Origin of the sequence: Xenorhabdus stockiae, assembly GCF_002632825.1 — a bacterium.
GTDB classification, from domain to species: domain Bacteria; phylum Pseudomonadota; class Gammaproteobacteria; order Enterobacterales; family Enterobacteriaceae; genus Xenorhabdus; species Xenorhabdus stockiae.
The window spans coordinates 1-57,671 of record NZ_NJAJ01000014.1; the positions used below are offsets into that span (position 1 = coordinate 1).

At 47.0% G+C, this 57,671-nt stretch carries 19 protein-coding genes (1 of these 19 running past the window's edge); 7 read left to right on the forward strand and 12 right to left on the reverse strand.

The window, feature by feature from the left end:
* Positions 1–296: 296 nt before the first annotated feature.
* Complete coding sequence (locus Xsto_RS08740) at positions 297–1,163, reverse strand: DUF817 domain-containing protein (RefSeq protein WP_099110812.1); 867 nt, start codon at positions 1,161–1,163, stop codon at positions 297–299.
* 392 nt (positions 1,164–1,555) lie between these two features.
* Between Xsto_RS08740 and Xsto_RS08745 the strand changes: the two genes are divergently transcribed.
* Positions 1,556–2,167: a hypothetical protein gene (locus Xsto_RS08745; RefSeq protein WP_099110811.1), complete on the forward strand. Its 612-nt coding sequence runs from the start codon at positions 1,556–1,558 to the stop codon at positions 2,165–2,167.
* A gap of 469 nt (positions 2,168–2,636) precedes the next feature.
* Positions 2,637–25,031 (forward strand): non-ribosomal peptide synthetase, encoded by a 22,395-nt coding sequence (locus Xsto_RS08750; RefSeq protein ID WP_099124796.1) that lies wholly within the window; start codon positions 2,637–2,639, stop codon positions 25,029–25,031.
* 225 nt (positions 25,032–25,256) lie between these two features.
* Here the strand turns inward: Xsto_RS08750 and Xsto_RS08755 are convergent, their stop codons facing one another.
* The 5 genes from Xsto_RS08755 to Xsto_RS08775 form a co-directional block, all read right to left on the reverse strand.
* Complete coding sequence (locus tag Xsto_RS08755) at positions 25,257–25,619, reverse strand: VOC family protein (protein ID WP_099124797.1); 363 nt, start codon at positions 25,617–25,619, stop codon at positions 25,257–25,259.
* A 544-nt stretch (positions 25,620–26,163) separates the two neighbouring features.
* Entirely contained in the window at positions 26,164–27,705 is a 1,542-nt protein-coding gene (locus Xsto_RS08760; protein WP_099124798.1) for an NAD(P)/FAD-dependent oxidoreductase, read from the reverse strand.
* 25 nt (positions 27,706–27,730) lie between these two features.
* Positions 27,731–28,129: a DUF805 domain-containing protein gene (locus Xsto_RS08765; protein ID WP_099124799.1), complete on the reverse strand. Its 399-nt coding sequence runs from the start codon at positions 28,127–28,129 to the stop codon at positions 27,731–27,733.
* 527 nt (positions 28,130–28,656) lie between these two features.
* On the reverse strand, positions 28,657–29,442 hold the full coding sequence (locus Xsto_RS08770) for a nuclear transport factor 2 family protein (RefSeq protein WP_244590362.1): 786 nt from the start codon (positions 29,440–29,442) through the stop codon (positions 28,657–28,659).
* A 16-nt stretch (positions 29,443–29,458) separates the two neighbouring features.
* A complete protein-coding gene (locus Xsto_RS08775; protein WP_211284302.1) occupies positions 29,459–30,883 on the reverse strand; it encodes a gamma-aminobutyraldehyde dehydrogenase in 1,425 nt (474 codons plus the stop codon).
* Positions 30,884–31,418: 535 nt separating this feature from the next.
* Here Xsto_RS08775 and Xsto_RS21390 point away from each other — a divergent pair.
* From Xsto_RS21390 to Xsto_RS08785, 3 genes are read left to right on the forward strand one after another with little or no spacing between them, the layout of a single operon-like run.
* Entirely contained in the window at positions 31,419–31,655 is a 237-nt protein-coding gene (locus Xsto_RS21390; protein WP_169926613.1) for a hypothetical protein, read from the forward strand.
* Positions 31,656–31,668: 13 nt separating this feature from the next.
* Complete coding sequence (locus Xsto_RS08780; protein ID WP_241538008.1) at positions 31,669–33,852, forward strand: trypsin-like serine protease; 2,184 nt, start codon at positions 31,669–31,671, stop codon at positions 33,850–33,852.
* A gap of 25 nt (positions 33,853–33,877) precedes the next feature.
* Positions 33,878–35,665 carry a hypothetical protein gene (locus Xsto_RS08785; RefSeq protein ID WP_099111424.1) on the forward strand — a complete coding sequence of 596 codons (1,788 nt, stop codon included), beginning with the start codon at positions 33,878–33,880 and terminating at the stop codon, positions 35,663–35,665.
* Between the two features lie 118 nt (positions 35,666–35,783).
* On the opposite strand, the gene Xsto_RS08790 is transcribed toward Xsto_RS08785, so the two are convergent.
* The 6 genes from Xsto_RS08790 to Xsto_RS08815 form a co-directional block, all read right to left on the reverse strand.
* Positions 35,784–36,749, reverse strand: a complete 966-nt coding sequence (locus Xsto_RS08790; RefSeq protein ID WP_244590363.1) for a SphA family protein — start codon at positions 36,747–36,749, stop codon at positions 35,784–35,786.
* Between the two features lie 56 nt (positions 36,750–36,805).
* Positions 36,806–38,407 carry a phytoene desaturase family protein gene (locus Xsto_RS08795; protein ID WP_099124802.1) on the reverse strand — a complete coding sequence of 534 codons (1,602 nt, stop codon included), beginning with the start codon at positions 38,405–38,407 and terminating at the stop codon, positions 36,806–36,808.
* Positions 38,404–39,204: a cyclase family protein gene (locus Xsto_RS08800; protein ID WP_099124803.1), complete on the reverse strand. Its 801-nt coding sequence runs from the start codon at positions 39,202–39,204 to the stop codon at positions 38,404–38,406. Before Xsto_RS08800 ends, Xsto_RS08795 begins: the two co-directional genes overlap by 4 nt.
* Positions 39,201–39,779: a flavin reductase family protein gene (locus Xsto_RS08805; RefSeq protein WP_244590364.1), complete on the reverse strand. Its 579-nt coding sequence runs from the start codon at positions 39,777–39,779 to the stop codon at positions 39,201–39,203. The genes Xsto_RS08800 and Xsto_RS08805 overlap by 4 nt, the downstream gene beginning before the upstream one ends.
* Positions 39,780–39,839: 60 nt before the next feature.
* Positions 39,840–41,090 carry a styrene monooxygenase/indole monooxygenase family protein gene (locus tag Xsto_RS08810; RefSeq protein WP_099111427.1) on the reverse strand — a complete coding sequence of 417 codons (1,251 nt, stop codon included), beginning with the start codon at positions 41,088–41,090 and terminating at the stop codon, positions 39,840–39,842.
* Between the two features lie 62 nt (positions 41,091–41,152).
* Positions 41,153–41,941 carry an SDR family oxidoreductase gene (locus Xsto_RS08815; RefSeq protein WP_099111428.1) on the reverse strand — a complete coding sequence of 263 codons (789 nt, stop codon included), beginning with the start codon at positions 41,939–41,941 and terminating at the stop codon, positions 41,153–41,155.
* A 932-nt stretch (positions 41,942–42,873) separates the two neighbouring features.
* On the opposite strand from Xsto_RS08815, the gene Xsto_RS08820 reads away from it, so the two are divergent.
* Both Xsto_RS08820 and Xsto_RS08825 read left to right on the forward strand, forming a co-directional pair.
* A complete protein-coding gene (locus tag Xsto_RS08820; RefSeq protein ID WP_099124804.1) occupies positions 42,874–53,772 on the forward strand; it encodes a non-ribosomal peptide synthetase in 10,899 nt (3,632 codons plus the stop codon).
* Between the two features lie 2 nt (positions 53,773–53,774).
* On the forward strand, positions 53,775–57,671 hold the 5' portion of the coding sequence (locus Xsto_RS08825) for a non-ribosomal peptide synthetase (RefSeq protein ID WP_099124805.1). It continues 264 nt past the right edge of the window; 3,897 of the gene's 4,161 nt are visible here — the first part of the coding sequence; the start codon lies at positions 53,775–53,777; its stop codon lies off the right edge, out of view.

A 57,671-nucleotide genomic window follows, 5' to 3' on the forward strand; every position in this document is an offset into this window, starting at 1 on the left:
TTTCATGTCACCTTACCCGAAAAAGGACAGGAATTAGCTACCCGGCTGACCGATAATTTCCAGACTTTAATTCCTGCATCTTCAAGTTAATTGCGTATATATACACAATGGATTTCAAGATGCATCGCGGCGGCAAGGGAGTTCATCCCCAGGAGCATAGATAACTATGTAACTGGGGTGAACGAGCGCAGCCAACAAAGAAGCAACTTGAAAGACGAAGTGTATATCACACCTCATCCACCTGAGTGGACAATGGTGGGGTAACTTCCTGAACCCCACCACTTGGCAAAACTACCCTAACGGGCAATTGCCACACTTGATTTGATATGTTTAAGGTGGACAACAATCGTAAAGGTCACAACGACCAATAATGACCATGCCCCCCACTTCCCTGCATGAACAACAGACCAAGCGCCTAATTGATTAGGATATTGCCAAACCCCAAAAAAGGTGCCGAAGTTTTCCGCTAACCAGATAAAAAAACCAATTAATATAAACGCTAATAACAGTGGCATTTTTCTTTCTTTATCCAATGGCGTATAAAAAATAGTGCCACGGGCATACAACCCAAAAATAAAAGCCGTCAAGTACCAGCGATAATCATCAATATAATGATGGCTAAAGAAGTTGATATAAATAGCCAGAGCTACCAATGTTGCCATCCAGTACGGTGGATAATGCTCAATGCGTACTTTAAAGAAGCGCCATGACTGTATAATAAAACTCCCTACAGCGGCATACATAAAACCTGTAAACAACGGGACTCCCCAAAGTTTAGTGAATGCAGCATCAGGATATTGCCATGAACTGATAGAAGCTGATGTTTTAAATAACTCCATGATAAAACCAACTAAGTGGAATACACATATCGCTTTAAATTCATCCCATGTTTCAAGTTTAAATCGTATTAACAATGCCTGAAAGGCTACTGCAAAGACCAACAGCACATCATAACGCGGTATACCCAAGATACCTTTTGCCGGCACTAAAAATAAAGCTAGAAAAAAGAAACCGGCAAATAAACACGAACGGGCATTAATCAAACCAAAAAAAAGAAACTCTAAAATAAACCGTTTAACACCGGTGCTATTATTGGGCTTATGCTCCATTAATATTTTGTCAATTCTATTCAGAACATTAAGTTTCTGGTACATACTTTCCATTCAATTAACCTATTGTTGTTAATTCACTACAGTAATCCCTATTTCACATCACGAATTCTAACAAAATATGGTATGTTATACACTTCGTCTTTCAGGTTGCTTTTTTATTATCTGCACTCGCTCACCCCTACCACCGCGATACAACTTGAAATCCATTGTATATAAAGAGCTAATATTGATTTTTCTGGTAATCGCCTGCTTTTTTATCCCGAATTACAGACTTAACTGTTGTGTTCGTATGGCTCACTAACACAGAAATCACAGACTTCCTTACAAACATTTCTCATCTATTTAATCTTCAATCAGCAAAAACCGCTATAGTACTGCACTAAAAGCAGCCGCTTCCAAGCATACGTATTATTTATTTTCCGATAACAAGGAGAAGTAACACCGTGAAATGGAATAAAGTTTTTATACTATTATTTCCGGTCAATAGACCAAACAGGCCCAGAGATCCTCTGTTACCAACCAGTGAAGTATTCAAAAGAAAATACCGGATACCTGAGGCACATTCCTTTGCCACAAAAACCATTTCCGGCTATCAGTGTTTACCTCCTCCTCACAGTCAATTTTCTCAACCTGCGGATAAGCCCTTTGCTCAGTGCGATCTTAATTCAAAATTAATCGTCGTTGCTCATGGTTCAGATCATGGCAACCGAATTTACCACGAAGAGTTTGGTGGGCTTGATGGTGCATCATTTGCTCGTATGCTTATCGACTATGGGCTAACTCAGGTTGGTTTGATATCAATGAAAGCCTGTCAGGCGGGTAAAGGTGAATTCTTGCCTACACTTGTTCAGACGCTAATAGAGGAAGGAGTAAAAATTGGCTGGGCAATAGGGTACAAGTCAAATATAAATTTACAGGACGACTCTATCACTACATCATGCTGGGATGTATTTACCCGTCCCTGGCACAAATTGCCGGATAGTCAAAGAGTTCGGATTCAGCAAGGAAATGCTTTTGTCCCTATTCCAAATAGTAATCGATTTAAGTATCGATGATTAATAATTTAAAAGTTTTCAATAAATAATCCTGATTATCCCTGCCATGAAATAATTATCAAATCTATTTTTGTTGCCAGAAAATAAATAACCAACACGTTAAAAAAACAAAGATGATAACTTGATGTAAATCAATTTAATCATTATTGACGAAACGAAAAGTACCAGCCCATTCCAATATATCCAGCATGAAAATAGTTATAGCGAATAAAAAATAATATATCCCGCAACCAAAATGACCAGAAAAACTTCATAATCATGAGTTATGATCATGCAGTAATAAATAAAAACAGAATCATTCACTGATAAACATTAACTATTTTTCATGAGGAAGGATGTTGAAAGATTGCGAGATTATCTGTAATGATACCATGATGAATTATACCCACTAAGTCGTAAATGACAGTTTGAAATATTACGGAATCAATTACAAATAACTTGTAAACGGAATACATTCGTATAATTTATTATGAGAGCATTTAAGGGTTCTTTGAATTCGGGTTTTTATCCTCTTCACCCTTCTCAGGAGGATGTATTTTACGAGCAGGCACTTTATGAAAATAGTCCGATACACAGCCTTAGTTGGTATACGTCATTAGAAGAAAATATTGATATAGCGATTTTACAAAAAACATGGGATCTACTGCACCAGCATATTGATACATTACGCTTGCGGATAGCAATAGATTCAGATAATGAGGCTATACAATATATTCCGGATCTGAGTAAACCCGAATTAATCAGATACTATGATGCCACAATGCAGCCTGAACCCGAAACGCATGCTCTTACCTGGATGCGGCAACAAACCTATATCCCCGTCAATTACTTAAAGACAACACCCTATCAGGTGACATTAATCCGGCTGAATAATGAAAAATGTTATTTATTCACGCTATTCCACCACATTATGATAGATAGCGTTGGATTATATCGGCTTCATGAGTATATCTATCAGTTATACGACTGCCTTAAACAAGGCCTATCGACAGCATGGCTATCAGATATTCCGCAATATTTAACATCGATAGAGAACGCAAGGGATTATTTAAATAGTATTCATTATAAGAATGATAAAAATTATTGGATTGACTTTTTAAGAAAAAAAGAAATACATCACTTACCCCCTCACTATAAAAATAATGAAACCGGTTATCACTCCCTGATACTGCCCTTTTCAGCTAAAGAAAGTTTACTGGCTTTTTGTCGTCAACATAAAACGAATTTGCTGGCTGTCTTTTCCAGCCTTGTCACCATCATGATGGCTGAACTTACAGGGCAAAAAGAGCTGATTTTTAATACCATTACACATGGCAGAAGAACAGAAACAGAGAAATATGTCGTTGGTATGCAGGCCAATACGTATCCCGTACATTGCCATATTTCGCCAACATCCAGTGTCATTGAACAAATCAGAGAGATGGAAACGGCTCTGAAAAACAGTTACAGACACAGCCAGTTCCCTCAATCACACCTTGCCCGGCTAGCAAGTCAACAGGGTTTTTCTTTACCCGGTATTTTTATTGCCTACGACCGTTATTCAGCATCAGCCACTGAAATTAACCAGAATCAGCATTGCCATATTGATGGAATATTTAATATTTATCCCATCGCATTCCGCCTGAAAGATCACGGTTATAATCAGGAATTAAAAATAACGGTAGATTATTTGCAGGCCTATTTTAATGATGCCGATATTCAAAATGCGCTTGAGCGACTGAAAAATTTATTAGCTGCTATCATTGAGACGCCTTCTGTTCCAGTCAATGAGTTACCTATTTTATTAGAGCAGGAACGTCAAACATTATTATATCTCCAAAAACAAGCTGATATCGCGTATCCACAGGATAAAACCCTACAACAACATTTCGAAGCTCAGGCAGCCATCAGGCCGGATAATGTGGCGGTCATGTTTGAGGATGAAACGCTGACCTATCGCCAGTTAAATGAACGAGCGAATCAACTCGCAGTTGTTATTCGTGAACGTTATCAGCAGCAGCATAATCAACCGATGCCGGCGGAGACACTGGTTGCAATCTATCTGGAACGCAGCACGGAAATAGTGATCAGTATTCTGGCGGTGTTGAAAGCAGGCGGCGCTTATGTGCCTGTCTCACCGGATTATCCATCGGAACGGGTTCGGTTTATTCTGGAAGATACCAGCTCTTTCTGTGTGATCACTCAGCAAAAATACCTGTCAGTGTTGAGCGAATGTGCACCGGCACAAACTGTTCTGATTGCCGTAGATGACCGCAGCGTGACCGAAAATTGTTCCACGGAAAATCTGCTATGCGCTGGGCAGGCCACTAATCTGGCTTATGTTATCTATACCTCCGGCACCACCGGGCAGCCAAAAGGCGTGTTACAGACACATGGAAATGTCGCCCGTTTATTTGCCAGTACACAGGCAGACTATCAGTTTAATCAGGATGATATCTGGGTGCTGTACCATTCCTACACCTTTGATTTCAGCGTCTGGGAATTATGGGGAGCACTACGCTATGGCGGGTGTATCATTATTCCGACAGCAGAGTGCACCAAGGATTTTGAACAATTCAGCCGTCTCTGTTCTGCACGGAATGTCACGGTACTGAATCAGACTCCGGGGGCGTTTTATGCCTTTATCGAAGCTTCATTAAAAGCCAACGTTGAATTTCCTCATCTTCGCTATGTCATCTTTGGTGGTGATAAACTGAATCCGGTACAACTGAAACCCTGGTGGGATCATTATGGCGATCAGGCTCCTGCCCTCATCAATATGTATGGGATCACCGAAACCACTGTCCATGTAACCTATAAAAAATTAACTCAGAGTGATGCAACCGCCGTCTCCTGCATCGGGCGACCGCTGCGTGATATGTCTGCCTATATCCTGAATCATTCAGGGCAGCTTGCCCCTATTGGCGCGCCCGGTGAGCTATATATCGGCGGTGCCGGACTGGCGCGGGGCTATTTAAACCGGCCGGAATTAACGGCTGAACGTTTTGTGGAAAACCCATTTGCCACGGATAAGGACAAAGAATACGGTTACACCCGCTTGTATAAAACCGGCGACTTAGCCCGCTGGCTACCAAACGGGGAACTGGAATATCTGGGACGTAATGATTTTCAGGTCACAATCCGCGGTTATCGCATTGAACTGGGGGAAATTGAAAGCGCGCTCGCTTCGCATCCACAGGTAAAACAGGCGGTAGTGATTGATCGCGAATATGAAGGCAATAAGGTTCTGGTCGCTTATCTGGTTAGCCCTGAAAAACCTTCAGATGAGGCGTTAATCAGCCACTTATCTGCCCTCTTGCCTGACTATATGCTGCCTGCCAGCTTTACATACACTGAATCCATCCCACTGACCCAGAACGGTAAAGTCGATCGACGGGCATTACCAGAACCCGCTTTCGGCAATAAAGCCGGTTCTGTTTCCCCGCGTAATGAACTGGAATCCCGGCTTTGTGATCTTTGGCAGACTATTCTGGGCGTGAAACAGGTAGGAATTGAAGATAATTTCTTCCGTCTTGGCGGGAATTCTTTGACAGCCATTAAGCTGATCAGCGCCATTCGCCAGCAATTAGGGCTGGAAGTTTCATTAAGTCAGATTTTTGAGTTTAAAACCATTACCGGGCTTTCAGCACAGATGCAGAAAGCGACCGGTATGGTTATTACTCATATTGAACAGGAACGTTATCCGCTGTCATTCGCTCAGGAAAGAATGCTGTTTATCGAGCGTTTTGAGCAGGGAACTTATGTCTATCATGTTCCTTATCTCGTGCAATTGGATGACAACACGGATTTGTCATTATTGGAAATCGCGATTAATCGAGTGGTTGATCGTCACCCGATCATGAAGACGGTGTACCGTACCGATGCTCACGGGCATGAATATCAACAAGTACTGGCAGAAAACCTCAAACTCAGATCACAATCCTGTCAGGATATGCATACTCTTTTACAATCAGTACGCGGCGAAATCGCCACCCCGTTTGATCTGGTCACTGAGCCAAGTCTACGTTTGTGCCACTATCAAGTGGCTGAAAGCCATTACTTATTGTTCCTTTGGCATCATATTGCCACTGATGGCTGGTCTACCGATATTTTTACCACCGAACTGGCAGAAAATTATCACGCACTTCTGCAAGGGCGGGAAAGCCAATTACCGGCGCTGGAGATCGGCTATGGTGACTATGCACGATGGCAACGGGAATATTTACAGGGCGAAGTACATGCACAACAACTGGCTTACTGGCAACATACGCTAGCAGGCTTTGAAACACTGGATTTACCAACAGACTACCCCAGACCGGCACAAGTCAGTTATCAGGGCCGGGATTGTACATTTACGCTGAACCCCGTCCTTTCCGAACAGTTACGGGCGCTGGCCAAAACAGAAGGAACGACTCTGTACACCGTTCTGCTCAGTGCCTTTTATGTCATGCTGGCGAAGCTATCCGGGCAGAATGATATCGTGCTGGGAACCCCGACAGATAATCGCCATCATACCCAGACTCAGCCTCTGATGGGCATGTTCATCAACTTACTGCCACTGCGGGCACAGTTAGAACAGACCGACAGTGTAAAAACCCTGATAAGGCAAATTCATAAAGTCATTGCCGGTGCCAAAGATCATCAGGACATGCCATTTGAACAATTGCTTGACGCACTGGTGATGGTACGGGATACCGCCCGCCACCCGATTTTTCAGGTTATGTTTGGCTTACAGAGTTTTGGGGAAAGCCTGACAGACAACCCTGCACTGCCGTTCAGTCCGGTTGATCTGGATGAGTCTTTATACAGCCCGGCTAAATTTGATTTGAGCCTGTTCTTATCGGATGGACAGACCTGTCTTACCGGTTGCCTCAATTATGCCGTCAGTCTGTTTAGTGAAAACACTGCCGGACGATTGGCTGACTATTATCAACGTGTGCTGGCGGCTTTTGTCGAAGACCACCAGCAAACGCTGGCTAACATTAACATCCTGTCAGAGCAGGAATATCAGACTCTGTTGCATCACTGGAATCAGACCGATGCGCCATATCCACAGGATCAAACACTGCAACAACTGTTTGAAACTCAGGTGGAAAAAACACCGGATAATGCAGCACTGGTATTTGAAAGCCAAACTCTGACTTATCGTCAGCTGAATGAACGGGCGAACCAACTGGCCTGTGTTATTCGGGCATGTTACCGACAGCAGCATAATGAAGAGTTGCAGGCAGATATGCCGGTAGCACTTTATTTCGATCGCAGCCCGGAAATGGTAATCAGCATGCTGGCGGTGCTGAAGGCAGGTGGTGCTTACGTTCCCATTTCACCCGCCTATCCTGCTGAAAGGGTCCAGTTTATTCTGGCTGATACCGCGGCATTCTGCATACTGACTCAGCAACATTATCTGACAACACTGGCAACATATTGTCAGGCACTGCCTGAACAACCGATACTGATTGCATCAGATGACCAGACCATCACCGCAGATCAGCCTGTAGAAAATCCGGTACGGATCAATACCTCCACCGATTTGGCTTATATCATCTATACCTCCGGCACAACCGGGCAGCCCAAAGGAGTCATGATTGAGCACAACAATGTGGCTCATATGGCGGCTGCGCAAACAAACATTCTGGATACCTCGAACATAAAGAAAGCCTTAATGTTTGCTGCCTACGTGTTTGATGGTTCAGTTTTTGAATTATTCCCCTGCCTATTCAGAGGGATCACGCTTTACCTTTGCAGTGAAACAGAACGGAATGTCATTTCAGTTGCCCAACTCATTCAACGTGAAGGTATCGAAGCGGCAGCTTTACCCCCCGCTATGCTGAAATTACTGACTGATACTGAATTGCCTTCTTTGCGGGTATTGGTGACAGCGGGAGAAGCACCGTCCTCCGATTTCATTAAACACTTCAGCCAAACCAGCCGTGTACTGAATTCTTACGGCCCGACAGAAGTCACGGTGTGTGCGACTGAAAAGCAGTTTCAGCATGGGGATATCCCGGCTAATATCGGCAAAGCCATTAATAACGTCCTCCTTTACGTCCTTGACGAACAAGGTCATTTATCTCCTGTCGGCACACCGGGCGAGCTGTATATAGGCGGAGCCGGGCTGGCGCGGGGGTATTTAAACCAGCCTGAACTGACCGCTGAACGTTTTGTGCCTAATCACTTTGCCACCGCAGAAGACCGAACCAAAGGATATACCCGCCTATACCGAACCGGAGATTTAGTCCGCTGGCTACCAAATGGTGAACTGCAATATCTGGGACGCGATGATTTTCAGGTCAAAATCCGTGGCTATCGTATTGAACTGGGGGAAATTGAACGGGCACTGACTTTGCACCCACAGGTAAAACAAGCGGTAGTCATTGATCGTGAACATGACGACAACAAAACGCTGGTTGCTTATCTGGTTATCGATGGCGAACTTACCGATGATGTATTAATCCGTCATTTATCCGCCCGTTTACCTGAATATATGCTGCCAGCCTGCTTTAACCATATTGATGCAATCCCTTTAACAGTGAATGGCAAAGTGGATCGACGGGCATTACCGGAACCGGTTTTCGGCAATAAAATGGGATACGTCGCCCCCCGTAATGCACTGGAAACCCAGCTATGTACCATTTGGCAGGATGTTCTGGGATTGGAACAGGTGGGCATTGAAGATAATTTCTTCCGAATCGGGGGGAACTCCCTGACCGCCATTAAGCTGACTGCGGCTATTCATCGTATTCTGGCAACTGAAATCTCACTCACCCAGCTGTTTGAGCTGAAAACCATTGCAGAGCTGGCAACGCAAATGAGGGAGAAGAGTTATACCGTTATCCCTCATCTGGCACAGGCGCACTATCCTTTATCCTTTGCGCAGGAGCGCATGTTATTTATCGAACAATTTGAACAGGGCAGCAATGCTTATCATGCGCCTTATCTGGTTCAATTGGATAACGACATTAGCCTCCCTTTATTGGAGGCTGCCATCAACCGGCTGGCTGAACGTCATTCCGTGATAAAAACAGTCTATCGTCCTAATGATGAAGGCCAGATTTACCAACAGGTGCTGGACAGGGATCTGAAGATAACCTCCCAATCCTGCGAAAATATGGACGAACTACTGAATGCGGCGCGCACTGAGATAGCACGCCCATTCAACCTGACTACAGAACTCAGCTTGCGTTTATGCCACTATCAAGTAGCTGACAGCCACTATTTACTACTGTTATGGCACCATATCGCTATTGATGGCTGGTCTATCGCTATTTTTATGGCGGAACTGGCAGAAATTTATCAGTCCTTACGGGATAACCGTACCTGCCAGCTCACACCACTGGAAATCACTTACGGTGATTATGCTGTCTGGCAGCGTGACTACTTACAGGGTGACAGATATGAGCATCAACTGAATTACTGGCAACAAACGCTGGCAGGTTATGAACCGCTGGCTTTGCCTGCTGACAATCCCAGACCTGCTCAAGTCAGTTATCAGGGACGGGACTTCAATTTTGTACTGGACACCCGGCTTTCGGAACAGTTGCGGACACTGGCAAAAAAACAGGAAACTACCCTCTATACCGTGTTGCTCAGTGCCTTTTACGTCACGCTGGCGAAACTCTCCGGACAGGACGATATCGTTCTGGGGACACCGACGGATAACCGCCACCATGCCCAGACGCAGTCTCTGATTGGGATGTTCGTTAACTCGCTGGTTTTAAGGGCACAACTTGAACAAACCACCAGCGTAGAAAACCTGATTCAGCAGATCCATCAGTTAGTTGCCGAAGCTAAAGCACATCAGGATATACCGTTTGAACAGTTACTTGAAATACTCGGCATTGAGCGCGATACCTCTCGCCATCCGATTTTTCAGGTGATGTTCGGCTTACAAAATCCCGAAGAAAGTCTGCCACAGGGAACGCCTCTGCCATTCAGCCCGGTAATACTGGAAGAGCCTCTGTACAGCCCGGCTAAATTTGACCTGCATCTGTATTTATCCGATAGCCAAAGCTGGATTTCCGGCTGCCTGAATTATGCGGTCAGTCTGTTTAATGAAACGACCATTATGCGACTGGCAGATATTTATCAGCGGGTACTGGTGGCTTTTGTGGCAGACCAGAAACAGCCGCTATTCGGGCTGGATATCCTGTCGGGACAGGAACGCCATACTCTGCTGTATCGCTGGAATCAGGCTGAGATGGTCTATCCGCAGGATAAAACCCTGTCACAACTGTTTGAGGCTCAGGCAGACAAAACCCCAGATAATGTGGCACTGGTATTTGAGGACGAAACGCTGACCTATCGCCAGTTAAACGAACGGGCAAATCAACTCGCAGTTGTGATCCGTGAGCGTTATCAGCAACAGCATCATCAACCGATGCCGGCTGATACGCTGATTGCGCTCTATCTGGCACGCAGCCCGGAAATGGTGATCAGTATTCTGGCAGTACTGAAAGCGGGAGGCGCTTATGTGCCCGTTTCACCGGAATATCCGCCTGAACAAGTCCGCTTTATTCTGGAAGATACCCAGACTCCTTGTGTAGTGACTCAGCAACAGTATTTGGAAACGCTGAAAGCATGTACACAAACAGAGATGGAACAGCCCGCTCTGATTACAGCAGATGATCCGGCTGTAGCACAAAACCCGTCAACGGAGAATCTGGCATTCACGCATCAGGCAACCGATCTGGCCTATGCTATTTATACCTCCGGCACCACCGGGCAACCAAAAGGCGTGTTGCAGACGCATGAAAATGTCGCCCGCTTATTTGCCAGCACACAGGCAGATTACCAATTTGACCAGAATGATATCTGGGTGCTGTATCATGCTTACACTTTTGATTTCAGTGTCTGGGAATTATGGGGGGCATTGCTCTATGGCGGACGCCTGATTATCCCGACTATTGAGGGTACCAAAGATTTTAACCGGTTCAGCCGCCTTTGTTCAGATCAGAACGTCACCGTTCTGAACCAGACACCGGGCGCATTTTATGCCTTTATTGACGCGGCATTAAATATAAAAGCGGAATTCCCTCGCCTTCGTTATGTGATCTTCGGTGGCGATAAACTAAATCCGGCACAACTGAAACCCTGGTGGGATCATTACGGCGATCAAACTCCTGCCCTCATCAATATGTACGGGATCACCGAAACCACTGTTCATGTGACCTATAAAAAATTAACCCAAAATGATGCCACCACAGTCTCCTGCATCGGGCGGCCACTTCGTGATATGTCTGCCTATATTCTGAATCAATACGGACATCTGGCCCCGATTGGTACACCGGGCGAACTGTATATCGGTGGCGCAGGACTGGCACGGGGCTATTTAAACCGACCAGAACTCACCGCTGAACGTTTTGTGCAGACCCCTTTTGCCTCGGAGAAAGACAAAGAACGCGGTTACACCCGTCTGTATAAAACCGGCGACTTAGCCCGCTGGCTGCCAAATGGGGAGCTGGAATATCTGGGACGTAACGATTTTCAGGTTAAGATCCGAGGTTATCGTATTGAGCTGGGTGAAATCGAAAGCGCTCTTGCTTCACATCCACAGATAAAACAGGCAGTCGTGGTTGATCGCGAATATGACGGCAACAAAACGCTGGTCGCTTATCTGGTCATCAATGGTGAACTTGCAGATGATGCATTAACCCGTTATTTATCCTCCCGTCTGCCTGACTATATGCTGCCTGCCAGCTTTACCTCCATTGAGGCAATTCCTCTGACCAAAAACGGTAAAGTCGATCGTCGGGCATTACCGGAGCCGGTTTTCGGCAATAAAACCGGTTATGTTGCTCCCCGCAATGCGCTGGAAGCTCAACTGTGTTCCATTTGGCAGGATGTTCTGGGGCTGAAACAGGTGGGGATTGAAGATAATTTCTTCCGTATCGGCGGGAACTCCCTGACCGCTATTAAACTGACCGCCGCGATCCGCCGCATACTGACAACTGAAATCTCGCTGGCACAACTCTTTGAGCTGAAAACCATCGCAGGTCTGGTCACGCAGATGGAGAAGCAGACTTATACGGTTATTCCGCATCTGGCCCTGAATCGTTATCCCTTATCCTTTACTCAGGAGCGGATGCTGTTTATCGAGCAGTTTGAACAAGGATCCGATACCTACCATATTCCTTATCTGGTTCAGCTGGATGATGAAACCTGTCTGCCTGTATTAGAAACCGCCATTAATCGGCTGGCTGAGCGCCATTCAGTAATAAAAATGGTGTACCAACCTGATAATAACGGCCAGATTTATCAGCAGGAAATGGATTGCAATCTGGTTATTCAATCCCGGTCCTGTGAGACGATGGAAACGCTGCTGAGTACCGTGCAGGCTGAAATAGCCACACCATTTGATCTGTCTGATGAACCTAGCCTGCGCTTGCGTCACTATCAGGTCACTGGCAGACACTATTTATTGCTGTTGTGGCACCATATCGCCTTTGATGGCTGGTCTGCCGATATTTTCATCAATGAACTGGCGGAGATTTACCCTGCCCTACGGGATGGCCGTGACTACCAGCTTACACCTCTGGAGATCAACTACGGAGATTATGCTGTCTGGCAACGCCATTATTTGCAGGGTGATAACTATGAACAACAGCTTGCTTACTGGCAACAAACGCTGGCGGGTTATGCTTCACTGAATTTACCCACTGATTACCCCAGACCTGCGCAGGTAAATTATCAGGGGCAGGATTTCAGTTTTGAACTGGATATCCCCCTCTCAGAACAGTTGCGGACACTGGCAAAATCACAGGAAACCACTCTTTATACCGTGTTGCTGAGTGCCTTTTACGTCACGCTGGCGAAACTCTCCGGACAGGACGATATTGTTCTGGGAACGCCAACGGATAACCGCCACCATGCCCAGACTCAACCTCTGATTGGCATGTTCGTGAACTCGCTGGTTTTAAGGGCACAACTTGAACAAACCACCAGCGTGGAAACGCTGATTAAGCAGACGCATCAACTAGTGAGCGAAGCCAAAGCGCATCAGGATATGCCGTTTGAACAACTTATTGATGCCCTGAACCTTGAGCGTGATACTTCACGTCACCCGATTTTTCAGGTGATGTTCAGTGCTCAGAGTGAACCTCAGTCAAGCGAAATCCATCTGCCATTTTGTTCGGTAACTCTGGATAAACCGCTATACAGCCCTGCCAAGTTTGACCTGAGCCTGTTTTTATCCGACGGGAAAACCGGCATTACGGGTTGCCTTAATTACGCGATCAGCCTGTTTAACGAAAATACGATCACGCGGCTGGCAGCCAGTTATCAGCGGGTACTAAGCGCTTTTGTGGCAGATCAGCAACAAGCCTTATCCAGAATTGATATTTTATCTGCGCAGGAGAGATATACCCTGCTACACGGCTGGAACCAGACGGCTGCCCCATACCCGCAGGATAAAACCCTGCCACAACTGTTTGAAGCTCAGGCCCACCAACATCCCGAAGCCATCGCCGTTATCTTTGAAGACCAAAGCATCAGCTACAGAGAACTCAACCGGCGTGCCAATCAGTTGGCTCATCATCTGATTGCACTGGGGGTACGCCCTGATGACCGTGTCGCTATTTGCCTTGAACGCAGTTCGGAGATGATTGTGGGATTACTCGCTATTCTCAAGGCAGGCGGGGCATATGTGCCGCTCGATCCAACCTACCCGACGGAACGGCTCAGCTTTATGCTGGCGGATTCGGCACCGGTCGCCCTGCTGACTCAAACCACACAGGCGGATAAATTATCCGGCTCCTTCACCACGGTATTGCTCGATGAGCAGGCTCAATTCCTTGCTACTCTGCCGGATACAAATCCTGATACGCAGGCCTTAGGACTGACATCACGCCATCTGGCTTATGTCATTTACACATCCGGCTCTACCGGGCAGCCAAAAGGCGTAATGGTGGAGCATCGCAATGTTTTACGCCTGATTATTAATAATGGCTTTGCTGACATAAACTCTGCTGACTGCGTTGCTCATTGCGCTAACCCATCATTTGACGCCGCTACATGGGAAATCTGGTCTGCCCTACTTCACGGCAGCCGCTTGTATATTGTATCTTCATCGGTCTTGCTCGACCCTCTTCGTTTCCGCGACATCCTGATTAAAGGTAAAGTGACCGCATTATGGCTAACCGTAGGCTTGTTTAACGAGTACCTTGATCCTCTTCTTCCGGTCTTCGGACAACTACGCTATTTACTTGTCGGGGGCGATATTCTAAATCCGCAGAAAATAAAACAGGTACAGTTGGCAGAAACCTCACCTGTTCACCTGATTAACGGCTATGGCCCAACAGAAACAACCACCTTTGCCGCCACTTATACAATGACGGAAACGGTTGATGTAACTCAATCTATCCCTATCGGTCGTCCGATTGCCAATACCCGGATTTATTTACTGAATACAGATGAACAACCCGTGCCCATTGGGGCAATCGGAGAACTTTACATTGGCGGAGATGGCGTTGCCCGGGGTTACCTGAACCAGCCTGAACTGACAGCAGAGCGGTTCCTGACCGATCCGTTCTCTCCGGAACCGAACGCCCGTATGTACAAAACCGGCGATCTCGCCCGCTGGTTACCGGACGGCAATATTGAATACCTTAGCCGCAACGATTTTCAGGTGAAGCTACGCGGGTTCCGTATTGAACTGGGCGAAATCGAAAACGCCCTGACCGCCCACCCACAGGTAAAACAAGCCGTCGTCATTGATCGGGAACATAACAACCATAAGGTGCTGGTAGCCTATCTGGTGACGGAAGCTTCACTGTCCAATGATAGCCTGATGGAACATCTCTCTTCCCGCTTGCCGGAATATATGCTGCCTGCCAGCTTTAGCATTATTGAATCTATTCCGCTGACGCTGAACGGCAAAGTGGATCGCCGTGCCCTGCCAGAGCCAATCTGGAGCGTTCAGGAGCACTATATTGCGCCTCGTAACGCACTGGAAACTCAGCTGTGTCATATTTGGCAGGATGTATTAGGGCTGGAGCAGATTAGCGTTGACGATAATTTCTTCCGTATTGGCGGAGATTCGATTGTCAGCATCCAGCTGGTTTCCAGATTGCGTCAGGCCGGTTTTACCCTTCAGGTGAAAGCCATTTTTGAAGCACCCACGGTGGCACAATTAGCCCGATTACTGGCACAAACTGTTTCTACTGAGAAAGTCATTGCCGAACAAGGATGGCTAACCGGAGAATTTGATCTGTTGCCTGTTCAGCAGACTTTCTTTGACTGGAATTTCGCCAATGCCCACCACTGGAATCAGGCCTTTATGGTTCAGATACCCGGTCATATTAAATCTGCGCAGATTGAACAAGCACTGACAGTGCTGGCTGAACGGCACGATATGCTACGTACCCGTTTTATTAAGACCGAAAGCGGCTACCGCCAGTGCTATTCCGCAGAAATACCGGGCTCACCTTCTCTTTTACAACATGTTGATATCCGTGAGTTCAATCAGGAAGAACTGCATCAACAACTCACCCAATGGCAAAGCGGGTTTGATTACCACAACGGGCCATTATGGCAGGCGGCTCATCTGATCGGCTACGCAGATGGCAGTGCCCGATTATTTTTTGCCTTCCACCATCTGATTATTGATGCCGTATCGTGGCGGATTATTGCCGAAGATATGCGTTTCCTCCTGCAAGGGATGGCGTTGCGCCCAAAAACCAGCAGTTATCGCCAATGGGTAGCCGCAGTACATCACTACGCCGAACAGCATCAGAATGAGATTACCTACTGGCAACAGGTGATGGCAGGCCATGATGCTAAACCAGCACAGGATAACGTTACCCGTCACCCGTTAAGTCTTTCTGTGGAGACGACAAACATTCTGCTGCATGAAGCCAATACGGGTTATCACACTGAAATTAACGATTTACTTCTGAGTGCGTTGGCGCTGGCTTTACAGAACGTCTTTGCGAACCCCGTCAATCACATTACGCTGGAAGGACACGGTCGGGAACATATCGATAACACACTGGATGTTTCTGAAACCGTTGGCTGGTTTACTACTCTGTATCCGGTTCGGTTACAAATACAGTCTGATATTGCCGAAACCATTATTCAGACCAAAGAGATGCTGCGTGATATTCCGAACAAAGGTATTGGTTACAGCACACTACATCAGGCGGGATATCTGACCGGTGATTTACCGGCTATCAGTTTCAACTACCTCGGTCAGCTGGGAGGAGCCAGCCATCAGGATTGGAGCATCACCAGTGATGATTGCGGGAATGCGATAGCCAGCGAAAATAGCAGCCATTTATTACTGGGCATCAATGGCGCAATTCAGGCCGGGAGACTGCAATTCAGTGTGGATTCCCGTCTGCCGCCAAACCAGACAACAATGTTTATCACCACATTTGAGCAAATGCTCAACCGCGTTATCGCCATTGCGCAGGCTCAGGCGCAATCAGGAGGGATAAAAACGCCCAGTGATTATGGTATTGAAGGGCTTTCAGTCCGGTCATTAAACCAGCTTCAACAGCAGTATCAAATTGAAGCCCTGTATCCCGCCACCAGCCTGCAACAAGGTTTTGTCTACCATTATCTGGCTCAGCCGCAGGATGATGCCTATCGCGTACAATGGTTGCTGGATTATCACACCGATGTTGACATTGCCGCCTACCAACAGGCGTGGGCACTGGCTTCGCTCCGTTTCCCTACTCTAAGAACCGCCTTTGACTGGGAAGGGAAAATATTACAGGTGATTACAACCGAGGCCAGTATTGGTTCGGCCAACTTCAGAAGAGAAGATCTCACCCAATTATCAGAAGCCGAACGCAACCGGGTGATTGACGAAATTCAGCAAACTGACCGTACCCTGCCGTTTGATTTAAGTCAGCCCGGTTTGGTTCGTTTTACGATGATTCAACAACGTGAACAACTGACTACAGTGCTTGTCACGCTACACCACAGCATTATCGACGGCTGGAGTACACCGATTTTATTACAGGCTGTACATGGGTATTACAACGCCATCATTCAGGGTGAACTCCCTGAAATCACGGCAGATCAAGCCTATCCGGCTACACAGCAATATTATCTGGATCATAAAGCAGAATCAGACCGCTACTGGGCAGAGCGTAAACCTCAGTTTCAGGGAGCCAATGATTTTTCAGCTTTACTGAGCCATTCCATTGATTTAACACAGGTAAAAACCGTTGAAAAACCCGCTGCACAGTTACTGACTCTAAAGGATAGTGCCTATCAACAGCTTAAAGAGATCTGCCGGACGCAGGGCGTAACCCTGAATGTCGCTCTGCAATTTGCCTGGCATAAACTCCTGCATAGCTACACGAGTGATGAACAGACCATTGTCGGTACAACCGTATCCGGCCGAGATGTGCCCGTGGAGGGTATTGCGGACAGTGTTGGTTTGTATATCAATACATTACCGATGATGGTGCAGTGGGATCACACCGACAGTGTGGCAACGGTTTTACAGGCCATTCAGCAGGATATCGCTGCTCTCAACAGCCACAGTGATATTGCCCTGTCCAGCCTGCAATCTGACGGTGAACGGTTATTCCACAGCCTGCTGGTCTTTGAAAATTACCCTGTTCCGGCGGTAAGCGAAGATATGGCCGGTATCGAACATACCCTGACATTCCGTAAAGCGGTCGAAAAAGTCGATTATCCGGTGCTGATAATGGCCTATGAACACGATAACAAGTTAGTTATCAAATTCAGTTACGGGGAAGACTGGCTGACAGAAGAACAGGTGCAGCATTTACTCTGTCAGCTTGAACGTATCCTATACGCAGTCGCCAGCAACCCACATCAGCCACATACGTCAGTCTCTTTCCTCAGCGAAGAAGAGCGTCATACTCTTCTGTACCGCTGGAATCAGACAGCGGCCCCTTATCCACAGGATAAAACCCTGCCACAGCTGTTTGAAGCTCAGGCTGCTCAACATCCCGATTCCATCGCCATTATCTTTGAAGACCAAAGCATCAGTTATGGCGAACTTAACGCCCGAGCCAATCAACTGGCTCATCATCTGATTGCACTGGGTGTACGTCCTGATGATCGGGTGGCTATTTGTCTTGAGCGCAGCCCGGAGATGGTGGTGGGGTTACTCGCCATTCTCAAGGCAGGCGGGGCTTATGTACCGCTCGATCCGTCCTACCCGACTGAACGACTCAGTTTTATGCTGGAAGATTCAGCGCCGGTCGCCCTGCTGACTCAAACCACACAGGTGGAAAAATTATCCGTCTCCGTCACCACGGTATTGCTTGATGCTCAGGCGGCAGAGCTTGCCACTTTGCCGGGCACGGATCCTGATACACAGGCATTAGGGCTGACATCGCGCCATCTGGCTTATGTCACCTATACCTCCGGCTCGACAGGTTTACCAAAAGGCGTCATGGTGGAGCACCGCAATGTTCTGCGCCTGATTATCAATAATGGCTTTGCCGATATCGGGCCGGATGACTGCATTGCGCATTGTGCCAATATTTCATTTGATGCTGCGACATGGGAAGTCTGGTCAGGGTTAATGAATGGTGCCCGTATCCTGCTGGTACCGGAGAAAACCCTGCTACAGCCAGCCGAATTTGGTCAGTGCCTGTCAGCCGCCGGTGTCAGTGCGCTGTTTCTGACTACGGCGCTGTTTAACCAGTATGCCGACCTGATCGCCCCTGCACTGTCAGGACTGCGTTATGTCCTGTTCGGCGGTGAAAAGAGCGATAATCGGGCCGCCATGCGCCTCCGGGCGGAATATTCTCCTCAACATTTACTGCATGTCTACGGGCCAACAGAAACCACCACGTTTGCCACAGCTTACGATATGCCACGGATGGAAAACGGAAAACTACCCATCGGGCAGCCTATCAATAATACGCGCATCTACATTCTGGATAATCAAGGCCAACCCGTTCCCGCAGGTGTGCCCGGCGAAATCCATATTGGCGGAGGCGGTGTCGCACGAGGCTACCTGAACCGGCCTGAACTGACAGCAGAGCGTTTCCTGACCGATCCGTTCTCTCCGGAACCGAATGCCCGCATGTACAAAACCGGCGATCTCGCCCGCTGGTTACCGGACGGTAATATTGAATACCTTAGCCGCAATGATTTTCAGGTGAAGTTGCGCGGGTTCCGTATTGAACTGGGTGAAATCGAAAGTGCACTCACATCCCATCTACAAGTGAAACAAGCGGTGGTGATTGACCGTGAACATCATGGTCATAAAGCACTGGCCGCTTATCTGGTAACAGACGGACAGATCTCCGATGAAAGCCTGCTTGACTACTTATCGGCACACCTGCCGGATTATATGTTACCGGCCAGTTTTACCCGGATTGACGCTATTCCGCTGACCCTGAATGGAAAAGTTGATCGCCGCGCATTGCCTGATCCAGTTTGGGGAGATCGCGATAATTATGTCGCCCCCCGCAATGCACTGGAAACCCGGCTGTGCACTCTCTGGCAGGAAGTTTTAAGGCTGGAGCGGATAAGTATTGATGATAACTTTTTCCGCATTGGTGGTGATTCGATTATCAGTATCCAGTTGGTCTCGAAACTACGGCAGGCGGGTTTTACTCTTCAGGTTACCTCAATTATCGAGGCACCGACGGTGGCTCAGTTAGCCCAATTACTGATGCAGGAAACCTCTACCGATACAATCATCGCGGAACAGGGAATATTAAACGGGGAATTTGACCTGTTACCTGTTCAGCAAATGTTCTTCGACTGGGTACTACCAAATCCACACCACTGGAATCAGGCCTTTATGATTCAGTTACCCGGCGATATCAAATCCGCACAGATTGAACAGGCGCTGACGGCACTGACTGAGCGGCATGATATGTTACGCGCTCATTTTGTCAGAACAGAACAGGGCTATCGCCAGTGTTACCCAGCCAAAATGCCATCTTCACCGCTTCCGTTACCGCACTGTGATATTCGTGGGTTAGATAAGGAAACACTCCATCAACAACTGACGCAATGGCAAAATCACTTTAATTACGATAATGGGCCATTATGGCAGGCGGCTCATCTGACTGGTTACGCGGATGGCAGTGCGCGCTTATTCTTCGCCGCACATCACCTGATTATTGATGTCGTATCGTGGAGGATTATCGCGGAAGATATCCGACGGATATTGCAGGGTGAAACCCTGCCCGCCAAAACCAGCAGCTACCGGCAGTGGGTGAAGGCCATCCATCAGTATGCTGAACAGCATCAACAGGAAGTTGCCTACTGGCAACAAGCGCTGGCAGAAACTTCTGCTCACACAGCTTCTGATAACCTCAGCCAACATACACTAAGTATTTCCGCTGCACTGACGGGCATTTTACTGCGGGAAGCCAATGCCGGTTATCAGACCGATATTAATGATTTATTGCTGAGCGCACTGGCACTGGCCTTACCGGAGGTGTTCTCACAATCCGTTAACCCCATCACGCTGGAAGGCCACGGACGCGAAAATATCGACCATACACTGGATGTTTCTGAAACCATTGGCTGGTTTACTACGTTGTATCCTGTCCGTCTGGCAATGCAGGAAGATATTGCTGAGACCATTATTCACACCAAAGAGATGCTGCGCGCCGTCCCCAATAAGGGGATAGGTTATGGAGCATTACGTCAGGCGGGTGCTCTGACCGGGGATTTACCGGCCATCAGTTTCAACTATCTGGGCCAACTGGGAGGTGAAAGCGAACAAGACTGGGCACTGACCCGTGACGATACGGGCAACACCTCAGCAAACGAAAATCACAGTCACCTGCTGCTGAACATCAACGGACTGGTTCAGGCCGGTCAGCTACAATTCCAGATTGGTTCCCGTTTAACCGCGGATCAGACACAGACATTTATTGCCACCTTTGAACAGGCGCTCCGTTCTGTCATCACTACCGCCCAGAAACAGGCGCAATCCGGTGGGATAAAAACCCCCGCGGATTATGGTATCAAGGGGCTTTCCATCAAGCTGCTGCGCCAGCTTCAACAGGTGTATCAGATTGAAGCCTTGTACCCCGCCACCAGCCTGCAACAAGGGTTTATCTATCATCATCTGGCTCAGCCGCAGGACGATGCTTATTGCGTCCAGATATTACTGGATTACCACACTCAACTCGATTTTGCGGCCTACCAGCAAGCCTGGTCACTGGCTTCACTGCGTTTTCCTATCCTCAGAACCGCCTTTAACTGGACAGAAGAGGTATTACAAATTATTACTGAGGGAGCGAGTATCAGTACCGCCAACTTCAGCATGAAAGATATCCGCTCATTGCCGGAGGATGAACGACACAAAGCCATCAGTATAATTCAACAACGGGATCGCGCCCTGCCGTTTGATTTCAGCCTCCCAGGGTTGATTCGCTTTACCCTGATCCAACAGCATGAGCAACTGGTCACGGTGCTCACCACCCTGCACCACAGTATTATCGATGGCTGGAGTAATCCGATTTTATTGCAGACTGTACATGAGTATTACAACGCCATCATTCAGGGAAACATGCCTGAAATCAGGGTAGATCAAGCCTATCCGGCTACTCAGCAATATTATCTGGAGCATCAGGCCGAATCAGACCGCTACTGGGCAGAGCGCAAAGCGCAATTTCAGGGCACCAATGATCTTTCAGCGCTGTTAAGCCACCGTGTTGATTTAACTCAGATAAAAACCATTGAATACCCCGCTGAGCAGGAAATTATCTTACAGGGCAACGCTTATGAGCAGCTGAAAAATACCTGCCGGGCGCAGGGCGTGACCCTGAATGTGGCCCTACAATTTGCCTGGCATAAACTGCTGAACAGTTATACCGGTGATGAGCAGACCATTGTCGGCACAACGGTATCCGGCCGTGATGTGCCCGTGGAAGGTATTGCGGATAGTGTCGGCCTGTATATCAATACCCTGCCGCTGATGGTGCAATGGGATCACACCGATAGTATAACGGCGGTTTTACAGGTGATTCAGCAGGATATCGCCGGCCTGAACAGCCACAGTGCGGTATCGCTTTCCGGTCTGCAATCTGACGGAGAGCGGTTATTCCACAGCTTACTGGTCTTTGAAAACTATCCTGTTCCGGTTGCAGACGAAAATAACTCGGGCATCGAGCATACCGTGGCATTCCGCCAGTCGGTGGAAAAAATAGACTATCCACTGTCACTCATGGCCTATGAACAGGATAACCGTTTAATCATCAAACTCAGTTACGGTGAAGACTGGCTGACGGAAGAGCAGACTCAACGCCTGTTGGATCAGCTTGAACGCATTTTATTCGCTGTGATGAACGATCCACATCAGCCTCATACCGAAATCACCTTCTTCAGTGAGGAGGAACGCCATACCTTACTGCACAGCTGGAACCAGACCAATGTACCGTATCCACAGGATAAAACCCTGCAACAGCTGTTTGAAACACAGGTGGAAAAGACACCGGACAATGTGGCACTGGTGTTTGAGGAGGAAACCCTGACCTACCGCCAGTTAAACGAGCGGGCCAATCAACTGGCTTATGTGATCCGCGAATGCTATCAGCAACAGAGTAATAATATGATGCAAGCGGATACCCCAATAGCCCTTTATTTTGACCGCAGCCCGGAAATGATTATCAGTATTCTGGCGGTGCTGAAAGCCGGTGGCGCTTATGTACCTATTTCACCGGAATATCCTGCCGAACGGGTACGGTTTATTCTGTCGGATACAGCCGCTGGTTGTGTACTGACTCAGCAACGATACTTCATCACGCTCAAAACTTACTGTCAGTCACATAAAGAACAGCCGTTACTGATAGCAACTGATGACCCAACTGTCACAACAACTCAGCCCGTGGAGAATCCGGCTCAGATAAATTCAGCCTCTGACTTAGCCTATATCATCTATACTTCCGGCACGACGGGGCAGCCCAAAGGCGTGATGGTAGAACATACCAGCGTCAACAACCTGAGCCAGTTTATTATCCGAACCCATTCACTGCATCCACAAACCCGAACATTGTTTTTCGCCAACTACGTTTTTGATGCTTCAGTTTTTGAGATTTTCCCGGCCCTGACCGCGGGAGCATCTTTATATATCGCTCCTGCCACAGTGACAGTGAATAGTGAGCAATTGCTGGCATTTATCAATGCCCACGCAATAACACGAGCATTTATACCAACCGCCTTAATGAATCATTACTCCGCTGATTTATTCCGCTCTTCCCTGCAAATTATCCATACAGGAGGAGAAACTCTGAATGCCCTGAATTTGCCACCGGCAATCACTGTATTTAATCAATATGGCCCGACAGAAATCACTGTCTGTGCAACCCAAAACTTATTGCAGGGAGATGACCTATCCATTGGCCGCGGTATTGATAACACACGCCTGTATGTTCTTGATCGTCATGGCAATCCTGTCCCTGTCGGTGCACCGGGGGAGCTGTATATCGGTGGTGCGGGTGTCGCACGGGGATATTTAAACCAGCCAGAATTAACCGCTGAACGCTTTGTGGTAAATCCATTTGCCACAGATGAAGATAAGCTTCAGGGCTATACCCGCCTGTATAAAACGGGCGATCGGGTACGCTGGCAGCCGGACGGCAAACTGGAATATCTGAGTCGAAATGATTTTCAGGTTAAAATTCGCGGCTTCCGCATTGAGTTGGGTGAAATCGAAAGTGTCCTGTTCTCACATCCACAGGTGAAACAAGCGGTCGTAGTGGATCATGAATATGGCGGAAATACTGTACTGGTCGCTTATCTGGTGACAGACGACAGATTGTCTGATGACACCCTGCGTGGCTACATTTCTTCCCGTCTGCCTGAATATATGCTGCCTGCCAGCTTTACCCGTATTGAGTCCATCCCGCTGACCGTGAATGGGAAGCTGAACCGCCGTGCCCTGCCGGAACCGGTCTGGGGAAATAGTGATCACTATGTCGCCCCTCGCAATGGACTGGAAACACAGTTATGTACCATCTGGCAGGAAATACTGGGAGTGGAACAAGTCGGTATTGAGGATAATTTCTTCCGTATCGGCGGAAACTCACTGGTAGCCATTAAACTTACCTCCGCAATCCGCGATACCCTGCAAATTGATATTCCGTTAAATATTTTGTTTAGCGGTAAATCCATTTCTTCGTTATCGCAATGGCTGGAAACAGATATAGCTTATACTCAACCCGGATTACTGAATTTCTTCACACCAGAGTCAACCGCCACCAATAAGTTATTTATGATCCATCCGGCCAATGGCGGCAGTGAAGTTTATGAATCGCTGGCAAGTGCACTCTCTGATAACTATAACTGCATCGGCATTAACAACTATAATCTCAGCACGGATAATCCAACCGATTCACTGTATCAGTTGGCTAAGATTTATAGAGAATTAATGCTGACCGAAACCACTATTGATCAACCTATTTATATTCTGGGCTGGTCACTCGGCGGGCAATTAGCGATGGAAATTGCCTTTCAGTTAGAGCAACTGGGTGCAACAAAAATTCAGCTATTTTTATTGGATACTGTACTCAATAACGAGGAAATAAAAGCACTCAGAGATAAATTAGATATCTCAGCAATAAATGAAATAGTGACTGAAAACTTGCAGAAACTGGGAGCTACAAATACCTATATCAACAAGATATTGGAGATTATGCCATTTGAAAATTCCATTGCCAATTGTGAATTAAGCGGTCAATTAAACCAGACTAACATCACTTTGTTTAAAGCCGGTCAGGTTAATTCATTAAATAAAGGCGAAATTGAACTACAAATAGGCCAGTTAATCACAGAGATACCGGATAATAATATTTCTCAGTGGTCAGCCAAGCCAATAGTAGTTAAGCAGGTTACTGATTATTATCACGAAAATATGATTGATGCGGTTTACCCTATCAGCACTGAAGCCGTTAATTTATTAGGAAGTAAAGAAGACGTACTGTTGTAAAATCACTGTTATTGACGAGGCTGGTATTCCAGCCTCGTTAGTATTGTAGTCAACAAAATTGGTCACTGGCTGAGCATTTTCTTCAAAAAATGACACAGATTCCAATGTGGTGTACGCACACCAACATATACATATTTTGTGTGATACAAAATGAATGATTATCACTGACTACCCAAAAAAATTTAAATCAATAATAAAAATCTGACTTTACTTAGTTATTAATAGCTAGAGATGACTAATCAGCTCAATTCTATTACCGAACGGGTCATAAACATGAAACCGGTTAAATCCTTCAATGGGTACATCATCCTGACATGTGTACCCAGCATCAGTACACAATTTTCGTAGCTGATTCAGGTTATCAACCAGAAAAGCCGGGTGTGCTTTAGCTCCGGGATAAAAATCTTCCTGTACCCCTAAATGAACCTGAACTTCACCGCTGATAAACCAACAACCGCCGCGTTTAGCAAGATTTGCCGGCTTTTGTATCTCAGTTAATCCGAGAATATCGATATAAAATTTACGGGCTGTATCTTCTTCTCCTTTAGGCATCGCGAGCTGAACATGATCTATCTTTAATAAAGTCATGATAAGTTCTCCTGAAAGGTAGCGGGTATAGACCAATAGATTTAAAATTGCCTCGTGACGGCAAATACGCCAATTAAGAGTAAAAATAATTTTATGCCTATAAAAACAATAATAAAATAACACTATTATTTTTATATTTCATTGTTTTTATATTAATTAATAGCTGTCTTGATTTTCATTTCAAATTAACATTATTCGCCATAATAAAATAAACAGGGATACATTTTAACCTAAAATGCAACTAATAAATTGAATTCTGAATTCATAAATATATTAAATAAACATGGAAATATACTGGGGATTGCTATTGGAATCATACCGATGGATTTTCCCAATTTAACAGGTAATGTTATTGGTATGATAATCGATAGTAATTTTAAAAAAACATGAATAGTATTAATAAATTGAAATTCAATGACGCCAGTATATTACTTACTGGCGTTTATTATTATCAGATTTTTAGTTGTAAGATCAGTATGAGTTAAATAAATTATAAACGTAAAACATCAACAGCCTCTAATCTTCAGTTCCCATTCTTAACTATTTAAAATGACACCATATCTGCCGGATTAAATGTACTCATTACTCCCAGAGCACCCTTAATCAATGGAATAACCACCGGGGAGAAATAGGAACCCAGTGGAATGCTGGTGTGATCAATGCTGGTTAGCATGTTAAAATCCCGATTGCGGCCAGTGAAATCGTCACTGATTGCTTTACCAATGCGTACCGTCTGTGCTACACCATGACCACTCCAGCCATGTACCATATATACAGGGGTGTTATCATCGCTTTTACGGGCATCAGCCGCACCATTCAGGGTCAGGTCACTGATCCCGCCCCAGGAATATTCCAGCTCCGGTTTCTCCAGCTGCGGAAACACAGTTCTGATACGATCGAGCAAATAGTTGTTTACATCACGGGATGACCAGGAGTTACCCGTGCCCTGCCCGCCAAACAGCAAGCGGTTGTTGCGCACCGAACGATAATAATCTATCTGTAACTGTGTATCATAAACAGGGAGATCTGATGGGAGTAATTCTTTGATAGGCATCGGCAACGGAGAAGTGACCGCCACATAGGTGAAAAAAGGCACAGTAGTAGAAGAACCGGAGATAAACTCTCCCGTAGAGGCATGAACCCCAAGCACCACGGCTTTACTCGCCCTGATAGTTCCCTGACTGGTTTCAATAACCGCACCACGCTCTTCCTGCCTGATACCGGTCACTTTTGTGTTGTCATATATTCGTCCACCAAGCCCGGCAAAACCGTATGCCAAGCCTCGTAATAACGCGAGGGGCTGAACCTGTCCGCTGATACTGTCGATATTGGCACCATGATAAATATCCGAACGCACATACTCTTCTTGTAGTTCGAATGGGCCAATAACCTTCACCATTTTATCGCCCAATCGACGACGTGCATCGGCATTAGCCACTAATGGCCCCATATGACCCGGATGGATCGCCGCCGTGATATGGCCATATTTACGGTCACATTCAAAACCGTAACGTGAACGAAGTTCATCCACGAGATCCATTGCTTCAACCGATGTAAATTGCCATAAACGTCTGGCTTCTTCAGGTGAAAATTTTTCCAGTATAGTTTCAGCTGACCAGCGGGCAATGCCGGGAGTCATCTGCCCCCCGTTACGTCCGGAAGCGCCTGAACCAATATTATCTTTTTCAACCAGAATGACATCCACACCAGCCTCAGCCAGATGTAACGCCGTGGAAGCACCCAGCAATCCGCCACCAATAACAACAACCTCACAGCTTTGATCACCGGGAAGGCTGCCAAAAGCTGGCCAGTCAGCCAGAGAAGCCTCATAGTAGTTAGCTGGCATGTCGATAGCAGCTATGTCTCTGTGCCAGTTCCAGATGCGGGGATCCAGCCCCAGACGGCTAGGCCTGGCCTGTGCATCCTGTAATAGCTTTGGCCGGAGTTGTTCAATACCGGCGGCCAGAGTACCAACTTTGGTTAATTCTCCGGCAAGTAAAGACGTCGAGGGAAATAGGGAAGAAAGCACGCCCGCACCTGCAAGCGTTGCTGCATTAGAAATAAAATCTCTTCTGTTCATTGTCATTTTAGCGCTCCTGTATGACCTGAAATCACCCGTTAACCTGATCCGGGGTATTTTCTTGTGAGTGAATCCAGCTCTCTGAGCCGTATTTATTGCTACCCGCCGATCCTTTCAAAGTGGCGAGAATCAATAAAATAACAGTGCCAACAAACGGGATAAGATGTAAAAGTAGCCACCAGCCACTACAGTTGATATCGTGCAATCGACGTGCACCTACTGCCAGCGCTGGCAAAAATGTGAGTAGTAGATAAATGGCGCTGAACCAGCCCATATAGATTTCGGGATTAGCAACAGCAAATAATCTTTCCAGATAAGAAATGATAAGAATTGCCAGAATCTGAAACAAAATGAAATACCAAAACTCCTTACGCTGTGCTCTCCCTCTGAAGCAGGCATAATTCTTTAATACGTTTAAATACCAATGCATTATTCTCCTCTCTTATAAATCTTCTGGTTCCACCTGACCTCCATGTATGTTTATGTTTTTGCAATTTACTATGTTGTTCCCACGCCGGGCGATTACACGAAATTAGATTTCTGCCCGAATGATATTTCAGTATCCATATTTTCTTTATATTCAGGCAGATAATGTAATTCGGGTAATCATCTTCTGTGCCATCCGGTAACAGGTAAGACTGTTTCCCTTATACAACGCGGTCAATATTGTACACTAAATGGCAATAATTTCATTGAAAACAATTTCTTTGCGTTACAAAAGTACTATTAAAGGCACTCATCCAGCCTGAATTGTGAGTCTCCGCTTGTGTAGCAGGGGTTCGGTTCGGGTAATCCGCTCGAGCAGGATATATACACTTCGTCTTTCAAGTTGCCTCTTTGTTGTCTGCTCCCGCTCATCCCAGTCACCGTTTTTATAAACATACGGTTTCTATGCTTCCGGGGATTACTGAGAGGCTCCTTCCTCTCAACGTTCAGCAAGTCAGGCTGAGAATAACGCTAAAAAATGCCGTAACGATGTAATGCTTGCTCATCCTCCGGTACCGGAGTGATAGCATCCCAAAGTTCAGCGACTTTACCATTCTCAACGCGCCACAATTCAAAGTAGCTATGACGTTCTCCGGCGATACTTCCTTCCGAATGAGTCAGAACAAACTGACCGTCAGCAACGGTGCGGTGGATTTTTGTATAATGCAGCCCTTTTCCTTCATCTTTCAGTTGCTGAAGAAATGCAATAACCGCTGCCGCACCATCAGATATATCCGGGCTATGCTGACGGAACGCCTCACCATTGGTGTAGGTGATAAATTCACCATAGTCTCCTTCAATCAGAGCACGTCTGAAGAAATTCACCACCAGCTTACGATTTTTTTCCCTGTCATGGTTGTCGCCCGCGTCAGTCGGGCCATCTAACTGAGTCCGACCGCTGGCATTAGGTGCAGCCTGTGGCACTAAACCGTCCCAGTGTTCCACGATCAAACCATCAACAACCCGATACAAATCGAAGCCAACCAACGGCTGAGTATCTAATCCCGTAAAACGGCCGTGAATAGCAACCAGATCACCATCCTGTAATACGCGGTAGGCTTCATGGTGAAGCTCAGGATGTGTCTGAACCAGTTCACGCAGGCCGGCAAGCCCATCTCTGACCAGCGGGGAATGTTCGATGAAATTCGGCGAAAAATAACGTTCAAGTGCTCCTACATCACGGTCAGTAAACAGTTCGCGGTGAGCACGTGCTACTACATCGCGTGAAGCTATAACCTGATTGATAGCCTGATTCATTATGGATACTCCCGCATTAGTCGTTAGAACTCATCACGTGTTTGATACGCGTATATTCATCGAAACTATAAGCCGACAGATCTTTACCGTATCCGGAGTGCTTAAAACCGCCGTGTGGAGCTTCTGCCGCAAGAGGAATATGGGCGTTGATCCAGACCGTGCCAAAATCAAGCTCACGGGACAGGCGCAATGTTCGAGCATGGTCACGGGTCCAGACACTGGAGGCTAACCCGTATTTCACGTCGTTGGCTTTCTCAATCGCTTCTTCTTCTGTTTTGAATTTCTGTACCGTGATAACCGGACCAAAAATTTCGGTCTGAATCATTTCATCGTGCTGCTCCAGACCGGTGATTACCGTAGGTTCAAAGTAATATCCCGGACGTTCAGCCTGACGCCCGCCTGTTTCGATACGAGCATAAGCAGGCCGACGTGCAATAAATCCCTTAACCTGTTCCAGCTGGCGAATATTGTTAAGTGGCCCATATAGCGCTTCTTCATCTTCAGGATCGCCAAATCGGGTTGCTTTAGCTACCGCGACTAATTTCGTCACGAAGGTATCGTAAACAGATTCATGCACCAGCACACGCGAAGCGGCTGTGCAGTCCTGACCGGCGTTGAAGTACCCCGCAATAGCAATGGTTTCCACCACTTTGTCCATATCCGCATCGGCAAAAACAATGACCGGAGCTTTACCGCCTAATTCCAGATGTGATCGGGTGAGATTGGCTGCTGCCGAAGAAGCGACCTGCAAACCAGCCCGCACAGAGCCAGTGATGGAAACCATAGCCGGGGTTTTGTGTGAAACAACCAGAGCGCCTGCGCTGGCATTACCTAGTACTACGTTGAACGTACCGGCAGGAAAGAACGGTGCAGCCAGTTCAGCCAGCAATAAAGTGCTCTCCGGCGTAGTATCACTCGGCTTAAGTACAATAGTATTGCCAGCGGCCAGAGCAGGTGCAATCTTCCATGCTGCCATCATTAATGGGTAATTCCATGGAGTAACCTGCCCCACTACACCCAGCGGCTCGCGTCGGATACTACTGGTCATACCGGAAAGATATTCCGCTGTTGCCTTACCTTCCAAAAAGCGGGCTGCACCAGCGAAAAAACGGATATGATCAGCCGAAGTTGCCACTTCCTCAGAAGCAATCAGATGTTTGAGCTGCCCGGTATTACGGCTTTGCACCTCGACCAGACGTTCAGCGTTTTTTTCTACCGAGTCAGCCAATGCTAAAAGCGCCTTCTGGCGCTCAGAAGGGGTACTCCGGCCCCATACTTTAAATGCCGCTTTAGCAGATGCATAAGCATTATTAACATCTTCAGCATTCGCATTAGGAGAACGTGCATAAGATTTACCCGTGACCGGGCTGATCAAATCAAAATATTCAGAGCCTTTAGATTCAATATACTGTCCATTAATAAAATGCCTGAGAGTGGCTATCGACATGCTTATCTCCTGATAGGGTTAATGTATAAAATATAACCTATGAATTAATATATTTAATGGTTATGCCACAGTCAAATATGTATAAAAAATGTAAAAACATGTGAACCATTAGATACATACGTGTAACTTTCAGGCATTTCCGGCAGGAAAATTATGCAAATCTGTGAGAAGGATCGAAGATTTTAGGCATGCTGAGGCTGGTGAGTCTATGGTGGGTGTAGCTGAACCAATAATTGGGCACAGCTTAAAAGTCGTGGTGAGACACTTAAATAACTTTAATTATCGATTGTTTTTTGAGCTACGTTTGTTCGTGGGACTTCTTTATACTAACGGAAATAGGTAAATAACCTATTTGCTATTATTCATTGTCATTTCAGTTCTCTATTAGTGATGAAGTAATAAGAATTCTTATTTTAAATATTTTCATCAAAAAAGGGGGCGATATGAACGTCTTATTTAATATAAATTTTGATGGACTTATCTTTGATAAGCCAACTCTGACCAACCTATTTGATCGGAGAACATCAAAATGCACCCTACTTACTATCTGAATGCCCGTGTAAAGGGCAAAATTCACGCTGCAAGACTAATCATGCAGCCTGAACAAACTCGTCAGATGAGTTGCCATGCTGGAACTTATGTTCCTGGTTGTATTTCTACGGGCTACCAGCCGCTCGTCGCAGATAAAACACTCTCTTGCCAGCTCCGAATATTTATTCTTACCTTTTTTATTCCAAGAATACAGGAGGCTTATTATCATGAATAATCATGAAGTTATTATGAGCCATGCTCCTATAAACCCTCAATTATATCCCTGGATAGTTCGAATAATCATCAGATATACAGAAGAGGAATCCCATCAAAGAGTCCGTGGAGTGGCAACCGGTATAGCCATCAGTCCCCATATAGTTTTGACAGCTTTACATGTATACCCAGATAACGACGATCCTAATGAAGATCTGTCCATTAGAATATATTGGCGTCGAAATTATCTTGGAAGACCAGCTAATCCTGACTACGGTATCAGTATCGAGTATGACAATTTTATAGAGGAAGGGAGGGACGGTGATATCATAGCACTACGCTTAAGTACCCCCCTTCACTTAACGTCATATGCACCGTTAGGTCTATTCTATCGGCTGCCTATCTCCCCTGATGGTAACATTGCACCAGTTGAAATCATGGGGTTTGGCTTTGGGGCCGGCTCAGGTGATCGACGCGCGAATACTGTGATTCCACCCGATACCTTTCACGGGTTCCGGGCTACTCTGGACAGAGTCCAACCTAATGTGCTTAGAGGAGGACGTGAAGTGTGGGCAGCCTTCGGGCCTGGAACGGGATCATCTACGTATGGAGACTCGGGTGGACCTATAATGTTTAATGATCCGCAACGAGGCCCTGTAGTTATTGGGCTCATCTCTGGGGGAGAGCCGCCAGGATCGAGCACACCGACACACATCTACTTTACTCCTTTAGAAGATAACATTGCTCTTATTGAATATCTTCAGTTGGAATCAGTATCGATAGGATACGCAATAATAATCGCCACTTTTTTCCTTAGCTGGAGGAGAGCTCACTTTCGATATGGAGGAGGGTCTGGAGGAAGCGGAAGATCCAGCATAGCCGATAGCTCAATATCAAATCCTGATTTATCCGGTTGGCGTGTGTTCTGGCAGGAGGTGAAGGACGGGACATCATGGTCGAGTGCGAAATACAAGGATATCCTTGATCCTCAGGCAGAAAAAGCGGAACTAAAAGTAGAACAGGGTGCATTATGGCGGGCAACGGTGTTGCCGTTGATTGGAGACCCACCCCAATTAGTGGGCAAGAATCACTTTCCAGCGGCTAACCTGCCGAGCAGTCTTGTAGGCTCGATTACAGATAAGTACACAATGCCCACTAACCTGAAAGTGATTGCTGCCAACAACGCAGGAAAAAACTCTGTTCACGCATCCTGGGATGAAGCTCTGGCGGCGTCGGGCATACCGGCAGCAGGGTATCGCGTATTCTTTCAGGGGAAAACGGCAAGCGGTGCGTGGTCATCGTGGTCACACTTGCCGGATACGGACAAGCGCGAAGCCATGTTTCAGGTGACCAGTGCCACGGATATAGGCCCGTGGCGAGTCGTCGTGTTACCACTGTATACATTACCCAACGTCACTGCTGTCGTGGGCGCCGATGAACACGGCAATCCGTTTGCAGCAGATGCAGACACACGCGGTGTGCAGATCGATAAACCAATACTATTCAGCCAGTTCCCAAAACCAGAAGAAACGCTCTATATCACCACTGGGACTATAGGTTCGGGCTCGGTGATAGCATTATTCAACCATGTGAACCCCGAAGAGAAGGAAGGTTCCCTGCAATGGGAGTGGGCGGATAGCGCGGACGGGACGTTTATACCCGGTGGCCGGTGGGTAGGAATGTCAGGGCAAAACAGTGTGCAGATGGTGTTCGGAACAAAGGATGATCCAGCAACCGAAAACAACTCAGGATGGTACCGCCTGCGGGCAACCAATAACCTGGGTGAAAACATAAGTCAGCCAGTACATGTGGTCATCAGCGAGCAGGTGTTACCACAATTGCTGGATCAGACGCCAGTCTCCTATGGAGAAGCGGTGGGGTATACCAACAGTGCCGGGGATGCGGAAATCGAGGTGTTATTTACCGCTTATCCGGCCCCGACCAATGCACAGGTAATGTGGGAAAAATTAGACCCGGCAACTCAAAAATACACTCCGAACATTAGCGACCGCTTATTCTCATTACCGCTTCAATCATACGGAAAAGAGAAAGAACATAAGTACATTGCCACTCTGGTCTTCGGGCAGGAAAAAACCTACCCGACTGAAGAGGATTCAGGCTGGTATATCGCTCATATCAAGACCACATTCGCCGACAAAAGTGAGCACGAAACCTATTCGCTTCCCGTCTTCGTCAGTATCGGCGCATCTGTCAACTGAGCTATGAAAACGAAGGAGTAAAACAATGAATAAAAATCGGACAATAGGAGTAAAAAACTCCGCAATACGAGACAACATGTCGACACTACTGCGAATTCTGGCAGGCGGGTTGATGGCCATAGTTCTGGGCTTCGGGTTGAATGCTACGCCTGCACATGCAGCCGGAACTTGGACGATGTTTATGACAAACTTTTCCGATAAGACTATCACTCTCCATCCTAGCAATTCTACGTGTATGTATAGTACAGGCGGAGAGCAGACGGTTCTGCCCAACGGGACAAATACCTTCACGTTTGAGGACTCGAACTCATTTTTTGGTGGTTGTTCATTGAGAGAAAAGTATATCGATTGGGAGGTAACGATCGAAGGCTTACCGGCGCCTACCGGATCCGGTCGCTTTAGTCTGCGCTGGGACCATGTGTATTACTGGTCTGGCGCAGAATGGCGTACACAGATAACAAGCCCTGATTCATCCTTAGGTATACCGGTAACGGGAGCGAATTGCACCGAAATGGAGGGATTCCCCGAACCTGAGTATAGTTGTTTGAATGTTTGGCAAAAGGCACCGAATAACGATGGAGGTAAAATTTGGCTCTACTTCAACTTCGTACATATCAACCAGCAAGGTGAAAACGCGACTTATATGTATGAAGACGAGGCAAAATTCAGCGGTATTGGCGACATCAGAAATACCATTACTTTACATCAAGGATCTCCTCATGGAAATCCACTCCCCGGCTGCGAGAACATATCCGTCAGTCAAAAGCAGGGGGGATACAATGGTAATTGGTCTTGCACTTCGAGTTCCCTTCCGTACGGCATAACTCAGATTGTTGCCGTTCAGAATGATGGTATCTCTTCGCACTCTTCAACACCATACACTATCCTTGCGGAGCTAAAGGTGCATTCCCCCAGAGATAACGAAATTATCTTCAAAACCCTTGGCCCCTATGAGATTAGAGGCCGGGCGACTCCCGGTGCGAAAATCGACGTGACACCTCGCGAGGGAGGAACTCCGGCAGGAGCATCCCCCTTTAGCTGCTCGGCAACTGCCGATGAATCGGGCGGTTGGTATTGCAAAAAGAAATTTCCCGCGCTCATTGATGGCACCTATCAGTGGGACGTCACACAAACTTTCAATGGGTATGGCAGTCAAATCAATACAAATACAGGATATTATCACCTGACTGTCGGAGAGCTTAAGGTTTCGATTGATCCGATTGGGGTAGATGGAGTTGTGCCTGACTGGGGTGAGTTCTTGCAGATCCATGGACTGGGAACCCCTCGCGATACCGTACACCTTCTTGTACAGAAGGACGGAGATTCTAAGACGATACTAAAATCTCACAACTGCAGAGAAAACTCAGCTCCCGATCAACCTGATATGCACCCCATTTCTGACACGAGTACCTGGGGATGCAACTATCCCATTCCCGAGGTAGGAACTACCTGGGACGTCACTGCTACACAATATCGCCCCCACGGAGAGGAAGTGCAGGAACCCGCAAAAACGTCTTTCAGCGTCAAAAATGCGGCTCCTCTATTAGTGCATAAACAAAAAGACTCAAACGACCGGAACGATAAGATAACCCTCTCTGGAACAGCAACTCCGGGTGCTACCGTCAAAGTTACCACTAAACAAGGGCCTCAGTGCCTGGTTAATGTGACAACAAACTCTTCAGGATTGCACATCCCTACGCCTTGGTCATGCACATTGGACAACGTTAATGCTGGAGGATTAGATTTCACGGCTGTCCAGATATACGGTTCTATCATCAGTGCTCCGATTACTGGTTCAACAAATGACCTATAATGTAGCGCCATTTTAGTGAACACAGAGATAGGCATAGTTACCGGCTGACTTCATCGTCAGCCGGTAACTTTCTTTACTGGAGCACACGATGATAATGATGAAACATGAAAGATCATTTTTAAAATGGAAGGGCGACTTTTAAAAAGAGTTGCGAGCCTGCCGGGCGATTAGTCACGATCAGGTCTTTTTGCCATTTCAGGGCCACCAGCAAACCTTTATCATTAGCGTAACGGACGGAAGGCCCCAAACCAAATGCGCTCGCTTTACCCTGTGCTGAATTGGGTCCGCTGTCATTTGTGACCTGCTGGAATGCATAACCACCAACCCCAGCGACCAAACCATTACCGAATCCCCAGCCCAGTGCATAATCTATATGAAAAGCCCGACCGGATGTTGTATTGGTCTTTTTATTTTTCAGATTAAAGTCATACATCACTTTTAAGTCAGTATTGTAACCGTAAGCCGGAAAGTAGCTTATCGCCCAGACAGGCTGAAATGCCCAGTGATTTTTCCCCGGGCTGGAAGGATCATGGCGATTATAGCTGCCTGTTGGTGCACTGATATCAAGACCGATAACATAACCTAAATCCGGAGCCGGATGATACCCAAGAGCCGGGCCAAAAGTGATATCCCCAATCCCTTTACTGTCGCTGCGTTTACCCCCTGCTTCTGCTGTCACACTCAGTAAAGGTACAATAGTATGATAGGCCAGTTGCCCTCCCATAATTTGTTGATCTGTGACCAGAACTAACCGGGGAGCAAGAACATTCACATTAACTTTAAATCCAGGCACAGGAAGCCGAGAACCGTTATTTCCCCTGAGTTGGTTATAGTGAATATTGCCACCATAAAGCAGTACATGGACTCCCGGTGGCGGCAAAACGCCTGACAGGTAATTATCTAACCCATCCGGATAGATACCAACACCGCCACCTTCTGTCGCCATAACAGAATGGCTTACAACTGAAGCACTCATAACGGAAATACTAAGTAGTGATAAAACGGTAAGCTGAGTCGCTCTCCGATACTTTATTATTCCAATGTTTATCAGTTTTGCTTTTATTGCCGTGTATATTTTTATCATGACGGATCCTCCGGTATGGGAAGTGAACAGATATCGTATATGAGGAATGAATGTGATCAGTGCCGCGCAAGCCTGCAAGCAACCAGATAGCCGGAGGTTCCTGCTAATCCGGGTCCAGGATGTGCTGATGCTCCAATATGAAAGACATTACGAATAAAAGTCTGATGTGCTTTCGTCCTTTTTGAAGACGCAAAGGGACGCAGCCAGAAAAATTGGTCAGGGGTACAAACTCCTGAATAGGGATCTCCCCCCACCAAATTACAGTTCAGTGTCTGTAAATCTGTCGGAGAATATGCCCTACGGCCAACAATAGTGGATGAAAACCCCGGGATTACTCTCTCCAGACGAGCCTGTACGCGATCTGCGAACGCTTCACGAACAGCATCATTCCATTTGCCATCTTCGGGAATGGGGATTTCTCCCAGTGCATCTCCTTTCAGATGAGTGGGCAACTCCTGCATCTGAATCCATAAAATCCATCCACCTTCAGGAGCTCGCCCCGGATCAAGCGCAACCGGCTGACCTATAGCTAATGTCGGGTGTTCCGGCAAATAACCATTATTAGCCTGTGTTACCGACAGACAAATTTCTTGCATACTTTCTGTTAAGTGAATAAGCGGCACATGGCATAATTTTGGCTCACTCCATGACGGAGGAGAATTCAGGGCAAAGTGAACCTGCATTCCACCACGCCCATAGCGATATCCCTGCGCATGTTGTTGAACTGTCTCAGGAACATTATCCAGTAAGTGACCATAAAGCTGTTGCGGAGTGACATTGCAGACCACGGCATCAGTAGCGTGATAAACCCTTTCCCCGGCGATGACACCAGAAGCACGGCACTTTCGCCCCCGCTGATGAGTGATAATATGATCAACATTGGTATGCGTGAGAAGCTGCCCCCCATGCTGTTCTATAATCCTTTTCAACGCTTCAACAATGCTGATACTTCCCCCTTTAACTACCGGCATTCCTCCCGATACCACCGCAGCAAAAGTGAGTTTTCCAATCAGGGCTGAACTGGCATCATCCGGCCCCAGACCGGTATGCAAGGCCCATGGCGCAATCAGGGAGCGGATGAAATCGGACTGCAATTCACGTTCAGACCAGCGCCGGAACGTTTCCAGTGAATGACCGGAAAATTCCACCAGCCCATCGATACCGCGTTTTCGCCATTCACTAAACAGTAACCGGAGTACGCTGAAACCATAAGGGTTTTGTCCCAGCAAGCTGAATACCAATTCAGCATCATCATGAAGAATTTGCTGCACCATGTAGCGAAATGCTTCTCCGTCTTTTCCTGCAATTTCATCAAGCTGCAATGCAGCAGGTAAAACGCCCCGCTTTAACGCAATTCCCCGACCATTCGGCTGAACCAGCCCAGTGGAATAATCACTTTGTATGAACTCTACACCCGCTTTTTCTAATTCCGGCTTCAGTACCTGATAAGCCGGGCTACTCAAAAATAGCGGATACCAGCAGGAGAGCACATCATGGATATAACCGGGGAAAAGTTCTTCTGTGCGGATACATCCCCCCAGCACCGCATTCCGTTCCAGTACCAGAACAGATTTTCCCCAGATGGACAGTAGCGCAGCACATACCAGTGAATTTATTCCACTGCCGATAATAATGACTTGTGGTTTAGAACTGTTCATAGGGGTGTTCCATCAGGCTGTTCAACCAGTGCCAGAACTCGCAGAGGGCTTCCCGAACCCCCTTCAATTTTAAGGGGAGCAGCAATAATAACGGTTCCGACTGGTGGTAATAAATCTAGGTTTTTCAGACATTGCAAACCGTATTTATTTGCTCCGTGCATCAGGGTGTGACAAGGATAAGCCACGGGCCATGAATAAGACTGCCCGGCATCAGTATTGATAGTTTCCACCCCAAAGCCCCGGATATTACGTTTATGGATAAGCCACTCTACTGTTTCCTGATCAGGCCCCGGTGTATGGGCTCCGTCATCACGCATATTGAGGAAGCTAGCGGGATCATCCGCCCGTTTTGACCAGTCAGTACGGAACAGCAGCCATGCTCCAGCAGGGATTTGCCTGTGTCGATTTTCCCATTCAAGCAGGAAGTCAATGGTCAGCAACCAATCGGGATTTTTTGCCACTTGTTGGCTGGCATCCACAACGACTGCGGGTGCCACAAAATTATGCAGCGGAATGCTATCAACGGTATTATCTGAGTAATCTTTGCCGCTGACCCAATGCGCTGGAGCATCAAAGTGGGTGCCTGTATGCTCTCCACAACTGAAATTATTCCAATACCAGCCCGGCCCGTTTTCGTCGTAACAAGAAATACGCTCCATTTTGAATGACCAGACTTGCCCATATTGTTCAGGTAACTGTAAAGCCGGGAAATCAGGCGATAAAGTCTGTGTAAGATCAATCACCTTCACTCCCCCCTGATCCAACGCTGTGGTGAACATATTTAGCAGGCTTTTCATGCATCCTCTCCCAGATTGTTTCCCACATCATGCAACTCCGTAAACATACCGCAGTGAAAAACCAACGGCTTACCTTCGAGGCTGGCAATACGTTTCACCTGACCAATCATCAACAAATGATCACCGACATGGGTTTGCTGGTGGTTCGAGCAAACCAGTGTTGCTATTGCGCCACAAATTGCTGGGATCCCTTCCGGCGTCTCTTGTACAGGAATATCCTGAAACTTGTTTTCAACCCTCGGATTAGCAAACCGCAGAGCCAGTTCCTGATGGTCACAGCTAAGAATGCTAATCGTAAAATATTCACAGTTCTGGAATACAGTCAGATTGGGAGAGTGGTTGACCAGGCTCCAGAGTATCAGCGGTGGCTCCAGTGAAAGTGATGCAAATGAATTGATGGTCAGACCTACATTACGCCCGTCTGCCGTTCGTGTCGCAACAATGGCAACACCGGTTGGGTAGCTCCCAAGAATGGTACGCAATGCCCTTGCCTCAAATTCGGTTATTCCCCATTCAGTACCGGGTAACATTGCTGCGCTGTTCTGGATATTCATGGTCATGTTGACTTTTTCCACACTGAAATTCTCCACACTAAAACCCTGCTTTTCAGGTAGCTTGTTAAATCACTTGCTTAATTAAGAATTAGCCGCCTGTGCATGTTGTGTCTGTGAGTTAATGTAGGCTTCACAGGCGTCACTGTCCCGCCACCACGGAAACAGTATAGGAGGGTGATTGAAAGCATTGGCCATTGTGCTGGCAAGTGCCGGCAACTGCTGAGCTGCGCCTAATAGATGCAGGATATGAGGTTTTGGTGGGATAAGCAGACTGTTTGTCCATTCCGCTACATACTGGCTGTAATCCCAGAATCGCTCAAAGGTATCGTTCATCCATTCTGCCGTAAAAGGTTTGTCACCACGGGCAAGAATCGATTCGTAATAGACCTGACAGGCTTTGGTCGCATTGTTGGAGCCTTGTCCGGTAAGCGGATCATTTGTCACTACCGCATCACCCAGTCCAAAGACCTGACGCCCAGACGGTAATGTCAGTACCGGTTTGCGCACTACCGGTGCGAAACGTCCGGCCAGAATGCCGTTCTCATCGGTCAGTTCTACTTTTTCGCAACGTGCGGCTTCCCACGGCAGAAAGGTTTTAAGGATGCGGAGGCTATAAGCCAGATGCTCCTGCGGTGTTCTGGCTTCCTGCCAGCCATCCATTGCTCCTCCCGGTATTCCTTCAAAGACCATAATGTCACAGGGACCGCTCAGAGTCAGAGCAGGAAAAACAAAATACTCACCTACTCCGGGGATCAGGTTGAAAGAAACCCGTGAATATTCAGGCACTGGCAGCATACCATTCACATAAGTCAGTGCCAGTCCACGCTGCGGCTTATCATAGGGGGAACGGGTTGCATCACGCTCCAGCAATCTCACAACTTCCCCTTTTCCGCCCGCCAGAATAACCAATTCATGAGTAGATGCCAGCTGCTCCAACTCATTAACACCTACATCAAGAATCACCAAATTACCGCCACGGGAAGCAAACAACTCCATCCAGAAAGGCATTTTAATGCGCTGATCAACCGCCTGTGCGTACTTATCGAGCCGGGCGCTCCAGTCAATGACTTTGGTATTTGGTATTTCCGGATGCGGAACAGCGAAACCGATTCCTTCAACTGGCGGACATAGTGCTTCCCATTTATTCAACCCCAGCTTCCGCTCAAACTGTAAAGAAGAATCGAACATACACTGGCTCGACATCACCCGACCATTCCGGACATCATCAGGGGTGCGATTGGTAACTACAGTTACCTGATAGCCCTTGTCAAGTAGACCAAGGGCCAGAGGCAGTCCGGCCTGACCACCTCCCACAATAGCGATACGACGCATGGTATTTTTCTCCTACCTTGTATTTCATTTCAACGATGTTTTGTGACAAGAACGATTTGCGACTATTCCGCCAGACGGCAAATGGCAGGTTTTGCCTGCTCAGGTCCCATCACTGAATAACCACCATCAACGGAGTAATCGGCTCCGGTCACAAAGCTCGACAAATCAGAAAGAAGAAAGGACACGACCTGAGCAATTTCTTCAGGATCGCCCGCACGGCCAAGTAAGTGATAATCTGCGGCAACTTCATCTGTTTTCCGGCGACTGCCCTGAGTCAGTTCATCCATGACCCGTGACCAGGTCCAACCCGGTGAAACGGAGTTCACACGAATGCGATCAGCGGCATAGTCCATTGCCATGCTGCGGGTAACTTGTAATAAAGCGGCTTTTGAGGCGGGATATAGCCAACGACCTGTCTGGGCAACAGAGGATGAAACGCTGGTGAAGTTAACAATTGCTCCACCTCCGGCTGCCATAAAATAAGGATGGGCAAACTGGGCAGCCTTGACGGCGCTGACCACATTAATATTCAGTGCCGTCAGCCACATTTCGCGGCCGGAGTCGGCACCATCATCCAGATAAGTTGCAGCAAGATTAACGAGACAGTTAAGGCGGCCATAATAAGCAGCCACCTCGTGTATCCCCTGAGAGAGCTGTTTGTCATCAGCAATATCAACAGGCCAGAAATGAATATCATCAGGTCGGACATCGCAGGCTTTTTTTCCGCCTTCACGATCAATATCAAAAATAGCAACCTTAACACCATATTCACTCAATACTCTGGCAACGGCCGCACCTATTTTGGTTGCACCACCAGTAACAATAGCGACCTTATTACTTAATCCTTTCATGAGTGATCCCCTTGTACATATATCTGCCACTATTCAGGACAAACTATCAGGACAAATTATTCGGTCGGAGCAAGAAGTTCGGGGCATTGAAAAAGGCACATTTTTGACTGAATAGCTTTTGTTCAAATAGATTTTGTTCGAATAGCTCGTGACTGAATAGCCGATCAGAGATATAAACACCGAATATCCAATCTCTTGTATATTTAGTGTTTTTATAATTAATAAATCATGGTGGGTATCATTACGTGAAAAAGATAAGAACAAATAGCCGATATTTGCAGGAAATATCCATCCAGTGCAGGTATTCAAAAATGTATTAAATAGATTTAAAGATTTAGAAATAAGATATTCTTTGTTTAACTTATTCCATCACAGATCACACTGAGATAGTAACCCACGGAACTAATCATCCTGAAGTTCCGGATCTCAAGTCCGACATCATGGTTGCGAATTGCGATTAATCTGTTTCTGATTTACCGGAGAAAAACGCGTCCGTCTCGTTCTGGTCAATTATAATATTTGGCTAAAACATATTTCACCCAACACATCACTAACAATAAAAAATATCAATAATTAAACTCCCCCTATAATCAATAAAAAGACAAGAATAATAAAAAACAACATAGACACTAATTAAAACAACAACCAGCATTACACTATAAATAACAACATCCATAAGTAATATAAAACAATCATATTCACATAAAAAATATACTCTGGTATTTTGGATAAACAAAAACCCAATTATTAAATAATAACTCTATTTCACGAGGATGAGTGTTGAAAGATTGCAAGATTATTTGTAAGGACATCATGAGAGATGATGCTACGTTCTAACGTGCAAATTAAGATCAGGCAAATCATCAGCCCTATTCATTTTGTACTATCAACTATGACTAACTTGTAAGCAGAATACACTCATATAAATAATTATGAGAAAAGCTGAGGATCATTTTAATCCAGATTTATATCACCTCCACCCTGCTCAGGAGAATATATTTTACGAACAACTTCTTTATGAGAACAGACCAGTACATACCCTAAACTGGTATACATTAATAGAGGAAAATGTTGATATTACCCTCTTGCAAAAAACATTGAATTTACTATATCAACATATCGATACTTTACGTTTACGTATATTCATCAATGCCGACAATGAAGTGGTTCAATACATTCAGGAACAAAGTATTCCCACATTAATCAATGAATACGATGTTTCAACACTATCTGACTCTGAAAATCATGCACTTCTGTGGATGAAGCAACAAAACAATATCCCTATAGATTACTTAAATGAAATACCCTACCAGTTCACATTAATCCGTCTTTCCAATGAAAAGCATTATTTTTTCACGACATTCCACCATATTTTCATTGACGGCGTCGGATTATACCGATTTCACGAGTATGTTTATAAATTATATACATGCCTTAAAAATGGAACATCCACAACGTGGTTATCTGAAATTCCGCAATATCTCACGGCAGTAAAAAAAGCAAGAACCTATTTAAATAATTTTAATTATGAAGATGATGAAAATTATTGGCTGGATTTTTTAAAGAAAAATGAAATACACCAATTAACACCTTATTACCATAATAAAGGCTCTGATAATCAGACGCTGACATTACCACTCTCAGTTAAAAACGATTTACGTACTTTTTGTCACGAAAACAAAACTAATTTACTTGCCGTCTTTTCCACACTTGCTTCTATTGTTATCGCTGAATTAACCAGGCAACAAGAGATAACTTTCAACACGACAAGTCATGGAAGAACAACAAAATCTGAAAAATATGTTGTCGGGATGCAAGCAAACACGTATCCAGTGCATTGCCATATTTCACGAGCCTCTTCCATCGTTAAGCAAATTAAACAAGTAGAATCAGCGCTGAAAAACAGCTATCTCCACGGGAAATTTCCCACTTCACATCTTACTCGTCTTGCGCAGCAAAATAGAGTTTCTTTACCCAACATCCTGATTTTATATGACCGGTTTTCAGCATCGGATACTGAAATTGACCAAATTCAGCATTTTCATATAGACACTGAATTTAATATTAATCCCATCTTATTTAGGCTGAAAGACCATGGCCATGATCAAGAATTAAAAATAACCATCCAATATTTACAAGCCTATTTTAGTAATTCAGAGGTCAATAATATCCTTAAACGGTTAAATAACCTGATAACGGCTACTATTGACAACCCTGCTATTTTAGTCAGTGAATTACCTATCTTGTTAGAGCAGGAACGCTATACCCTATTAAATATCTGGAATCAGACCGATGCTCCTTACCCGCAGGATAAAACCCTGCCACAGTTGTTTGAAGCGCAGGCGACAGCCAATCCGGATAACGTTGCGCTGGTGTTTGAAGACGAAACCCTGACCTATCGCCAGCTTAATGAACGGGCAAACCAATTGGCACTTGTGATCCGTGAACGTTATCAACAACAGCATAATGTACCTATGCCAACAGATACGTTGATCGCGCTCTATCTGGAACGCAGCCCGGAAATGGTCATCAGTATACTGGCGGTACTCAAAGCTGGCGGGGCTTATGTGCCTGTATCACCGGATTATCCCCCGGAGCGGATTCGGTTTATGCTGGACGATACTCAGTCTCCCTGTGTTGTGACCCAGCAGAAATTTCTGCCCACATTGCAAGCCTATACACAGACACCCGTAACGCTCCCCACCCTGATTGCCGCAGATGACAGGAGTGTCACTGAAAACGATTCAACAGAAAATCTGGCATTAGCCGGTCAGGCGACAGATTTAGCCTATGTTATTTATACTTCCGGCACGACCGGAAAACCCAAAGGCGTTTTGCAGACTCACCATAATGTCAGTCGCTTATTCACCTCCAGCCAAAAAGATTACCAGTTCGATCAACACGATGTCTGGGTGCTTTTCCATGCATATACGTTTGATTTCAGTGTGTGGGAATTATGGGGTGCCCTACTCTATGGCGGGCGTTTAATTATCCCCACGGTTGAGTGCACCAAAGATTTCCGCCAATTCAGCCGGTTATGCGCCGAACAGAAGGTGACGGTACTGAATCAAACGCCGGGGGCATTTTATGCCTTTATCGACGAAGCAGTAAGTAACAGCACAGAGTTTCCTCACCTTCGCTATGTGATCTTTGGTGGCGATAAATTAAATCCGGTTCAGTTAACTCCCTGGTGGGATCGTTATGGTGATCAAAAACCGGCGCTCATCAATATGTATGGGATCACCGAAACCACCGTCCATGTGACTTACAAAAAGTTAACGCAAGGCGATAGCAGTGCGGTATCCCGCATTGGGCGGCCCCTGAGCGACATGTCTGCCTACGTACTGGATCCTGCCGGACAACTGGCTCCGATAGGTGCCCCCGGCGAACTTTACATTGGCGGCGCAGGGCTGGCACGAGGATATTTAAACCGACCGGAATTAACCGCCGAACGTTTTATCGCAAACCCGTTTGCCAACGATAGGCACAAAGAACTGGGTTACACACGTCTGTATAAAACCGGTGATTTAGCCCGCTGGCTCCCCGATGGCGAACTGGAATATCTGGGACGTAATGATTTTCAGGTCAAAATTCGCGGCTACCGTATTGAACTGGGCGAAATTGAAAGTGCGCTGGCGGCACATCCACAGGTTAAACAGGCCGTTGTCATCGATCGCGACTATCAGGGTAATACCTCATTGATCGCCTATCTGGTGATTGAGGGTGAACTTTCTGACGAAGGATTAATCAGCCATTTATCTTCTTACCTGCCCGATTATATGCTGCCCGCCAGCTTTATCCGGATTGAGGCGATCCCGCTGACGCCAAACGGTAAAGTAGACCGCAGAGCCTTGCCGGAGCCGGTTTTCGGTCACAAAGAACATTACGTCGCGCCGCGCAATGCACTGGAAACCCAGCTATGTGCAATTTGGCAGGATGTTTTAGAACTGGAACAAATCAGTATTGACGATAATTTCTTCCGTCTCGGCGGCAATTCCCTGACCGCCATTAAACTGATTGCGGCTATTCGCCGTACTTTGTCTACGGATATTTCACTGGCACAACTGTTTGAATTGAAATCCATTTCCGGGTTAGCCACGCAGATGGACGAGCATATTTGTACCGTTATCCCGCCGCTGGCAAAAACGCGCTATCCCTTGTCGTTTGCGCAGGAGCGGATGTTGTTTATCGAACAGTATGAACAGGGTTCCGATGTCTACCATATCCCGTATCTGGTTCAGTTGGCTCAGGATACTTCACTGCCGATACTGGAAACCGCCATTAACCGCTTAGCTGAACGCCATGCCGTGCTGAGAACCGTGTATCGCAGTGATGGTGAAGACCAGATGTTCCAGCAGGTGTTGGACACGTATTTGCTGATTCAGTCTCAATCCTGTGACGACCGGGAGATGTTGCTGGCTAACGCGCGGACCGAGATAGCCACTCCCTTTGATTTAACCACTGACCCCAGCCTACGCCTGCGGCATTATCAGGTCGCAGACAGTCATTACTTATTACTGTTATGGCACCATATCGCAATGGATGGCTGGTCCATCGATATCTTTATGGCGGAACTGGCGGAGGTTTACCACGCGCTGCAAGCAGGCCGTGACAGCCAGCTCCCTGCGCTGGATATCACCTACGGGGATTACGCAGCATGGCAACGGGATTATTTACAGGGAGACATCCGCGAACAACAACTGGCTTACTGGCAACACACACTGGCGGGCTATGAATCGCTGGCACTGCCCACGGATCACCCCAGACCGGCACAGGTTAATTATCAGGGGCAGGATCTCAATTTTGAGCTGGACACCCAGTTGTCTGAACAGCTACGGATACTGGCAAGAATGCAGGAAACCACCCTGTATACCGTGCTGCTCAGTGCGTTTTACGTCACACTGGCGAAATTATCCGGACAGGATGACATCATTATCGGCACCCCGACGGATAACCGTCACCACGCGCAAACCCTGCCCCTGTTAGGCATGTTCGTCAATTCACTGGCTTTAAGGGCGCAACTGCAACACACCGATAGCGTAACCGAATTGATTGCACAAGCACACAAACTGGTTAGCAGTGCCAAAGCCCATCAGGATATGCCGTTTGAGCAATTGGTTGAAGCACTGAACATTGAGCGGGATACCGCCCGCCATCCGCTATTTCAGGTGATGTTCAGTGTACAGGCTTTCGGTGAAAATCATCGTGGTGAAAATTCATCAGACAATTGTCTGCCATTCACGCCGGTGGCACTGGATGAACCCTTATACAGCCCGGCCAAATTCGACCTGAGCCTGTTTTTGTCTGATGGCAAAACGGCGATTACCGGTTGCCTGAACTACGCCGTGAGCTTGTTTAATGACACCAGCATCACCCGTATCGTGGAGAGTTACCAACGGGTTTTGAGCGCATTTGTCGCTGACCAGCAACAACCGTTGTCCGGCATTGATATTTTATCGGTACAGGAACGTCATACCCTATTAACTATCTGGAACCAGACTGACGCCCCTTATCCGCAGGATAAAACCCTGCCACAATTATTTGAAGCGCAGGCGGCTCAGCGAGCCGATGCTATCGCTGTCATATTTGAAGAGCAACGGATCAGTTATGGCGAACTCAACCGGCGCGCCAACCGACTGGCGCATCATCTGATTGCACTGGGCGTTAAACCAGATAATCTCGTCGCGATTTGCCTTGAGCGTAGTTTGGATATGGTGATCGGGATACTGGCTATTCTCAAGGCGGGTGGCGCGTATCTGCCACTCGACCCGGCTTATCCCGCCGAACGATTGGCCTATATGCTGGATGATGCAACGCCGGTAGTCTTACTGACGCAAACCGCACAGGCGGATAAACTGACCACGTCAGTCCCCACCGTGTGGCTGGATAATCCGGCTCCGGACTTTGACACGCAACCGGACACCAATCCGGATGCTCAGGCACTGGGGCTGACTGCCCGTCATCTGGCTTACGTGATTTACACCTCCGGCTCCACCGGACAACCCAAAGGCGTGATGGTGGAGCACCGTAATGTCCTGAGTCTGATCATCAACAATGGCTTTGCCAATATTGGCCCGGATGACTGCATTGCCCATTGTGCCAACCCCGCTTTCGATGCCGCCACCTGGGAAATCTGGGCAGGATTAATTCATGGGGGCTGTATTCTCCTCATTCCGGAAAAAACGCTGTTACATCCTGACCGGTTTAGCCAATGCCTGTCATCAGAAGGCGTCAGCGCGCTGTTTCTGACCACCGCGTTATTTAATCAATATGCAGATTTAATCGCTCCCGCATTATCAGGGTTACGTTATGTTTTGTTCGGCGGCGAACTGAGTGATAACCGGGCAGCCATTCGTCTCAGAGCCGCATATGCGCCTACACACCTGCTACATGTTTATGGGCCAACAGAAACGACCACGTTCGCAACCGCCTACGATATCCCCCTGACTGAAAGTGAAGCGGAAAAACTCCCTATCGGGCGGCCAATGAGTAATACTCAAATCTATATTCTCGATAAACAAGGCCAACCCGTTCCACAGGGAGCCGTGGGCGAACTGTATATTGGCGGTGACGGCGTGGCGCGGGGTTATCTTAATCAGCCTGATTTAACGGCCGAACGCTTTCTGACTAACCCCTTCTCCTCAGTGCCGGAAGCGAGAATGTACAAAACCGGCGATTTAGGCCGATGGTTGCCAGATGGCAATATCGAATGTCTTGGACGCAATGATTTTCAGGTCAAAATTCGCGGCTTCCGTATTGAACTGGGGGAAATTGAAAATGCGCTGACAGCACATCCACAAGTCAAACATGCAGTGGTGATTGACCGTGAGCATCACGGACAGAAAGCGCTGGCAGCCTATCTGGTCATTGAGGGCATTTTAGACGATGAGGCACTCCTCACACATTTATCCGCGCGTCTGCCGGACTATATGCTGCCCGCCAGTTTTACCTTTATGGAGGCTATTCCGCTAACGCCGAACGGCAAAGTGGATCGCAGAGCCTTGCCGGAGCCGGTTTTCGGTGACAGAGAAAATTATGTTGCGCCCCGTAATGCCTTAGAAACCCAGCTTTGTGCTATCTGGCAGGATGTTTTAGAACTGGAGCGGGTCGGTATTGATGATAACTTCTTCCGTATCGGCGGCAATTCTCTGACCGCCATTAAACTGATTGCCGCTATTCGTCGTACCCTGTCTACGGATATTTCACTGGCACAACTGTTTGAGCTGAAAACCATCGCCGGATTAGCCACGCAGATGGACGAGCATATTTGTACCGTTATCCCGCCGCTGGCACAAACGCGCTATCCCTTGTCGTTTGCGCAGGAGCGGATGTTGTTTATCGAGCAGTATGAACAGGGTTCCGATGTCTACCATATCCCGTATCTGGTTCAGTTGGCTCAGGATACGTTACTGCCGGTACTGGAAACCGCCATTAACCAGCTGGCTGAACGTCATGCCGTGCTGAGAACCGTGTATCGCAGTGATGATCAAGACCAGATGTTCCAGCAGGTGTTGGACACGCATTTGCCGATTCAGTCTCAATCCTGTGACGACCGGGAGATGCTGCTGGCTAACGCGCGTACTGAGATAGCCACTCCCTTTGATTTAACCACTGAACCCAGCCTACGCCTGCGGCATTATCAGGTTGCAGACGGCCATTACTTATTACTGTTATGGCACCATATTGCAATGGATGGCTGGTCCATCGATATCTTTATGGCGGAACTGGCGGAGGTTTACCACGCGCTGCAAGCAGGCCGTGACAGCCAGCTCCCTGCGCTGGATATCACCTACGGGGATTACGCTGTCTGGCAACGGGATTATTTACAGGGAGACATCCGCGAACAACAACTGGCTTACTGGCAACACACACTGGCGGGCTATGAATCGCTGGCACTGCCCACGGATCACCCCAGACCGGCACAGGTTAATTATCAGGGGCAGGATCTCAATTTTGAGCTGGACACCCAGTTGTCTGAACAGCTACGGATACTGGCAAGAATGCAGGAAACCACCCTGTATACCGTGCTGCTCAGTGCGTTTTACGTCACGCTGGCAAAATTATCCGGACAGGATGACATCATTATCGGCACCCCGACGGATAACCGTCACCATGCGCAAACCCTGCCCCTGTTAGGCATGTTCGTCAATTCACTGGCTTTAAGGGCGCAACTGCAACACACCGATAGCGTAACCGAATTGATTGCACAAGCACACAAACTGGTTAGCAGTGCCAAAGCCCATCAGGATATGCCGTTTGAGCAATTGGTTGAAGCACTGAACATTGAGCGGGATACCGCCCGCCATCCGCTATTTCAGGTGATGTTCAGCGTACAGGCTTTCGGTGAAAATCATCGTGGTGAAAATTCATCAGACAATTGTCTGCCATTCACGCCGGTGGCACTGGATGAACCCTTATACAGCCCGGCCAAGTTCGACCTGAGCCTGTTTTTGTCTGATGGCAAAACGGCGATTACCGGTTGCCTGAACTACGCCGTGAGCTTGTTTAATGACACCAGCATCACCCGTATCGTGGAGAGTTACCAACGGGTTTTGAACGCATTTGTCGCTGACCAGCAACAACCGTTGTCCGGCATTGATATTTTATCGGTACAGGAACGTCATACCCTATTAACTATCTGGAATCAGACTGACGCCCCTTATCCGCAGGATAAAACCCTGCCACAATTATTTGAAGCGCAGGCGGCAAGGACACCGGAGCATATCGCACTGGTGTTTGAAGGCGAAACCCTGACCTATCACCAGCTTAATCAACGCGCCAATCAGTTGGCCCACGTCATACGCGAACGTTATCAGCAACAGCATAACCAAACGATGCAGGCTGACACACCGATAGCCTTGTATGTTGACCGCAGCCCGGAAATGATAATCAGTATCCTGGCGGTTCTGAAAGCCGGGGGCGCTTATGTACCTGTTTCGCCGGAATACCCGACAGAGCGGGTACAGTTTATTCTGGCTGACACCGCAACCCCTTGTATTCTGACGCAACAGCACTATCTGACCACGCTCCGGCCATTGGCTGAGTCATCAATCCTTATCGCGGCAGATAATCAGGCAGACACCGTCAGCCAGCCGGTGGAAAACCCTGACTCCATCAATAAACCGACCGATTTGGCTTATATCATCTATACCTCCGGCACCACCGGCCAGCCTAAAGGCGTGATGATTGAACATAAAAACGTGGCCCACTTGGTGACAGCACAAACCACATTTTGGAATATCGGAAAGACAACAAAATGCTTAATGTTTATCACCTATGTATTTGATGCTTCTGTTTCCGAATTATTCCCCGCGTTATTGGGTGGCATGACCCTTTACCTTTGCAGTGAAGCCGAACGAAATGCCCCTGCCCTTGCGCAACTCATTCAACGGGAAGGTATTGAAATGGCGACCTTGTCGCCGGCAATACTGAAATTGCTGGTTGATACAGAATTACCCTCCCTGCGGTTATTGGTCACAGGAGGCGAATCCCCCTCACTCGATTTTATGGATCATTTCAGTCAATACAGTAGCGTGGTAAATGCTTACGGCCCGACAGAAATTACCGTTTGTGCAACACAGAAGCAGTACCAAAGAGGCGATCTTGTTACCAATATTGGTCAGGCCATTAATAACGTTCGTCTTTACGTACTGGATCGTTCCGGTAATCCTGTACCTGTCGGTACGCCGGGGGAACTGTATATTGGCGGTGCAGGTGTAGCACGAGGCTATTTAAATCGCCCTGAATTAACGGCGGAGCGCTTTGTTGCTAACCCTTTTGCAACCGCAAACGATACGGTTAAAGGTTACACCCGTCTGTATAAAACCGGTGATTTAGTACGTTGGTTACCCGATGGTGAACTGGAATATCTGGGGCGTAATGATTTTCAGGTCAAAATTCGCGGCTTCCGTATTGAACTGGGGGAAATTGAAAATGCGCTGACAGCGCATCCACAAATTAAACAGGCAGTGGTGATAGATTATGGGCATCATGGCCATAAAGTATTGGCAGCCTATCTGGTTGCCGAGGGTGCTGTCTCCGATGACATGCTGCTGACGCACTTATCTGCTCGTCTGCCGGACTATATGCTGCCCGCCAGTTTTACCTTTATGGAGGCTATTCCGCTAACGCTGAACGGCAAAGTGAACCGCAGAGCCTTGCCGGAGCCGGTTTTCGGTGACAGAGAAAATTATGTTGCGCCCCGTAATGCCTTAGAAACCCAGCTTTGTGCTATCTGGCAGGCGGTTTTAGGGCTGGAGCAGATAAGCATCCACGATAATTTCTTCCGCATTGGTGGTGACTCCATTATTAGTCTCCAGTTGGTGTCCAAGCTGCGTCAGGCCGGTTTTTCGCTTCAGGTGAAAACCATTTTTGAGGCACCGACCGTGGCACAATTAGCGGTATTACTGATGCAAACAGCGTCTACTGCCGAAATCTTTGCCGAACAAGGGTTATTGAACGGAGAGTTTGCTTTACTGCCTGTTCAGCAAACCTTCTTTGGCTGGCAGTTAGCTCAGCCCCATCACTGGAATCAGGCCTTTATGATTCAGATCCCCAGCGATATCCAAATCATACAGATTGAACAAGCGCTGGCTGCATTAACTGAGCGGCACGATATGCTGCGCTGTCGTTTTTTCGTTACCAAAAACGGCTATCGCCAGTGTTATTCTGCGGATATTCCGTCTTCACAACCTCGGTTAAAACACCGTGATATCCGTCAGTGCAGTCAGGAAGAACTCCACCAGCAACTTACCCAGTGGCAAAGTGGGTTCAATTATCACAACGGGCCACTCTGGCAGGCCGCTCATCTGACTGGCTATGCTGATGGCAGTACCCGATTATTCTTCGCCTTCCATCATCTGATTATTGATGCGGTGTCCTGGCGGATTATTGCGGAAGATATGCGTTTGCTATTACAGGGAATGCCCCTGCCTGCGAAAACCAGCAGTTATCGCCAATGGGTTGCCGCTGTTCAGCAGTATGCCCGGCAGCATCAACATGAAGTGCCTTACTGGAAACAAGTGCTGGCAGGTAATAACAGCAAACCTACGTTGGATAATCTCATACGCCATCAGCTGGAAATCTCGGCAGAAATGACCGATATCCTGCTACATGAAGCTAACGCAGGTTTTCACACCGAAATTAATGACTTATTGTTGAGTGCGTTGACCGTGGCCTTGCAGGATACCTTCGACAAATCTGTCAACCATATCCTTCTGGAAGGACACGGGCGGGAATCTATTGATAACACAATAGATATTTCCGAAACCGTTGGCTGGTTTACTACTATGTACCCGGTTCGTCTGGAAAATCAGGCGAATATAACCGACACCCTTATCCATACCAAAGAGATGCTGCACACTGTGCCAAACAAAGGTATTGGTTACGGCGCATTACAACAGGCGGGTTATCTGACCGATGATTTGCCTGCTATCAGTTTCAACTATCTTGGACAGTTAGGCAGTGCCAGCCGTCAGGACTGGTCAATCACCAATGATGATTGCGGAACGATGATAGCCAGCGAAAACGGCGGTCATTTTCTGTTAGGAATTAATGGCGCCGTTCAGGCCGGAAAACTGCGGTTTTATGTCGATTCCCGCCTGCCACAGACTAAAACAGCCCTGTTTACCCGGGCATTTGAGCAGGCACTCAATCACATCATCACCACAGCGCAAAAACAGTCACGAACGGGAGAAATAATGACTCCCAGTGATTACGGTATCAAGGGTGTTTCGCTGGAGCAATTCAACCAGATAACTCACCATTTTGAACATACCAATAATGTCAGTTCACCCCACGACTCCGAAAATGAAACTACTTTGGATTTATAGAAATGTTGACGCTATTTAAAGAACTTAACAAAAATCAGGCATCAGTATGGGTTTATGAAAATAAGTTGAAACTGACATTCACAGGGGAAACGCCCCCTGATCAACTTATTGATCAAGTTAAACAGAAAAAAGAAAACATTCTTAATTTTTTAAATGAAAAAAATATCTTCTCAGTAGAAGACTTTAAGCGTTTTATTTCCCTTGAAAATTATGCTGGTAGGCCTGCTACTTCATCCAGCAACAAAAAGATTGAGGCTATTTTCCCTGCCACCAGCTTGCAACAGGGGTTTGTCTATCATTATCTTTCTCAGCCACAGGATGATGCTTATCGCGTACAGCTGCTATTGGATTACCACACCTCTATTGATGTTGACGCTTACCAACAAGCCTGGACACTAGCTTCGCGCCGTTTCCCGATCCTCAGAACCGCCTTTCATTGGGAAGGAGAAATATTACAAATCGTCACAACAGGTGCCAGTATTAATGCGACAAATTTCAGATACGAAGATATTACCCCTTTATCAGAAGAAGAAAAAAACAGGGCGATTGATACGCTCTCACAACATGATCTCTCCCTGCCATTTAATTTACGTCAGCCCGGATTAGCGCGCTTTACCCTGATTAAACAACATCAACAATTGATTACCGTAGTTATCACCCTACACCACAGCATCATTGATGGCTGGAGCTACCCGATTTTATTGCAAACCGTTCATAGCTATTACAACGCACTCGCACAGGGCCGCACACCTGAAATCGTTGTAGATAACACTTATCTGGACGCCCAACAATATTACCGCAATCATCAGACCGATACGGATAGTTATTGGGCTGAGCGCAAGGCCCAATGGCAGGGCACGAACGATTTATCGGCGCTGCTAAGCCACCGGATTGACTTGACCCAGATAAAAATGATCGAAAAACCGGCAGAAAAGCGACTCACTGTGCAGGGTAACGCTTATGAGCAGCTTAAAAACACCTGCCGGAGACACGGGGTGACACTGAATGTGGCGCTGCAATTTGCCTGGCATAAACTGTTGCACATTTACACCGCTGATGAGCAGACAATTGTCGGCACAACCGTCTCCGGTCGGGATATCCCCGTTGCAGGGATCGAGTCCAGTGTCGGTCTTTATATCAATACGTTGCCTCTGGCTGTGCAGTGGAAACAAACCGACAGCATCGTCGCCGTTTTACAACATATCCAGAAAAATATCGCCGACCTCAACAGCCACAGTGCCGTTTCTCTCTCCAGTCTGCAATCTGACGGAGAACGGTTATTTCACAGCCTGTTAGTGTTTGAAAATTACCCTTCTCCGGTGGCAGACGAGAACCAAACCGGCATCGAACAGACACTGACATTTCGCCGCGCAGTGGAGAAAGTGGATTATCCATTGTCATTGATAGCGTATGAGCAAGGTAACCGTTTAGTCATCAAATTTAATTATGGGAAAGACTGGCTGGAGGACGAACAGGCATTACGTTTGCTGGAGCAGCTTGAACGTATTCTGCACGAAGTCGCCTGTCATCCGGAACAGTCTCATACCGCTATCACCTGTCTCAGTGAGGAAGAGCGTCATATTTTGCTGAACAGTTGGAACCAAACCGATGCGCCTTATCCACAGGACAAAACCCTGCCACAGTTGTTTGAAGCGCAGGCGGCTCAACTTCCTGATGCCATTGCAGTGGAATTTGAAGAACAGGTATTGAGCTATGGGGAACTTAACCGCCGTGCCAATCACCTGGCTCACTATCTGATTACGCTGGGGGTATGCCCTGACGAGCGTGTTGCCATATGTGTTGAACGCAGCCCGGAGATGGTGGTGGGCTTACTCGCCATTCTTAAAGCCGGTGGGGCTTATGTACCACTCGATCCCGCCCTTCCGGGCGAGCGATTGGCTCACATGCTTAGAGATTCGGCCCCCGTAGCTCTACTTACCCAGTCTACTTTTGCACAGGCTCTGGAAGCTTCTCTTCCCTCGGCCAGTCATACCGTATTACTCGATGAACAACCGGCTTATCTCACCGACCAGCCAGCTCATGATCCGGTAGTTCCGGCACTGGCATCTCACCATCTGGCCTATGTGATCTACACTTCCGGCTCCACCGGCTTACCCAAAGGGGTGGAAATGCCGCAGTCCGCGTTATCAAACCTGCTGCACTGGCATCGCCATACGCCTGAACACCCTACGACCGCCGGAAAAACCCTGCAATTTGCAGCACTGGGTTTTGATGTTGCGTTTCAGGAAATCTTTACCACGCTGTGTGAAGGCGGCTGTCTGGTGTTAATTAGTGAAGCCCTACGCCGGGAGCCTCAGCAGCTCCTTAAATTGGTTCAGCAAAAACAGATTGAGCGAATCTTTCTGCCTTATGTTGCTCTCCAGCATTTTGCTGAGTCCGTCAACCTCAATGAAGAAAACGATCTTTCCTGCCTGAAACATATTATTACCGCCGGTGAACAATTACGTATCACCCCCGCCATTCAGCGTCTACTACGACACGCTCGTCATTGCCGGTTACATAATCATTACGGCCCGACAGAAAGTCACGTGGTAACGTCATACACGCTGGACAATGAGACTGAGCACTGGCCAACGTTACCACCGATCGGGCGCCCGATAGCCAACACGCAAATCTATATTCTTGACCCGCATGGTCAGCCGGTACCGTGGGGAGTCACCGGCGAAATTTATATCGCCGGAAAAGGCGTTGCCCGCGGGTATCTCAATCGCCCTGAATTAACGGCTGAACGTTTCCTGGGCTGCCCGTTCTCTAACGAGCCGGGAGCACTCATGTACAAAACCGGTGATTTGGGTCGCTGGCTGCCCGATGGCAATATTGACTATCTCGGTCGCAACGATTTTCAGGTTAAAATTCGCGGCTTCCGTATTGAACTGGGCGAAATTGAAAGTGCGCTGATGGCCTATTCACAGATCAAACAGGCGGTCGTGATTGACCGTGAGCATCGGGGTCATAAGGTACTGGCGGCGTATCTGGTTGCCGAGGACGCTGTCTCCGATGATATGTTGCTTGCGCACTTATCTGATCGCCTGCCAGACTATATGCTGCCCACCAGTTTTACTTTTATGGACGCTATTCCGCTAACGCTGAACGGCAAAGTCAACCGCAAAGCCTTGCCGGAACCACTTTTCGGGAACAGAGACAGTTATGTCGCACCCCGCAATGCTCTGGAAACCCAACTGTGCGCTATCTGGCAGGCAGTTTTAGGGCTGGAGCGGGTGGGTATTGAAGATAACTTCTTCCGTATCGGCGGCAATTCTCTGCTGGCGATTAAACTCACTTCGGCAATACGCCATAAAATGGCCGTTGATATTCCGTTAAATATCTTATTCAGTTGCAAGTGCATTGCTTTATTATCCCAATGGCTGGTAACGGATAATAAAAAAATCAGTTTACTTAATTTCCTAACACCAGAGTCAATGGCAACGGATAAACTATTTATGATTCATCCCGCTAATGGCGGTAGTGAATCTTATGTTACTCTGGCAAATACACTAGCGGATAACTACAACTGCATTGGTATCGATAATTACAATCTCAGTACAGATAACCAAATAGATTCATTACAAAAATTAGCTAATATATATATGCAGTTAATTCTGGCTGAAACCTCTATTAATCAACCTATCCGGATCTTAGGCTGGTCATTAGGTGGACAGTTAGCGATGGAAATTGCCTATCAATTAGAACAGATTGGCGTACAAAAAATCCAGTTGTTTTTATTAGATACGGTAATTAACGACGCTGAGACTAAAATACTTAGAAATAACATTGATATATCAAATATAAACCTATTACTCACTGATAAACTACAGAAAATGGGTGCCAGTGAAACCTATATCAATAAAGTATTGGAGGCTGCACCATTTGAATACAAA

Coding starts and splice junctions, on each gene's coding strand:
- Xsto_RS08740 (WP_099110812.1), bottom strand. CDS start 1,163: ATGGAAAGTATGTACCAGAAACTTAATGTTCTGAATAGAATTGACAAA.
- Xsto_RS08750 (WP_099124796.1), top strand. CDS start 2,637: ATGAGAGCATTTAAGGGTTCTTTGAATTCGGGTTTTTATCCTCTTCAC.
- Xsto_RS08755 (WP_099124797.1), bottom strand. CDS start 25,619: ATGACTTTATTAAAGATAGATCATGTTCAGCTCGCGATGCCTAAAGGA.
- Xsto_RS08760 (WP_099124798.1), bottom strand. CDS start 27,705: ATGACAATGAACAGAAGAGATTTTATTTCTAATGCAGCAACGCTTGCA.
- Xsto_RS08765 (WP_099124799.1), bottom strand. CDS start 28,129: ATGCATTGGTATTTAAACGTATTAAAGAATTATGCCTGCTTCAGAGGG.
- Xsto_RS08770 (WP_244590362.1), bottom strand. CDS start 29,442: ATGAATCAGGCTATCAATCAGGTTATAGCTTCACGCGATGTAGTAGCA.
- Xsto_RS21390 (WP_169926613.1), top strand. CDS start 31,419: ATGCACCCTACTTACTATCTGAATGCCCGTGTAAAGGGCAAAATTCAC.
- Xsto_RS08780 (WP_241538008.1), top strand. CDS start 31,669: ATGAGCCATGCTCCTATAAACCCTCAATTATATCCCTGGATAGTTCGA.
- Xsto_RS08785 (WP_099111424.1), top strand. CDS start 33,878: ATGAATAAAAATCGGACAATAGGAGTAAAAAACTCCGCAATACGAGAC.
- Xsto_RS08790 (WP_244590363.1), bottom strand. CDS start 36,749: ATGATAAAAATATACACGGCAATAAAAGCAAAACTGATAAACATTGGA.
- Xsto_RS08795 (WP_099124802.1), bottom strand. CDS start 38,407: ATGAACAGTTCTAAACCACAAGTCATTATTATCGGCAGTGGAATAAAT.
- Xsto_RS08800 (WP_099124803.1), bottom strand. CDS start 39,204: ATGAAAAGCCTGCTAAATATGTTCACCACAGCGTTGGATCAGGGGGGA.
- Xsto_RS08810 (WP_099111427.1), bottom strand. CDS start 41,090: ATGCGTCGTATCGCTATTGTGGGAGGTGGTCAGGCCGGACTGCCTCTG.
- Xsto_RS08815 (WP_099111428.1), bottom strand. CDS start 41,941: ATGAAAGGATTAAGTAATAAGGTCGCTATTGTTACTGGTGGTGCAACC.
- Xsto_RS08820 (WP_099124804.1), top strand. CDS start 42,874: ATGAGAAAAGCTGAGGATCATTTTAATCCAGATTTATATCACCTCCAC.